At 44.3% G+C, this 45548-nt stretch carries 46 protein-coding genes and 3 pseudogenes; 7 read left to right on the forward strand and 42 right to left on the reverse strand.

Features of this window, described 5'->3' with window-relative positions:
* The 9 genes from AC6I5A_RS00970 to ftsE all read right to left on the reverse strand — a co-directional run.
* The coding region (locus AC6I5A_RS00970; protein WP_034610684.1) for a type II toxin-antitoxin system RelE family toxin at window positions 1-204 on the reverse strand (204 nt) is incomplete at its 3' end.
* The gene (locus tag AC6I5A_RS00975) at window positions 188-448 is read right to left on the reverse strand and encodes a hypothetical protein (protein WP_034610686.1); all 261 of its coding nucleotides are present in this window, start codon (window positions 446-448) and stop codon (window positions 188-190) included. The genes AC6I5A_RS00975 and AC6I5A_RS00970, both read right to left, overlap by 17 nt.
* 564 nt (window positions 449-1012) lie before the next feature.
* On the reverse strand, window positions 1013-2383 hold the full coding sequence (locus tag AC6I5A_RS00980) for a sugar ABC transporter substrate-binding protein (RefSeq protein WP_034610687.1): 1371 nt from the start codon (window positions 2381-2383) through the stop codon (window positions 1013-1015).
* A gap of 95 nt (window positions 2384-2478) precedes the next feature.
* Complete coding sequence (locus tag AC6I5A_RS00985) at window positions 2479-3513, reverse strand: hypothetical protein (protein WP_034610688.1); 1035 nt, start codon at window positions 3511-3513, stop codon at window positions 2479-2481.
* Between the two features lie 189 nt (window positions 3514-3702).
* Window positions 3703-4119, reverse strand: a complete 417-nt coding sequence (gene rnk / locus AC6I5A_RS00990) for a nucleoside diphosphate kinase regulator (RefSeq protein ID WP_034610690.1) — start codon at window positions 4117-4119, stop codon at window positions 3703-3705.
* Window positions 4120-4265: 146 nt separating this feature from the next.
* Window positions 4266-5447 (reverse strand): S41 family peptidase, encoded by a 1182-nt coding sequence (locus AC6I5A_RS00995; protein ID WP_034610692.1) that lies wholly within the window; start codon window positions 5445-5447, stop codon window positions 4266-4268.
* A 72-nt stretch (window positions 5448-5519) separates the two neighbouring features.
* Window positions 5520-6668 (reverse strand): murein hydrolase activator EnvC family protein, encoded by a 1149-nt coding sequence (locus tag AC6I5A_RS01000; RefSeq protein WP_034610695.1) that lies wholly within the window; start codon window positions 6666-6668, stop codon window positions 5520-5522.
* Window positions 6669-7215: 547 nt separating this feature from the next.
* Entirely contained in the window at window positions 7216-8106 is an 891-nt protein-coding gene (gene ftsX, locus AC6I5A_RS01005) for a permease-like cell division protein FtsX (protein WP_052167810.1), read from the reverse strand.
* Complete coding sequence (gene ftsE, locus AC6I5A_RS01010; RefSeq protein WP_034610699.1) at window positions 8096-8782, reverse strand: cell division ATP-binding protein FtsE; 687 nt, start codon at window positions 8780-8782, stop codon at window positions 8096-8098. The genes ftsX and ftsE overlap by 11 nt, the downstream gene beginning before the upstream one ends.
* 415 nt (window positions 8783-9197) lie before the next feature.
* Between ftsE and AC6I5A_RS01015 the strand changes: the two are divergent.
* Window positions 9198-9602, forward strand: a pseudogene (locus AC6I5A_RS01015) (CBO0543 family protein); the annotation flags it as partial.
* Between the two features lie 29 nt (window positions 9603-9631).
* Here the strand turns inward: AC6I5A_RS01015 and AC6I5A_RS01020 are convergent.
* On the reverse strand, window positions 9632-9787 hold the full coding sequence (locus tag AC6I5A_RS01020; protein WP_497900394.1) for a hypothetical protein: 156 nt from the start codon (window positions 9785-9787) through the stop codon (window positions 9632-9634).
* Window positions 9788-9814: 27 nt separating this feature from the next.
* Here AC6I5A_RS01020 and AC6I5A_RS01025 point away from each other — a divergent pair, with 27 nt between their 5' ends.
* A complete protein-coding gene (locus AC6I5A_RS01025) occupies window positions 9815-10678 on the forward strand; it encodes a hypothetical protein (protein WP_052167812.1) in 864 nt (287 codons plus the stop codon).
* 20 nt (window positions 10679-10698) lie between these two features.
* On the opposite strand, the gene AC6I5A_RS01030 is transcribed toward AC6I5A_RS01025, so the two are convergent.
* The 13 genes and pseudogenes from AC6I5A_RS01030 to fabZ all read right to left on the reverse strand — a co-directional run bounded on the left by AC6I5A_RS01030 (window position 10699) and on the right by fabZ (window position 24238).
* A complete protein-coding gene (locus tag AC6I5A_RS01030; protein WP_052167816.1) occupies window positions 10699-11631 on the reverse strand; it encodes a transketolase C-terminal domain-containing protein in 933 nt (310 codons plus the stop codon).
* A gap of 4 nt (window positions 11632-11635) precedes the next feature.
* The gene (locus AC6I5A_RS01035) at window positions 11636-12466 is read right to left on the reverse strand and encodes a transketolase (RefSeq protein WP_034610704.1); all 831 of its coding nucleotides are present in this window, start codon (window positions 12464-12466) and stop codon (window positions 11636-11638) included.
* Between the two features lie 18 nt (window positions 12467-12484).
* Window positions 12485-13589, reverse strand: a protein-coding gene (gene prfB, locus AC6I5A_RS01040) for a peptide chain release factor 2 (protein ID WP_497900387.1) whose coding sequence is annotated in 2 segments (ribosomal slippage) — window positions 12485-13519 and window positions 13521-13589 — 1104 coding nt in all. Because the reading frame shifts where the segments join, the coding sequence is not laid out codon by codon here.
* 21 nt (window positions 13590-13610) lie between these two features.
* Complete coding sequence (gene secA / locus AC6I5A_RS01045) at window positions 13611-16109, reverse strand: preprotein translocase subunit SecA (RefSeq protein ID WP_034610762.1); 2499 nt, start codon at window positions 16107-16109, stop codon at window positions 13611-13613.
* Window positions 16110-16508: 399 nt separating this feature from the next.
* The gene (gene hpf, locus AC6I5A_RS01050; RefSeq protein WP_034610707.1) at window positions 16509-17039 is read right to left on the reverse strand and encodes a ribosome hibernation-promoting factor, HPF/YfiA family; all 531 of its coding nucleotides are present in this window, start codon (window positions 17037-17039) and stop codon (window positions 16509-16511) included.
* A gap of 361 nt (window positions 17040-17400) precedes the next feature.
* The gene (locus tag AC6I5A_RS01055) at window positions 17401-17703 is read right to left on the reverse strand and encodes a zinc-ribbon domain containing protein (protein ID WP_034610710.1); all 303 of its coding nucleotides are present in this window, start codon (window positions 17701-17703) and stop codon (window positions 17401-17403) included.
* Between the two features lie 55 nt (window positions 17704-17758).
* The gene (locus AC6I5A_RS01060; protein WP_034610711.1) at window positions 17759-18508 is read right to left on the reverse strand and encodes a ComFC family protein; all 750 of its coding nucleotides are present in this window, start codon (window positions 18506-18508) and stop codon (window positions 17759-17761) included.
* Between the two features lie 98 nt (window positions 18509-18606).
* The gene (locus tag AC6I5A_RS01065; RefSeq protein ID WP_497900388.1) at window positions 18607-18963 is read right to left on the reverse strand and encodes a hypothetical protein; all 357 of its coding nucleotides are present in this window, start codon (window positions 18961-18963) and stop codon (window positions 18607-18609) included.
* 108 nt (window positions 18964-19071) lie between these two features.
* Window positions 19072-19194 (reverse strand): annotated as a pseudogene (locus tag AC6I5A_RS01070) (Fic family protein); the annotation flags it as partial.
* A 137-nt stretch (window positions 19195-19331) separates the two neighbouring features.
* On the reverse strand, window positions 19332-20087 hold the full coding sequence (locus AC6I5A_RS01075; RefSeq protein WP_034610713.1) for a Fic family protein: 756 nt from the start codon (window positions 20085-20087) through the stop codon (window positions 19332-19334).
* Window positions 20088-20305: 218 nt separating this feature from the next.
* The gene (locus AC6I5A_RS01080; protein ID WP_034610715.1) at window positions 20306-22021 is read right to left on the reverse strand and encodes a DEAD/DEAH box helicase family protein; all 1716 of its coding nucleotides are present in this window, start codon (window positions 22019-22021) and stop codon (window positions 20306-20308) included.
* Window positions 21996-23804 carry an O-antigen ligase family protein gene (locus AC6I5A_RS01085; protein WP_034610717.1) on the reverse strand — a complete coding sequence of 603 codons (1809 nt, stop codon included), beginning with the start codon at window positions 23802-23804 and terminating at the stop codon, window positions 21996-21998. Before AC6I5A_RS01085 ends, AC6I5A_RS01080 begins: the two co-directional genes overlap by 26 nt.
* Complete coding sequence (gene fabZ / locus AC6I5A_RS01090) at window positions 23801-24238, reverse strand: 3-hydroxyacyl-ACP dehydratase FabZ (RefSeq protein WP_034610720.1); 438 nt, start codon at window positions 24236-24238, stop codon at window positions 23801-23803. Before fabZ ends, AC6I5A_RS01085 begins: the two co-directional genes overlap by 4 nt.
* Before the next feature lie 306 nt (window positions 24239-24544).
* On the opposite strand from fabZ, the gene AC6I5A_RS01095 reads away from it, so the two are divergent.
* Complete coding sequence (locus tag AC6I5A_RS01095; protein ID WP_034610721.1) at window positions 24545-25651, forward strand: glycosyltransferase; 1107 nt, start codon at window positions 24545-24547, stop codon at window positions 25649-25651.
* Window positions 25652-25745: 94 nt separating this feature from the next.
* Here the strand turns inward: AC6I5A_RS01095 and AC6I5A_RS01100 are convergent, their stop codons facing one another.
* From AC6I5A_RS01100 to spoIIID, 5 genes are all read right to left on the reverse strand, one after another.
* On the reverse strand, window positions 25746-26918 hold the full coding sequence (locus tag AC6I5A_RS01100) for an anti-sigma-I factor RsgI family protein (RefSeq protein ID WP_497900391.1): 1173 nt from the start codon (window positions 26916-26918) through the stop codon (window positions 25746-25748).
* A gap of 5 nt (window positions 26919-26923) precedes the next feature.
* A complete protein-coding gene (gene sigI, locus AC6I5A_RS01105; RefSeq protein ID WP_034610724.1) occupies window positions 26924-27637 on the reverse strand; it encodes an RNA polymerase sigma-I factor in 714 nt (237 codons plus the stop codon).
* Between the two features lie 44 nt (window positions 27638-27681).
* Complete coding sequence (locus AC6I5A_RS01110; RefSeq protein WP_034610727.1) at window positions 27682-28407, reverse strand: WecB/TagA/CpsF family glycosyltransferase; 726 nt, start codon at window positions 28405-28407, stop codon at window positions 27682-27684.
* 347 nt (window positions 28408-28754) lie between these two features.
* The gene (gene mreB / locus AC6I5A_RS01115; protein ID WP_034610730.1) at window positions 28755-29738 is read right to left on the reverse strand and encodes a rod shape-determining protein MreB; all 984 of its coding nucleotides are present in this window, start codon (window positions 29736-29738) and stop codon (window positions 28755-28757) included.
* Between the two features lie 191 nt (window positions 29739-29929).
* Window positions 29930-30178, reverse strand: coding sequence for a sporulation transcriptional regulator SpoIIID (gene spoIIID, locus AC6I5A_RS01120; protein WP_034610732.1), 249 nt, complete (start codon window positions 30176-30178; stop codon window positions 29930-29932).
* Window positions 30179-30580: 402 nt separating this feature from the next.
* Here spoIIID and AC6I5A_RS01125 point away from each other — a divergent pair, with 402 nt between their 5' ends.
* Genes AC6I5A_RS01125 through AC6I5A_RS01135 form a run of 3 tightly spaced genes read left to right on the forward strand, consistent with a single transcriptional unit; the run spans window position 30581 to window position 34266 of the window.
* Complete coding sequence (locus AC6I5A_RS01125; protein ID WP_034610735.1) at window positions 30581-31651, forward strand: YheC/YheD family endospore coat-associated protein; 1071 nt, start codon at window positions 30581-30583, stop codon at window positions 31649-31651.
* Between the two features lie 7 nt (window positions 31652-31658).
* Window positions 31659-32774 (forward strand): UDP-N-acetylmuramoyl-tripeptide--D-alanyl-D-alanine ligase, encoded by a 1116-nt coding sequence (locus AC6I5A_RS01130; protein WP_034610737.1) that lies wholly within the window; start codon window positions 31659-31661, stop codon window positions 32772-32774.
* Between the two features lie 25 nt (window positions 32775-32799).
* Entirely contained in the window at window positions 32800-34266 is a 1467-nt protein-coding gene (locus tag AC6I5A_RS01135) for an ATP-grasp domain-containing protein (RefSeq protein WP_497900389.1), read from the forward strand.
* Window positions 34267-34277: 11 nt separating this feature from the next.
* Here the strand turns inward: AC6I5A_RS01135 and AC6I5A_RS01140 are convergent.
* Together AC6I5A_RS01140 and AC6I5A_RS01145 are read right to left on the reverse strand one after the other, a co-directional pair.
* A pseudogene (locus AC6I5A_RS01140) lies at window positions 34278-35150 on the reverse strand (Mur ligase family protein); the annotation flags it as partial.
* Between the two features lie 188 nt (window positions 35151-35338).
* Entirely contained in the window at window positions 35339-35740 is a 402-nt protein-coding gene (locus AC6I5A_RS01145) for a GNAT family N-acetyltransferase (RefSeq protein WP_034610739.1), read from the reverse strand.
* A gap of 260 nt (window positions 35741-36000) precedes the next feature.
* Here AC6I5A_RS01145 and AC6I5A_RS01150 point away from each other — a divergent pair, with 260 nt between their 5' ends.
* Complete coding sequence (locus AC6I5A_RS01150) at window positions 36001-36420, forward strand: hypothetical protein (protein WP_034610741.1); 420 nt, start codon at window positions 36001-36003, stop codon at window positions 36418-36420.
* A 101-nt stretch (window positions 36421-36521) separates the two neighbouring features.
* Here AC6I5A_RS01150 and AC6I5A_RS01155 read toward each other — a convergent pair whose 3' ends face one another.
* The 12 genes from AC6I5A_RS01155 to tsaE all read right to left on the reverse strand — a co-directional run.
* On the reverse strand, window positions 36522-37028 hold the full coding sequence (locus AC6I5A_RS01155; protein ID WP_497900390.1) for a murein hydrolase activator EnvC family protein: 507 nt from the start codon (window positions 37026-37028) through the stop codon (window positions 36522-36524).
* Window positions 37029-37300: 272 nt separating this feature from the next.
* Complete coding sequence (gene spoIID / locus AC6I5A_RS01160; protein WP_034610742.1) at window positions 37301-38251, reverse strand: stage II sporulation protein D; 951 nt, start codon at window positions 38249-38251, stop codon at window positions 37301-37303.
* 208 nt (window positions 38252-38459) lie between these two features.
* Window positions 38460-38603 (reverse strand): hypothetical protein, encoded by a 144-nt coding sequence (locus tag AC6I5A_RS01165; protein WP_497900392.1) that lies wholly within the window; start codon window positions 38601-38603, stop codon window positions 38460-38462.
* A gap of 98 nt (window positions 38604-38701) precedes the next feature.
* A complete protein-coding gene (locus AC6I5A_RS01170) occupies window positions 38702-39040 on the reverse strand; it encodes a type II toxin-antitoxin system RelE/ParE family toxin (protein WP_034610745.1) in 339 nt (112 codons plus the stop codon).
* A 3-nt stretch (window positions 39041-39043) separates the two neighbouring features.
* On the reverse strand, window positions 39044-39343 hold the full coding sequence (locus AC6I5A_RS01175) for a type II toxin-antitoxin system RelB/DinJ family antitoxin (protein WP_034610747.1): 300 nt from the start codon (window positions 39341-39343) through the stop codon (window positions 39044-39046).
* A 242-nt stretch (window positions 39344-39585) separates the two neighbouring features.
* Entirely contained in the window at window positions 39586-40833 is a 1248-nt protein-coding gene (gene murA, locus AC6I5A_RS01180; protein WP_034610749.1) for a UDP-N-acetylglucosamine 1-carboxyvinyltransferase, read from the reverse strand.
* A 107-nt stretch (window positions 40834-40940) separates the two neighbouring features.
* A complete protein-coding gene (locus tag AC6I5A_RS01185) occupies window positions 40941-41603 on the reverse strand; it encodes a hypothetical protein (RefSeq protein WP_034610750.1) in 663 nt (220 codons plus the stop codon).
* A 201-nt stretch (window positions 41604-41804) separates the two neighbouring features.
* Window positions 41805-42437, reverse strand: coding sequence for a hypothetical protein (locus tag AC6I5A_RS01190; RefSeq protein ID WP_034610775.1), 633 nt, complete (start codon window positions 42435-42437; stop codon window positions 41805-41807).
* Window positions 42438-42753: 316 nt separating this feature from the next.
* Window positions 42754-43782 carry a tRNA (adenosine(37)-N6)-threonylcarbamoyltransferase complex transferase subunit TsaD gene (tsaD, locus tag AC6I5A_RS01195; RefSeq protein WP_497900393.1) on the reverse strand — a complete coding sequence of 343 codons (1029 nt, stop codon included), beginning with the start codon at window positions 43780-43782 and terminating at the stop codon, window positions 42754-42756.
* Window positions 43779-44246, reverse strand: a complete 468-nt coding sequence (gene rimI, locus AC6I5A_RS01200; protein WP_034610753.1) for a ribosomal protein S18-alanine N-acetyltransferase — start codon at window positions 44244-44246, stop codon at window positions 43779-43781. The genes tsaD and rimI overlap by 4 nt, the downstream gene beginning before the upstream one ends.
* Entirely contained in the window at window positions 44239-44964 is a 726-nt protein-coding gene (gene tsaB / locus AC6I5A_RS01205; protein WP_034610754.1) for a tRNA (adenosine(37)-N6)-threonylcarbamoyltransferase complex dimerization subunit type 1 TsaB, read from the reverse strand. Before tsaB ends, rimI begins: the two co-directional genes overlap by 8 nt.
* A 150-nt stretch (window positions 44965-45114) precedes the next feature.
* Window positions 45115-45548 (reverse strand): tRNA (adenosine(37)-N6)-threonylcarbamoyltransferase complex ATPase subunit type 1 TsaE (gene tsaE, locus AC6I5A_RS01210; RefSeq protein ID WP_034610779.1); only part of this gene is annotated, 434 nt, incomplete at its 5' end.

Raw genomic sequence — 45548 nt, forward strand, 5'->3', positions numbered from 1 at the left:
AATTATTATGTTTTTATCATCTTTACTAAATATAATTCTGTAATTACCAACTCTCAATCTGTAATCTGCAATACTTCCTTGCAGTTTTTTTACATCTCCAAACGGAAGTTGGCTTATAGCATTAATTATTTTAACCTGTGTATTTCTGTCCAATTTCTTTAAGTATTTAAGGCAATCTTTTTCATACTTAATTTTGTATCTCATCTTTATTTATCCCCAATTCTTGTAAAAGTTCATCCTGGTCAATAAATTGACCTGTTGCTTTTACTTCTTCAAGATGGGCCTGTTCTTCTGCCGTTATAAATTCATGTTCGGACTCATTAATTTCATCCCATTTCTTCTGGCTTTCTTTAACCTTTAAAAATTCCGCCAAATCGATAATTGTTTTAATGTTTTCAGGTTTTAACTCATCCTTTAAAATCTGCTCAATCTTTTGCGCTAGAGTCATACCGAATTCCTCCCTAAATTTTAACATCCTATTTCGCTTACTATTCCTTACATACCTAATATCATATCATATTCTACGATATTAGGTTGGGATATGCCGTGGAAACAACCACAAGAATATAGTTGGAGTAGTTATCAGAGTTACGTTCAGGAGGGTATAGAGAACACATAGTGGATTTTATATGATGAAACATTGTATTTATATTAAGAACACAAGTCACTTGATTGTTTTCAAATATAGAAATAAATATAGTGGTTTTTAACTTATACATTTTTAAAGAAGTTAAATTACCTAATAAGCTGCCTCTTTTAGCGTGGAATTCATTATCAGTAATTTTTTTAAATTGTGCATTTCTGTTTCCCCAGTATGTTATAATTTTATTTTTTATAGCTTCATCTAAAGTGGGAATTTAAAAAAGTTCTAGAAATTTTCAAAATATATACTAGACCTCCTTAATTGGCATGGAGTAGCTTTTTGTGTTTAGTATTTAAGCCAAAGAAAAGGCCCAAAGATTATCCGAGGGCCTTGTGCTCCTTATTATTTTTTCGTTACCCCTTCCGTTCCTCATTTATTCGTGTCCGTCTGATCCTTCTGATCCTTTTGATCCTTTTGATCCTTTTGATCCCCCTGATCTTTCGTCGCGTCTTTTGGTTGCTCGGATTGCTGCTTTAACATTTCGGCGGGCACGGTTTTTACCTGTTCATTAACAGTTTTCTCCGTGCCAATTACTTTTCCTTGAGCATCAAGATACTCCCGGGTTGTTTCAGTCTTAATCCGTTCCGTAACCTTTTGGACTCCGGCAGGAATAGGGCTTGATTTGGCCTGTTGTCCTTCGCTGCTTGCTTCTGACTTATTTCCACTCTGATCCTCTTGCTTGGCTTGCCCTTGATCTGTTGATTTAGAAGCTTGGTCCGCCTGCTCTTTTTCCTTTTTATCTTGTTCCGCACTTTGCAGGGTCAATGTGTAACTCTTCTGGATCAGCGCGAGATTATCTGGCGTTACAGCCTTAACCTGAATAATCTTGGCCGGAATTTCCCCTTGCTCACTTGTGATAGAATCATTGACATCCAGGGCTTCTTTTTTTATAATTTTTTGGGCCCATTGATATGCATTAACCCCCTGAAGATAAGGAGAAGTGTCGATATCTCCGGCTTGAGCTCCGCTGGACATCCGTTCCAAAGATGGAACACAAGCTTGTCCCCCAACTAAGCTGATTTTCCTATCCAACTGCGTTTGTTTCAAAACTTCGTTTGCTAAAGCTGCCAATTGCTCGGTATGAGCCAGGATGCCCTGGACCTTGCCGGGATTCTTTTGAAGAATATCCACTAACCCCTGCTTGGTGACCGCTTCGGAATCTGGGGAACTTACAATGTTTTGCACTGTTATTTTGGGATATTTGCTAAGCACCACTTTGTTGCCGGCCAAACGTTCCTGAAATCCAGTTTCGTTAGGGTCTCCCTGCAAAATTACGACCTGACCCTCAGCAACCTTACTTACCAACGTTTGGGCCATAAGCTCTCCGGTCTTTTCCTGATCCGGAGTAATCATCCCGACGAGCTTTACGCCTGCAGGAAGCTGACTTAAAGCTAACACTGGAATTTTGTCTGTTTCTGCACTCTTTAGCAGGCTCGCATTTCCCCCTTGATAAATAAGAACCTTCGCCCCTTTCAAGGGTGATTCTTCTCCCGCTGCACTTTGGCCCAGATACTTCACTTGCACGTTTTCCTTCTTCGCCAAATCGTCAATCCCTTTGGTAATAAGTAGTTTATTGGGATCTTCCTCATTTAAAGAAACTGCGATAACCGTCTCAGTCCCCCCTTTTGTTGAAGAAGTATTGTTCTTATTTCCAAAAAGGGATTGAAGACCACAGCCCGTTATTGTTAAACTAAGACATACGGAAATAATAACTAAAAGGTACCGTACTCTTTTTGACATGGGACACGCTCCTTTCGAAGCCCGGTCGTTAGTAGATCTTTAGATTAGTTTTCCCTTGTCAGCTAAAAAAATGCAGTAGAAATCTGATTCACATTTTAAACCTTTGTTTGTAAATCACACAAAATCTGGTTGAGTACGGTTTCCCGGTAACTATCCAACTGTTCGAAATTTACAGCAGCCATATAGATCCCTTTAAGCTGAGACCTGTGTGTTTGCCAAGATATTAAGGCCTCTATTAATTTTTCACTAAAAGGCCGATCTAATCCTTGATCTTTTAAATTTTCGGGATTTCCCTGCCAGATCGCCAAACGCCTTTCGGGGAAAACAATCCCAATCACTTCATCCGGATTGAGCGGATGTAAGACAATTTCAATCATTTGTCCCAGTTGTTGCGCTTCTCGCAAAACCCAATCTATGGCATCCAACGTTTCGTCCCCTTCCAGTCGAATTTGATCGAAGTCCGTCAGAAAATGCGGGGCAAGATTAAGCCACCCCTCTAAAGTTAAACCGTGTAAAAAATAAGGTACAATAATGCTTTTTTGTAAAAGTTTGAGGGCATTTTCGGCGAGAGGCCAAGGGCCGATGTGTTCTTTCTTAACCTTTAAACGGGCGGAGTTTCCCAAGATCCAGGAGAGGTCTTCGTTTTCCATATGACGTTTAGGTATCCTATTTCCAATTAATGATCCAAGTTCTGCAGTCAGCTCTTCCTCCAAGGTTGTTTGAAGCTCTTGAAGCAGATCTTCGATTTTAAAAATCTCTGAACGCTGCTTCTCTAACTTAAGTTCATCACAGAAAATGCTAAAATCAATAAACTTCTCAACAACTCCCGGGGCTCGCCAACGTAGTGGGGAAACTTTCATGGCATCCAGCATTGCCAATCCCATATGCGGTATGATAAAACCTGCCATTGAGTCTGGGTCCCGCACGGAACGCAAAAAATCAACGCCATATCCCCGGTCCAGCAGATCAAGACCAATTACCTTTATCAACGTCGATTTACCTGTTCCCGGTCCCCCCAATAAGACATAAACCCGTTGCCAACTCGGCATCATGTTGGGCAAAAGGGATATATAGCCCCTGGTGGTCATTCCTTCTGCAAAATAATGTCGAACACCGGTCTTATTTCTCATGCGTGTAACCCCCGTCGTTTATTCTGGTCAGCGTAGTCTATGCAACAACGTGAACGACGGTCACTCACTCCTGGAATTAAACTATCATATAATAATGTTATCCAAGAATAATAATAAATAAGAAGGCATCTCTTGCTAATCTTTTACAAGAGATGCCTTCTTCAGGCTCGGATGCATAGCCTCAAACAATTATAACTCGTAGTTTCCAACCGCTTCAGGCTGGTATAAAATTTCTTCAACTTTCAGGTTAACGACGCCATCTGGGACCTTCCATTTTATGATATCTCCCGCACGATATCCTAAGATAGCTGTCCCTACAGGAGCCAAAATTGAAATTTTATCTTCAATCAAGTTGGCTTCCTGAGGATAAACTAACGTATAGATCATTTCCTCTTCAGTATCCAAATCTATTAGAAGGACCTTTGAATTCATTGTAATTACATCATTTGGAACTTCTTGAGAAGTTACAATCTGTGCATTGTTCAACTCTTTTTCCAGGTTGTTTAAATACTCCCTATTACTTGTATTATTAAATTCTCTTTCCTTTCCAATTAGTTTCAGCAATCGGTCTCTGTCTATGGATGTAATATAAATTTTTCGCGCCATCTTCTTTTACCTTCCTATACTTATTATTTTCTATTGATTACATTCAAGCCCTGAAAAAAACCAAGTAATTAGTGAAAACTCAACATAATCACTATTTGAGTTTATGTTGAGCCATTTTCAAGACTAGCGTGATCCTTAATCATTCCTTATTTTAATTTTCCTTGTAACGTCTGGAGAGCTTTTTGAAGCTGCGGGTCAAAGTTGGTGTCCAGCGGGGAAATGGTGGTCGACTGCCCTTTTTTTAGTTCTACCACTATATCCGGTTCTATCCCTTGTTTGTGAATATCCACCTTATTCGGAGTCAAGTATTTGGCAGTTGTTAATTTGACACTCGTCCCCCCACCCAAGGGGAAAATCGTTTGCACAATACCTTTGCCAAATGTTTTTACTCCGACAAGGCTCGCCGTTCCTTTGTCCTTAATCGCTCCGGCTACGATCTCCGCAGCAGAAGCACTTTCTTCATTGACGAGAACCACCAAAGGCATTCCCAGAAATGTACCTGCCGCCATTTTTGTATCAACATTCCCTTTTTTATCCACAATATAAACAACTGGACCCTCTGGGATAAAGTAACTGGCAACCTGAACAGCAGCTTTGAGTTCTCCGCCATGATTATATCTCATATCCAGAATAAGCCCTTTGAATTTCTTGATATCCAAATTGGTCATAGTTTCTTGAAGTTCAGTCCCTGTAACTGAGGAGAATTGAGTAATATTAATATAGGCAATATCTGGATGCCCCGGCAATGCTTCTCCCTCTACTGTTGGAACTGTGATGTTTTCTCGCGTCAAACTGACCGTGAAGGTCTTATTCGTACTCTCCCGATAGAGAGCCAAGTTTACTTTTGTTCCAGGATCTCCGCGCATCATCCCCACCGCTTTTTCTTGCTCCATGCCAGCTGTCTCCTCATCATTAATCTTGCTGACGACGTCGCCCGATTGGATACCTGCCTTACTAGCCGGCGAATTCTTAATGGGACGCAAGACCACGAGCTTTTTAGGATCCTTAAGGCTAAGAACAATTCCTACCCCGCCGAACTTCCCTTCCAGCATTTGGAAAAGTTCTTGGTTCTCCTTAGCATTCATGTACGTCGAATAGGGATCTCCTAATATCTCTACAATCCCTTTTGTAGCACCTTCCACAAGCTGATCAGTCGTAACATTTTCTAAGTAGTCGCTTCGAATCAGTTGGATAACGTGAACTAACCGCCCCGCGTTATTTACGTTGGCAAGAACAATCCCACCCAGCGCCGTAGTCACTAGTACAGAAAATATCAATAGGATGACCCCGATGTTTTTAGCTACTCTTTTCCAGTTCCACTCCTGCAAGCAAGTCAAACCCCTTCCCTCGTGTCTCGCTCTATTATATGCTCTTTCCTGTGTAGTAATACTACTTATCCATTAATTAGGGACATACTGCAAAGGATCAGTAGGATTACCACTTACCCGGACTTCAAAATGCAGGTGCGGGCCTGTACTCCACCCCGTTGAACCAACATACCCGATCACTTGATTCGCTTGAACCGCTTGACCTTCGGTAACATTCAAGGCTGACTGATGTCCATAAAGCGTAGAGATTCCCTTGCCATGGTCAATAATTGTCATATTCCCATAGGCCGTATTCCAGCCGGCCATGATGACGACTCCAGCTCCCGCTGCGGTAATCTGTGTCCCTGACGATGCCGCAATATCCGTTCCGGTATGCAAACTTCGTTTCTGCGTTATGGGGTGAATCCTCCAGCCAAAGGGACTGCTGATTTCGTAATAACCGGGTACCGGCCAGGTAGTGATTGATCCGCTCACGCCGCCTGAACGTCCTGCCTGAGCTGCCTGCAATTTGCGAATCTTATCATTCCAGGCATTGGCCTCGGATTCCAAGCGTTCAATATTATCATAAGCCACTTGTTGGGCCTTTGTGTTTTCGTCCAAGGCTTCGCGCTGCTGAGCGTTCGCTTTATCAAGGTCCGTTTTGACTGAAGCCGCCTGCTTTTCGAGTAGTGCGGCTTGATCCCTTTTGCTCATCAATTCGTTCGTTTTTTGAACAATTTGTTCCTTTTGGGATTTAATATCCGTCAATAACTGACGGTCATTAGACACTAATTCCGCGAAATACTCCATTCGCGTAATGAAGTCACCGAGGTTCACAGACTGAAAGAGTAGTTCCAAATAGCTTACTTGCCCACTCTCATAGATTCCCTTTGCCCGTTTTCCAAGGGCCACCTGGCGGTCTTCAAGCTCCTTTTGTTTTAGATCCAGTTCTTTTTGAGCTGAGAGAACTTGGTTTTGGGCTTGGGCATAAGCGGCCTGTTTCTGTTCAAAAAGCATCTGAGCTGCGGCGATTTGCGTTTCCAGTTGAACCATTCGAGCCTTGATTTTATCTGCCGTATAGGTTAATTCATTTAACTTCCCCCGGGTTTGATCCTTTTGATTTAAAATGTCTTTCTGCTGCTGAACAGCATCTCCCAGTTCGTTAGCCCCAGAAGGCAATACCGATGTTCCAAGTAAACCAAGACAAATTATCACAATCGTTAGTACTTTCCTTTGAAACAAACGACCCCCTCCGTTCCTAAATTAAATTATTTTCGAACCTTCATCTCGTCTCCTACCCCGAAGCGCCTTTGCGTAAAGACACAAACAGTCCTTCAAAAGCGTCAAAACGTCTTCAATACCCCCGTCGACCCAAGCCGGAGAAAGTTTCTTAGCTTAAGGAGTATGGAGAGAGGAATCGTGTCAATGGATGAATGAAATGAATTGCACGTTCACCAAAGCTTTCGAGGAGCACTTCTTTGGGGTTGGCTTAAACGGTTCTCTTTGCAATTTCATTTATTCATGGCTTGGTCACGAGTGGCTTGATTACGACAAAGAACCAAACCGTCCCAAAACTCCCACCACAGTTCCACTCCTCCGTCGACCCTAGCTAGAGGAAGTTTCTTAGCTTAAGGAGCACGAAGAGAGGAATCGCGTCAATGAGCGTAGGCGATTAGGCGTGAAGAAAGGCAACGGTTAACTTGCAGAAAGCCCAGAGGTTTTGCCTTATAGCCTGAGCGACAAGTGAATAGCGATGGAACGTGTGCGACTGGGCTAAGACACTTCCTCTCTACGCTCGAAGGAACTTCTGTAAAGAGAACCCACTTCCCAGTGCACCCATCGCCATGCCAGCGAGCATAAGCCCCCCAGTGACTTGGCGAAAGAGAATCGCGTTTTGAACAACTGGGAGAAATGTTAATGTCGATTGGACATACATAGTAATCCAATTATAGCCCATACCAACAATACCAGCTGCCAGTGCTCCCCCAACAAATCCTAATGCTAACCCCTCAACAAGAAAAGGCCAGCGGACAAAACTGTTGCTAGCGCCCACTAATTTCATAATCTGAATTTCGCGGCGACGAGAAAAGACATTCATTTTAACGTTAATGGAAATCAACACAATGGCTGCAATGCCAAAAGCTGCCACCACACCAAAGCCAATCCACCTCAGCCATTGCGTAAATTTCAAAAGCTTATCCACAAATCCCTGTCCATAGCGGACTTTGTCTACCCCAGGAAGAACGGATATCGCGTCCGCCAAGGCGATAACGTTTTGAGGATCCGTTGCCTTGACTGTCAACTTATCCGGGAAGGGATTAGTCCCTCCAAGATCTGCCAAAAGATTACTTTGGGAACCACCCATCGTTTTCCCGAAATCAGCAAGGGCTTGGTCTTTGGAAACTACGGTTACGGAAGCCACCCCAGACATACCTTGAATCTGGGTTTTTAACCCTTCAAGTTCCGTTTGGGTTATGCTGTTTTTTACAAACGCCGCAATCTCCAACTGAGATTCAAAGGATTTCGCCATATTAGAAGCGTTTGCCAGGAAAAATACAGAAAATCCTAAGATTACAAGGGAAACCATAACGGTTAAAACCGACGCTATGCTAAGCCAAGGATTGCGTTTCATGGAGTGGACCGTCTCGCGCAGAATATAGCGAGCGGAATTAAGCGTCATAGCCGTATCCCCCCTTTTCTTCATCTCGTGCAACCCGTCCGTTTTCTATGGTAATCACCCGTTTTTGCATTTTATTCACAATCGCTTTAGCATGAGTAGCCATGACAATCGTCGTTCCACGTTTGTTGATATTATAAAGCAACTCCATAATTTCCCAGGCCGTTTCCGGATCAAGGTTACCCGTGGGCTCATCTGCCATTAATAGTGCAGGATTATTTATAATCGCCCGTGCAACACAGACCCGCTGTTGTTCTCCGCCGGATAGTTCATGCGGATAGACATTCTCTTTCCTCGCAAGTCCGACAAGTTCCAACGTCGTGCGCGTACGAATTTGAATCTCTTTCCTCGACACTCCGATCACTTCTAGCGCAAAAGCTACATTTTCCCGCACTGTTTTATTGGTCATCAACTTAAAATCTTGAAAGATGACGCCAATATTACGCCTTAGATAAGGCACATCCCTGCCTTTCATGCGCACCAGATTTTTACTATTAATCATGACCTGTCCCCGCGTCGGGGTTTCATCACGAAAAAATAATTTAATCAGCGTTGATTTACCTGCTCCGCTGGGGCCCACCAAGAAAACAAATTCCCCCTTGCCAATTCTTAGATTGACATCAATAAGGGCTCTGGCACCGTTTGGATATATCTTGGACACATTTGTCAATTGTATCATCCTGCTCACCTCGCTTCTGTTCCGATGTTTCTATGATTAAAGATTTTCTAACATCTCACCTTTTTTTCTCTATAACTCATAGAATATTCGACACTCGTCGTGAATTTCCTGTTTGTGAAATCAGAAATGGCATTGTGGTTAAAACCTGCAACTCCATAGAAGCTTAATGCAATACACCGAAAAAAACAAAAGCCAATTCACTATAAGAACTGGCAATACAAATGAAACATATTCTTAGGGGCTTCTTCTTACATATATTTTCAAGCATATGACAAAATAATTATACTGGTTTTGTGAGCTATCGCGTAAGAGGGTCATGCGGCTTGGAAGTTTGCAAGCAATACGAAGATCAAAAAGGTAATTCTTCATTCTTCAAACTAAGACTAAAATATTTGAATTTCATTAGGGGTGTAAGATGTTCGATTTTCATGTACTACTATCACTCATCTCAATATTCATTGCTTGGAAATGGGGAGATTGGCGAAATTGGAAATTATATTATCCTACAATTCTATATATGATAATTGGCAACCTGACTTATATTATATTATCAAAAAACAAACCCCTTTGGAAATATGAATCGCCTATTATTAGCGGTGATTTTGCAGAATTATTAATTGCTTTTGTAGTTTTCCCATGTACATGTTTTATCTTTTTTCAACTCTACTCAAAAGTTAATAACAGCAAGAGGATTCCGGTATATATCCTCTTTTTTCTCTTCTGCGCATTTGTGTATACTTCTATTGAATATCTTTCATTTTATTTAGGGTTTTTTTCTCACCATAATAGCTGGAATATTTATTGGTCTTTTGCTGTTAATCTTACTATGTTCCCTCTTCTTTTATTACATTATAAAAAACCGCTTTGGGTTTGGTTTCCATCAATCGCTTGTGCCTTTTTAGTTATATATAGATTCAACCTGCCATTTTTCATATTGAAATAGTGTACGCCACTTCTATCTTGAGTTTGGTTGTTGTGTAAACCAAAATGATTTATTGAAATCATTACCCCATATCCTATAAGGAGGTACACATGAATTCAACATTTTGGTCTAATACGATATGGTTCATATTATTATTTATTACAAGCATTATCACCATTGTTTTATCCTTATGCAAAACTAACAATAAAAAATTTGTTATAGCGTTTCTTTTTTCAATAATAGGTTTATCTTTTATACTTGAGGCAATTCTTGTACTCGGTTTAAATGCTTATAGTTATTATCCCAAAATATTTAGGGATTCCTATTTAGATATAATTTTTGGTAACTATTTTTCACAAATATCGGTTTGTTCAACATCATTATTACTTATTATTTATAATCTATCATTTATTTGGTATTGTTTTTTTGGTTTAGTATATTTTTTAATTGATATTTTTTTTGTTAAATTAGGTATATATGAACATTTTTGGTTTAGATCTAGCTATACTTTATTAAGTTTTATTCTTTTTTCATGGCTAGTTAAACAGTGGTATAAAACGGCAATAGCAAGGAACCCTTCAAACAAAATTATTAATTATATTTTGCTTTATTTCGGCGTAGCTTCATTCAGTACTTTTACCATTTTTCTGGGCCAACGATTATTAGGTATACAACTCTTACATAGTAATATATTTTTTACGGACATGAATAAAAATAATACATCATCCGGTTTTGTTTACCAATTTATTATATTTAACTATTTAATACCTTTATATAAATCGAAGCTGCACTGGTTAGTAAAAACGATAGCTCTTTCATATTTATTTCTTGCGCAATATCTTGCATATAAAGCAGGTTTTATTTATATCCACGAAGGGTTATTTTTTATAGTCACATTTTTGGATTTGATTGGATGTTATTGTTTGATTGCCGTCTTTGACTATTTATTAAAACCAAACCCTTCCTCATCATGATTAATAAATCTATGTTAGAATTATCCCAACTTTTTAGCAATGACCTCATGGACTGCTTTAATTAAGTCTTTCTTGGTCAAGCCATATTTCTCCAGCAGCTCCTGCGGGTGCCCTGACTCGCCAAACAGGTCTTTAATGCCGACGCGAACCATAGGCGTGGGTAGTTTCTCTCCCAGAACCTCGGCAATCGCGCTTCCCAATCCGCCGATAATGTTATGTTCTTCCGCTGTCACGACAGCTTTTGTTTGCTTAGCTATGCGCACAATCGTCTCTTCATCCAGCGGCTTCACCGAAGCCACATTAACGACGCTCACGTTAATTCCTTCGGCGGCCAGCTCTCCGGCCGCTTCCAGGGCCGTGGACACCATCAAGCCGTTAGCCATGATGGCCGCGTCTGTCCCTTCCTGGAGGACGTTCGCCTTCCCGATCTCAAAATGATAGTCTTCTCCGAAAAGCAGGGGAACAGCCAAACGCCCCATGCGAATATAAACCGGGCCGTTGTATTTGGCAGCAGCTAAAATTACCTGGCGGGTTTCCTCCCCATCGGCCGGGACTAAAACCACCATGTTGGGGACGGCGCGCATGATCGCCATGTCTTCGACAGCCTGATGAGAGCCTCCGTCCTCCCCTACTGTAATTCCGGCATGAGTGGCTGCAATTTTAACATTTAGCTTGGGATAAGCAATCGAGTTGCGAATTTGCTCAAAGGCTCGTCCCACGGCAAAGATCGCGAACGTGCTGGCAAAGGGGATTTTACCTGCCGCCGCCAACCCTGCAGCAGTCCCTAAGAGGTTTGCCTCGGCAATCCCCATGTTAAAGAAACGTTCAGGATACTTCTTCGCAAAGTCAGCGGTCTTGGTCGACTTTGAAAGATCGGCATCCAAGACAACAACCTTGGGGTTTTCCGCCCCAAGAATCAGTAGAGCCTGTCCATACGCATCACGTGTCGCCATTTTATCAGCCAAGGGTTAGCGCCTCCTCCCGTAATTCCTTCAGTGCCTGCTCGCCTTGTTCCACACTGGGTGCATTGCCATGCCAACCGGCCTGGTTTTCCATGAAAGAAACCCCTTTGCCTTTCACCGTCTTGGCTATAATAATCGACGGTTTTCCTTTGACCCGCCTGGCCTCGGCAAACGCTTCCAGCAAAGCCTCCACATCATGCCCGTCAACTTCAATTACATGCCAGCCAAAGGCTCTCCATTTTTCGGTCAGTGGAGCAGAACACATGACACTATTCGTTGTGCCATCAATTTGTAAGCCGTTAAAATCCAAGATGGCTGTGACATTATCCAAATGATAGTGGGCAGACGCCATCGCCGCTTCCCAAACTTGTCCTTCATCCATCTCACCGTCACCGAGCAAAACAAAAACTCGATAATCTTTGCCATCCAGCTTTCCAGCCAAAGCCATTCCATTGGCAGCAGAAAGGCCTTGCCCTAAGGAACCCGTGGACATGTCCACGCCGGGTGTCTTCTTCATATCGGGATGTCCCTGGAGCATATGGCCGGTTTGGCGAAGCCCTTTAAGCGCCTCCTTGGGGAAATAACCCTTCTCGGCGAGAGCCGCATAAAGTACAGGGGCCGCATGTCCCTTGGAAAGGATAAAGCGGTCTCGATCCACCCAACGCGGATCTTCCGGATTTACATGCATTTCGCAAAAGAATAACGTGGCTAAGATTTCCACAGCCGATAAACTTCCGCCGGGGTGTCCGGATTTTGAAGTTACGAGCATGGAAATAATGTCTTGACGAAGCGTATTGGCTATCCTCTTCAGTGAAATGGTAGGCAAAAGATCTCCTCCTTTAGCTTATTTGACAATTTTGGTTTTCTGCAGATAAGCTGCAATGAACGCATCGATCTCCCCATCCATTACCGCCGACACGTTCCCGGTTTCTTCATTGGTACGGTGATCTTTGACCAGGCTATAGGGATGAAAAACGTAAGAACGGATCTGACTTCCCCAAGCAATTTCTTGTTGTTCGCCGCGGATTTCGGAAATTTCAACTTCTTGCTCCCTGCGCTTAAGCTCCAGTAACCTCGCCTGCAAAACGCGCATGGCTGAAGCCTTATTTTGAGTCTGGGAGCGCTCGCTCTGACATTGAACTACGATCCCGGAAGGCAAGTGGGTAATTCGGATCGCAGAATCTGTCTTATTAACGTGCTGACCCCCGGCCCCACCGGAACGGAAAGTATCCACCCTCAAATCTTCAGGATCAATCGTTATCTCGTTATCCTCCGACACCTCCGGAATAACATCCACGGAAGCAAACGAAGTATGACGACGTGCTGACGCATCAAATGGAGAAATTCGCACCAACCGATGTACGCCTTTTTCAGATTTTGCATACCCGTACGCGTTTTCTCCACTGAAAGATAAAGTTACACTTTTAATGCCCGCCTCATCCCCACTCAAAAAGTCCAGGGTCTCCACTTTATAGCCATGTCGCTCTCCCCATCGAACATAGAGTCGATAGAGCATTTGCACCCAATCTTGGGCTTCCGTACCCCCGGCTCCCGCATGCAGGGTTAATATGGCATTGTTCCGATCACATGGTCCGCTAAGCAGTATTTCCAATTTCAAAGCCTCAAAACGTTGCTGAAGCGCCTTTATCTCGCGCTCAATCTCTGACTCCAGACTCAGATCATCTTCCTCTGTCGCCAACTGCCAAAGGGTTGCCGTTTCTTCAAGCCGCTGCTCCAGCTCAGCGTAGAGCCTGACTTTACCTTGATGAAGGGCTAATTCCTGCATGATTTTTTGAGCCAAGGCGGGATTATCCCACAATTTAGGCCGTTGGAACTCCCTCTCCAACGCGCTGATCTTTTCGATACGCTGAGCAACGTCAAAGGGAAACCCTCAAATCCGCCAAGCATATTGTTAACGTTTCCAGTTCATTTTTCCAATCCGAAAGCACATCTATTCACCCTTTCTAAACCTACTTCTTGCGCAATCCGCAACACTTCTTATATTTTTTCCCGCTTCCACAAGGGCAAAGATCGTTGCGCCCAATCTGTTCTCCGACGTGCACAGGTTGGCTGGGTTCCCCTTCATAGCGGTTCTCCGTCACGTTTCGGGGCTGTTCGGCAACTTCTTCCCGTACATGAGGCGCCACACGCATGACATAACGGATGATATCGTCCTGGATGGAATCAATCATCGCTTGAAACATTTCAAAGCCTTCCCGCCTGTATTCTACCAGCGGATTTTTCTGCCCATAGGCCCGCAGACCAATCCCTTCGCGAAGCATATCCATGGCATCAAGGTGATCCATCCATTTACTGTCCACAACCTGAAGCATCACTGCGCGCTCAATTTCCCTCATCAGTTCAGAACCGAATTGCTCTTCACGGCTCTCATAGTAGGCTTGGGTTCTTTCCAATAACATTTCCTCAATTTCTACTATCGAGAGGTCTGAGAACTGTTCGGGTTCTAAATGGGTCCCCGGCAGATAAAAACTTTCAATATAGTCTGCTAAGCCGGACAGATCCCACTCTTCCGGGAACTGGCTTTCCCCACTAAACATACTGATACTGTCTTTGACCGCTTTCGCCAGCATGTCCATAATATTGTCCCGCAGGTTTTCTCCCATGAGTACAGAACGCCGCTGTCCATAGATAACCTCCCGTTGCTGATTCATGACATCATCATAATCAAGAACGTGTTTACGTATGTCGAAGTTGCGACTCTCTACGCGTCGTTGGGCAGTTTCAATAGACCGGGAGACCATCCTGGACTCAATCGGCATGGTATCATCCATCCCCAATTTATCCATAACGCTCATGATATTGGTACCGAACATACGCATCAGGTCATCTTCAATTGAAATAAAGAATTGGGTTGATCCTGGGTCACCTTGACGGGCAGCACGTCCACGCAATTGGTTATCAATGCGCCGGGATTCATGCCGTTCTGTCCCTATAATATGTAACCCCCCTAGTTCAGGCACACCCTCCCCTAAAATAATATCCGTTCCACGACCTGCCATATTCGTGGCGATCGTAACCATTCCAGGTTGTCCGGCTTGGGCAACAATCTCCGCTTCTTTTTCATGATATTTGGCATTGAGTACTTGGTGCGGAATACCACGCCGGCTCAGCAAGTCACTTAAATACTCGGATTTCTCAACCGAAACTGTCCCCACAAGAAGCGGCTGCCCATTGGCATGACGCTCGATAATACTTTCAACAGCCGCCAAAAACTTGCCTTTTTCCGTACGGTAAATCACGTCCGGACTATCGCTTCGAATCATTGGTTTATTCGTGGGGATTTCGACAACGTCCAGTTTATAAATCTTCCGGAATTCCGGTTCTTCCGTCATGGCCGTTCCGGTCATTCCAGCGAGTTTTTTGTACATCCGAAAGTAATTCTGGAAAGTAATAGTAGCTAAGGTTTGGGATTCCTTTTCGATCTTTACACCCTCTTTAGCTTCGATGGCTTGGTGCAATCCTTCACTATAACGGCGGCCAAACATCAGACGTCCGGTAAATTCATCGACTATAATAACTTCTCCGTCTTTAACTACGTAATCGCGGTCCCGTCTGAAGAGGGCTTGTGCCTTTAAAGCCTGATTGACATGATGAGCTAACTCCGTATGAATATCCTCATAAAGATTATCTACACCTAACATGCTCTCCACCCGACGAACTCCTTGTTCCGTTAGGGTGACAACTCGTTCTTTTTCAATTACTTTGTAATCATCCTCGGGTTTCAACCTGGGAATAATCATAGCCACTCTAAAATATAATTCTGTCGGTTTGTCCGCCTCACCGGAAATAATAAGTGGTGTCCTGGCTTCGTCAATAAGGATCGAGTCAACTTCGTCCACAATAGCATAATGAAGTTCACGCTGAACCAGGGCATCTGGACGAGTGACCATGTTATCCCGGAGATAGTCAAAGCCAAATTCGTTATTTGTTCCATATGTAATATCTGCGGCATAGCTGTTCCGACGATCTACGGGGTCTATACCATGCACAACCAAACCAATGGAAAGACCAAGAAACCTGTGAATTTGCCCCATCCATTCACTATCGCGGCGAGCCAGGTAATCGTTAACTGTCACGATATGAACACCTTGACCCGTTAAAGCATTTAAATATGCCGGCAAAGTGGACACAAGGGTTTTCCCTTCCCCAGTACGCATCTCAGCAATCCGGCCCTCATGAAGCACCATACCCCCGATCAACTGCACATCATAGTGCCGCTGACTGATTACCCTTCTGCCGGCCTCTCGAACGACCGCAAATGCCTCCGGCAAAAGACTATTCAAGCTTTCTCCCCGTTCCAGCCGTCCTCGGAATTCGGCGGTTTTCCCACGCAATTCGTCATCGCTTAGGGCTTGGATCGTCGGTTCAAGGTTATTAATCACTGCAACGCGCTTTTGATATTTCCGTATTTCTCGCGCATTATCATCGAACAAACTTAAAAAACCCATTATGTCCACCTTTCTAATCCGTATATCCATTAATTCTAACATCCTTAAGAACCGACTGCAACCGAACCGGGCGATTTAAAGAAACCTGGCTAGCTCCCACGCGAAGACACTGTCTTCGCAGGTTATGACTCAAACAGGACGTTCGAGGTTAGAGCGATGACCAAGGATGGTCAAGTGTCCCTGTCGCCATGACTCAAACAGGACGTTTGAGATTAGTAGCGCCGCCAAGGATGGCAAGGCGTCGTGATGGCGAGAAGGGACCTTTCTAAAGGTATAAAGTCAGTTATACTTTCTGACTAGTGCATTGTAAGGCCCGCAAATGCGGGCCTTACGGCTGATATATTTATTAAGACGACTTATTTTGAGTACGCCTCGCAAATTACCCGTCTTGTAACGGATTTAAGCTTGGGGTTGGAGTAAACCATAGTCTCCATTGTTACGACGGTAAACTACATTCATTTCCTGGCTTTCCGCATTTGTAAACACAAAGAAATTATGGCCAATCAGATTCATCTGCATAATAGCTTCTTCCACTGACATAGGCTTCGAAGGGAATTTCTTATGCCGGACAACTTCCTCACGCGATTCTTCGTTCACTTCGACAGGTTGCTTTGAGTCATAATCCTTAAAAATCTTAGAACGCATCCTTTTATTAATTCGTGTTCGATATTTTTCGATTTGGCGTTCCAATTTCTCGACGACCATATCTATTGAAGAATACATATCTTCGGTTTCTTCTTCCCCACGCAAAATCATCCCTTGAAGTGGAGCAGTAACCTCGACCCGATGCCGATCTCGCTCAACCAATAATGTGACTTGTATATCCATAAATTCATCTGAGTATTTCGCTAACTTTCCTACCCGTTTCATAACATACTCTTTAAGTGCGTCCGTTAATTCAATATGTTTACCACGAATAACAATATTCATTAACTCAGCTCCCTTCTATGATGCCACATAAGTAATATTCCCGATTTACACTAAAAATCCTTCTTCAAAAAGTTTAATTTAATAAAAGATTTTAACGACTTATAATTTTATATCTCAAGTGTATCTCAAGCAGCACTTATTAATCTTTGTCCATTGAGCAAGTATCCTTTATCCCCTAATAATTACCCACAGGAGGGTGTGGATAATGTGGATAAGTGTTAAAAACACGCTTTTTTTGGCATTATAGTTGTGGGTAACCTTGTTGAAAAGGTGTTCTCACTTATAAAAAAAGCATTAGTTGACTATTAGAAAGTCAACCAATGCTTGTCGTGTTAAATAATTAAATTCAGAGTACTTGAATTTAATATTGTTCGCGAACTGGACGATGGCGCTGGTAGCACTCACGGCAATATACCGGGCGATCAGAATTTGGTTGGAAAGGAACCTGTGTTTCCACTCCGCAGTCCGCGCAAATTACATTAAACATTTCGCGTGTTCTTCCCTCTTGGGAATTACGGTTTGCTTTGCGTATGTTGCGGCATTCGCGGCAACGTTGGGGTTCGTTCTCGAATCCCTTTTCAGCATAGAATTCTTGCTCTCCAACAGTGAAAATAAAAGTAGCTCCGCAGTCTTTACATACCAGATCTTTGTCTTCAAAGGCCATGAAATATATTCCCCTTACGTAAAAAAATGTAATAGGCTCTGCCCATCCGTTTATATTATAACGCTAAATAGCCAAAGGCACAAGTCTTTTTTTCAATTCCCGCCGCTAAACACAAACCATAAATCGTTTTAACTCCGCTTCCGCTTAGAGCTCCTGCTACAGCATCAAGCGTTGCTCCTGTTGTCGTTACATCATCCACAATCCATACACTTCGTCCTGTAAGAGACCTCGGCTCCCGCACCGCAAACGCATCTTTCAGGTTATGCAGGCGGTCATGACGCGTAAGCTTGATTTGAGATGGTGTCGGTTTGATCCTTTCAACCCCCTCGATAATCGGTAATCCCAATTCCCAGTGTATGACCGATGCCAATACCTCGGCTTGATTAAAGCCCCGTTCTGCCAAACGGGATGCATGCATTGGCACAGCCACTACACCGTCAACAGCGGGAAGTTGGCTGATCGCCCAATTGGCAAAGGGGCGTGCGATTTCCATTAACCGCCGAGGTTGCGCTTCGAATTTAACCTTTTGGATAAATTCCCTTAATCCGCCGGAATAATGCCCCCAGGCTGTAACCAGATCAAGGTGTTTCGGACCCTTCCCAGCTTCGCAATCCAGGCAGCTTGCTTTCTCTTTAAGAATTAACTTCCCACACCTCCTACAGCGCCCCAGCTCCGGATGAAGATAGCCTGTTGTACAAGCTGGGCAGACTAAATCGCCCACTCCGCCACAAAATGCACATGTTTGAACTTCTTCATACCATAAAGCTCGGGTAATCTTAACCGCTTCCTTCCAAAACTCCTGCAAGGCTTCTACCCCTTTCTCGATGCTCGAGGTTCGTTATTCGAGGTTCGAATATTTGGGGTTGTTCTGACCCGACATTGTTAATGATTACTGTTTTTTATTTATGTGTCCTTACGCAGTATACCTAAATACTCTTCATAAGCAAACACCCGGCTTCTGCGGATATTTTCGGTTTGTCTTAGTATTCCCGATTCAACAAGCTTGTTAACAGCATTTGACACAGCATTAAAGGAAAGTTCTAATGCCACACTGGCTTTTTTAATGTCAATAATCGGGCTGCCTTCAAGATAATTGAATACTTTCATTACAGTTTTTGCAGCTTTGCCGGTGTTTTTTACCACTTCGACATTTCTATCATGCAGCTTGATAATCCTTTCGATTGTATTAATTGCATCTTGAGCCGATTCATAGGTTGCTAAAAGAAAGAATTTTATCCATTGCTCAAAATCACCTTTCACCCTGACTTCTGTCAATCGGTCATAATACTCAATTCTATTTCTCTTTAAAAAATAAGATATATATAAAGTCTCGTGACTCAATAGTTTTTTCTCAATCAGATAGAGTGCAATTAGAAGCCTGCCTATTCTGCCGTTACCATCCAAAAATGGATGGATGGTTTCGAACTGATAGTGAATCAAAGCGATTGTAATTAATGGATCTAGTTCATCCTCGCTGTTTATGAATGGAATTACGCCTTTAGAATAGAATGGTTATTTCATTTTGTAAATTATTTTGAAATAAAACGGTGGTATTTCATCCAATATATTTGCAAATACATCATGTGGTATTTTGACATTAAGAATATACAATAAACCTTAAATCATTTTTAGGACTGATACATTTCCGGACCGGATTGTTCGATATTCGGAAAGAAATATGAGACCATTGCTTCGTATTGATCCTGTGCCGATAGGCAAGTATCCATGAGATATCCTTTTTCAGTTTTGTATTCCTTAAGGCCGCGATAATAGAACAGTTTATGAGTATGGTCAATGATAAAAGGTAAAATATCGTTTTTTAGGCACTCTTTAAACATGATGATACGGCCCACCCGCCCATTACCATCTTGAAAAGGATGTATACTTTCAAATCTGTAATGGAAATCCACGATATTATCTATTGTAATATCTATTTTTTGATGATAATCAGTAAGTAGTTTTTGAATTTCACTGATGACTTTTGTAGGTGCCGTTGTCTTCATGTCTCCGACGACGTTCGGTTTGGTCTTGTAGTCGCCGACACGGAACCATTCTTTGCGTTCATCGGATGTGTTCCGTTTCAGGAGCCGGTGAAATTCCTTAATCATTTCCTCCGTCAGTTCCTCATCCGCATGAACAAGCATATAGTCAAAACAGGAAAAGTGGTTTACAGTTTCAATGATATCATCAACATTTGCCGCTTCATCTTGTTCCATATTGACAGTATTTGTTTCGTAAATGTACCGGGTCTGATCTTCAGAAAGGCGGCTACCTTCAATACGATTAGAATTATATGCAAGTTTGATCTGTGTCTGATGGTACAGACCGCCTTTGAGTTTCATTTCCTTTTCTTCCAGCAATCGTACCAATAAACGTTGCTTCATGAGCGTAACTCCTTTCTATATAAACCCATATTTATTATACCATATTTTTACTCCTCTTCATCGCCTTATTGGTGTCATCACCCGCAAAAAGAAGATTTCTTAGTTCACCTGCTACCTGAAAGGCGTTTTTACCATCAATATTCTTTTGAATTGAAGTTACCAGGATCCATAGAAATTATTAGAAATATGCTGGTCTCAGCCCAGCAACGCCAATCGAATCACGAATCTCGAATATCGATAAGCCCTAGCTCAAGAGCGCGCTTATTTTGCTCCTCGATCCACTGAACGGCGGTTCTCATGGCTTTTGTCCTCCGCTGAGACACAAAAACGACCCTTCCCCCGGGATTTTCTCTGGTTCGACCTACCCTTCCAGCCATTTGTACTAAAGCACGCTCATCGAAAACAGAATGATCTGCTCCCAGAACCACCACTTGTATCCGGGGCAGCGTGATACCGCGTTCCAGGATAGTCGTACTCACAAAGAGATCAAACTCACCCTGACGCAATCGCTTGATTTTAGAGGGACGATCCGGATCTGCACTGTAGCTGCCGTCAACACGCCAACCAGGAAAATACCTCCTGAAGCATTTGATCCACGGATCAATCCAGGATATCTTGGGGACGAATACTAACACCGGTCCCTGTACCCTTAATGAATTGATTTGAGAAGCCCATCCGCCTGTACACCCGTTTGGTTCCAGAGAGTGACGGGATTGTGCCCAAATTGGTACCGGCAAAGAGGTGTGATGGTGCCGCGCCGGAAGCCTGATAAGCCGCATCATGCCTTGCCTAACCGCCTTTAAGCTTTCAGATGAAGGGGTTGCAGTTAAGTAGAGTATTTTACCACCTTGGCGCAGAGCGTGGTTCAATCCCCACTCCAAAGCGCGGCTCCCCTGATAAGGAAAGGCATCCATCTCATCCATGAAGATCACATCAAAAGCACGCCAAAATCTTAATACCTGGTGCGTGGTCGCCAGGACCATTCTTCCGCCTTGAAATTTGATCGAAGATGTTCCGGTTAACACTTGAAACGGATAATTTGGAAAGTCCCGCTGAAGCCTTGGTGTAACGTCATTAATGACATCTTGACGTGGTGCGGCAAAAAGCACGGATTTTCCCTGCTTCAGTGTCCAAGCGGCAGACGGGAAACTTACCTCAGTCTTTCCTGCGCCACATGCAGCCCAGAGAAGTGCAGTTTCTACACGAGGGTCTTTGATAAATTGAAGCACTTGTTCGCTGGCTATACGTTGGGCCTCCGATAAAACCCAGTGCGGCTGAAAGATTACCTCGGAAGGACCGCCCGAGAGAGATCGTTCATCTCGATATAATACATCCAGAGAAGTGCTTGAGCCAATACTCTCGCAACTTCGACAGGTTGCAGCCATTTCGTACTGACCGGGCCACTCTTCCACATTCCTTTCCCCACACCGTTGACACTGCCAACTATTGCCTACTTTCCTCACCGCAGGAACCCACTTCGCCCTTCCCTGTTCCACGTTGAAATGGGCAAATTTTTTTATGTCATCCTCTTTAATCTTAAGTTCGCGGGCGAGACCCCGAAGATCCCCCATGGATAATTGCCTTCCCAGGGTCAGTTGATTAAATGCTTTCCCAGCCTCGTTATCTTGCTCCTCCGGTGAAACTTGACCAATCGTTAGAGCTGGGCCGTATTCCTTCCAGGTTAAGTCCGACGCATTCCAGCCAAACCCTTTAAGTATCTTAATGATTTCTAATTTACTATCCTTCCGAATGGATCCTTTGTGCCAGAAAGTAAAGGGGTCCCGCCGACGCAGCTGCTCTTGAACTGCCTGAATAGTCGCACAGGAGAGAGGTGCACAAAGATAGCTGACCACACTTGAATCCTGAGCGTCCCTCTCCCGAAATGGAGAAAAACCGACTCTGCCGTCTTTATTTAAGGTCAGAAAAAAGTGCATAAGTAACCCTCTCTCCTTGTTGCCTTTGCCGAGCATACTCAGCCAGGAGTTTAATATGTTGAGACGGTAGGAAATCCTGGTAACCCCGCCAAAGCAGCCGGTCTGTCGGGGTGAGTATGGCCACTCTATCCTCAATTTTTTGCGGTACACATTCGACCCAGCGATAGAGCCTGGCCGCCTCTTTTGGCTGCAACCGACGCTGCACCTCCGCAGTATCCCAAACAATTGACTGAGCCCATTCATACGCTTCCAGATCAAGTGGCTGCCAATAAATCACTTCTTCAACAGCCTGAAGTCCCGTATCCACGTTTCCTTCACATAACAGAAGCTCCGCCTGCTCCCGCCGCGTACCTACTTGAGTCTGATCCCAATTCAAACTCCTATCCCAAAGCGCCTTACTTTTAGCCGGGTCCTGTTCACGCCATTGAACGGCCTGGATATTCCAACTCTGTTCTTTCTCTAAGAGGTTAGGGTTTAGGAGTGCGCTCCCACTAAACAGGCACAGGATTAGACTTAGAACAAGCATTCCCTTGCTGCTCAGCATAGCCGTTAATTTGTGCCTTGATAAGGAAGGGCAAATGCGTTCTTCTCTTTTTTGAATGCTCCCCAATAGCAGCCAAAATAAAAATCCCAAAGCAGCAAAGGAGAAATCGGCATCCACCAAACTATGTAGTCCTAAAAAAGCCAAGGCTCCCCCTACTCGAACCTGAGTTTTTGTTGCTTCGAATTCCACCCTTGATTTGAGTAGTACACGATTCTTTTCCCAATACTTCCAGATCTGAGCAAAACTATAACTAATCCAAATCCCCACACTCAAGACGCCTGGAACCCCTTGGTTTAATAAGATATGAATAAAGCTGGAATGAGGGTCTGCCGTCCAATACGGAAAGCGTTGAACTGTGGGAAACGCCATCCACCCTCCGGCTTGGGGAAGGCCCCCTGCATTCCAAGCCAAGCTTATTCCGTCTTTAAAATAAACTAACCGTTCCTGCCAACTCGAAGATGAGAAACCACCAGATGTTAGATTATCCCATACCGGTCTACAATAAAGTAACATCAGGACCGCGCTCATAAGTGCCGGTATTATTACCCACAGTGCTCTGAGACTTCTCGCCTGAAATCTTTGTCGCAACTCATAGAATAGAGGGATACCTAACATAATCTGCCGGCCAATGAGCACTGCCATAAACAGTCCCACTCCTGCACGTGAACCCGTGCCTAATAAAGAAATTCCCAGGATGATCAGTACCGGTTTACTATGAGGATTAAGTAAAAGCACTGCTCCTAAAAAAGCCGCTGTGGCATTAGGGTAGCCAAATACAGAACTTAACCTTCCGGCCACTTTGCTCACATAAGGCAGCCAGCCTATCAAAGCTACAACAATAGCAAGCCGCTCCAGATATTGTCCTAAGTGTTGTTTTTCAGTTTCATTGGAAGAAATCCGTACCCCTAACCGATAGGTCAACCAGAAAATTCCCCAGCGCAAAGCTTCCAGCATTCCGTCCTTAACTTTGATGGGATGAAGAATCCCTAAAATAGAAAAAAGGAGCATTCCCCAAAGTAAGAAGTCCGTTAAACCAAAGGAGGAAGCCGTTTCGGTAACGAAATTGATCTGTCTGGATACGTAAGATACCAGTACATAGACAGCTAAAGCGAATCCGAAAATAAGCAATTCATTGGGGAAATATAGCCCATCAATAACACTCAAAGCAAGAAAAAGAGCCAGGGGGCGTGCTGTGTTGCTCCTAGCTCTGCTGACTTTTTGTAAAGTTGAACCAATCACTGGGCTGGGTTCTTCTGTAGAAAGAATTTAAGGGTGCCTTCAGCAACCAATTCTTCCCCAACATACGCCTTGCCCTGGGCGACTCCAAACGTTTTCCGGGATTTGATAAGCTCTACTTCCAAACGCAACTGATCTCCGGGAATCACTTGCCCCCTGAACTTGACGTTATCTAAGCCTGCAAACAACGCCAAATAGCCCACATAGGCCGGCAATTTAAGGATAACCACGGCTCCAACCTGGGCAAGTGCTTCCATAATCAATACTCCCGGCATAATGGGGTGACCTGGAAAATGGCCCTGAAAGAACGGTTCATTGCCGGAGACGTTCTTAATGCCGACAGCCCTTTTTCCTTCTTCTAATTCTATGATACGATCTACCATAAGAAAGGGATAACGATGAGGAATAATTTCCTGGATCTCCCGGCTCTGTAACACTGAAACTCCTCCTTTAATTCGATGCACGAGGCACGTGGCAAGATGCTTGATGTTTGAAAATCAAATATCGCGTTTCCCGCCTCACCCTTCGCTATTGCAGATATGAACCAATTTGTCTTATGATATATTAAAGTCTTTTATGTCATATTCAGTATTATTCTTCTAACTACCAGTATACCTTGTATTCGAGGTGCGATGTTCGATGTTCGAAAACCAAATATCGTGTTTCTCGCCTCGCACTTCGCGCCTCGCGCCCCGCACTTCCAGTATACCTAAGTTAGAGGCTGAAAGGAAGATGACTTGTCTGTGAAACCCTATAAAATTTTACATATTATAGGTGGGGGAGAAATTGGTGGGGCTGAGCAGCATGTGTTGACTTTGCTGAATGGAATAGATCGGACCCGTTTCACCCCACATCTTGTTTGCCTAACCCACGGACCTTTCGCCGCCCTTGCCCGCGAAACCAATATCCCCACTAAAACTCTCCCCATGCACTTTCCTCTTGACCTTTCTCCCCTCCCCGGCATCATTCGCTGGGCCCGGCAAAAAGGGATAGATCTTGTTCACACCCACGGTTCGCGGGCTAACCTCCTGGGTCGTCTGGGCGCAAGATGGTTGGGTATCCCCAACCTGACTACTGTCCATAGCTCTCTGGCCTACGATTATCTTTCCCCTTGGTCTGCCCGTATGGCTTTAGGAATTGACCGCCTGACCCTTCCCTTAACCTCCAGGATTATTACAGTCTCCAAATATTTAGCAAGAGAAGTTGCTTTGAGAGGTGGTCGAAATCTTGAAACCATATATAACGGCCAAGCCCCCATTTCTTTTGATGATCCGACTTCTTCTCGACACCAGTTCCGCATACAATGGGGAATCCCTGCAGATGCTCTCGTTCTCGGATCGATAGGTCGCCTCCATCCCACAAAGGGGCAGACTTATTTGATTAAGGCGGCAACTCAACTGCGCTTAGAATTCCCAACTCTTCACCTTTTGCTCATCGGTGATGGACCCCTTCGTCAAGACCTGGAATTCGAGCTTAAGCAGAGTACTATCCCCCATACTTTAACAGGCTACCTTCCCCAGGCCTATAAGGCACTTCCAGCCATGGATCTTTTCGTCTTACCTTCAGTTAGTGAAGGTATGGGGTTAGTCCTTCTGGAAGCAATGCAAGCTGGGGTCCCGATTGTTGCCAGTGCTGTTGGCGGAATTCCGGAAGTCATCCGCGCCGGGAAAGACGGGCTGCTTGTTCCCCCTGGCGATGTGGCAGAGTTAAGTGATGCCTGTTCCAGGATTCTCGACAATCCTGATTTGGCAAAGTCCCTTGTTTTTTCTGGCCTTAACCGCTGGCCTAAGTTTTCCATAGGTAATATGGTTAGCGAAACAGAACAAGCATACGCCCGCACACTAAAATAAGATTACCCCCGTCTGCTGAAGAACAGACCACCTGAAGAAAGTAAAAAGAAAGCATGGCAGGTGCCAAGCTCTATACAGATCAATGTATTCGTTGTTAAATCCCGATCAAACTCCGGGAATATAAGTACGGGATGTGTCGTGCCTTGAGCATACCCGCATTTTCAGCGTTAGAGTTAGCGCTGCCTCTTTCCTGATCCTTCAGCATATAATAATAATTATCCTTATCCTTATTCTTATCCTTGCCCTTGCCCTTATCCTTGTCCTGATCCTTATCCTGATCCTTATCCTGATCCTTGTCCTGATCCTTGTCCTGATCCTGATCTTTATCCTTTTGCTTATCCTTATCTTTACTTCTACTCTTGTCTATCCAAGAATATAACTCCTTGTTCGGTAAAAATAGTGTCCCTTTGGGCAGAAGTTTTTCCGTGCCATATTCACCTGGTATACCTATTGAACCCAAGTTTTGCTTCTCAGTGCCCGAAGTTTGAGGTAAAACGGATTGACGCTTATTCTTCTCCGCCTTGATCTGCACTTGAACCTGTGGATTTTCCAGTAGCCGGACCCGTTCTGATGTATCTTTTAGTCTCTCCGGTTGCGTCACGACTCCTGCCTTATCTGCAATCTGCCAAAGCGCATACTCACCTAAAGTAAGATCCCCTTTTTGAGCAAGCTCCCGTTCCTGAGAAGTCAGGGAGAAAACCGTAACCTGCGGGGTCAACCCTTTTTTCTTACCTATCTCTATGACCCATGAGATAATTTGATTCTCGTTAAGTTCCTCCGGAATTTGTTCCAAGGTTTTGTTGATCATCGGAGAGTATCCAACCACAACCCAATGCTGCTCAGAACTAAGGAATTTTTGATCATATGCCTGGACAACAATTTGTTCTAAGACCTCTTCAAGCGGTTTCCCCTTTAAGTTAATCTGACTCAGCATCCGTTTCGCATCTTCATTTTGAGTTTGAAATTTTAATAACTGCCCTTGACTGTCCAACTCAAACTGTACACTCGGATTAATATCAACCGATAGTAGCGCTACCGCGGTTGGCGCTTGATATAGGGTCCACCCCAGGAGGGTCGTTATTGCCAAAAGGAAAAGCGCAGCAGCCCCAACCCATATGCGTATCCCACTAACAAACTCAATCCATGGTTGGATTTGAACCTCTTCGCCCACCTCAGCGTTAACTCGTCTATAAACTTGGCGAAAGGCACCATCCTGACCAAGCACAGTATAACGTGACCCGGACTTTTCCAACACTACAGCTTTCATTTTACTCACCCTTTCGCCCCCCTATCACCCGTGAGTACATATTCACGTAAATAAACATAGTCATGTTGATTCGCCACCAATAAGGCGACCGCTAAAATATACTTTCTTCCCCGTTCTAAAACCTTTGGGTGAATCTGAGTTTTCAAAGCTAAGGATTGTAGGGGAATTCTTCCATTGCGTTCAACCTGAGACCACAACTCAGAGTCAAAGGCTAATTCTCGAGCCGCACGGAGTAGTGTCTCGCGGGAATCCCGATGTTTTGGAGAAACTTTAACCAAGTTATGATAGGTAAGCTGAAACGAGGCTAAAACTCTGGCAAACTGTTGAATTTCCTCCGCCCGTTCTTGGTTTTGCTCTTGCTCCCTAAACTCATCTATACCAAGAGATATATCGACCTCTCGTCCGAAGCCCTCCTGGTCGAGGGATATAGCCTGCCTCAAGCGATGCTTGCGATAATAATCGATCAGGCGGCGTTTCATCAATATACGGGCATAGGCTAAAAATGGGACCCCTTTATCCATGACAAACAAATCTACCGCTTCATTAAAGGCAATCAACGCTTCCGATAATTCATCATCCTTGCCCCATTCCAGGGAGTGGGAACACGCTTGGCTAGCCACATGACAAATAAACGTTTGATGTTCGGCCAGGAAAGCATCTCGGGCTTCCGGGTCCTCTTTCAAACGCTGCCAAAACCTTCTGTCTTCCCATTCTGGCATGTTACCCTTCCTCCTACTCTCTAATACGAAGCAATTTCTTTCTTTTAAGGGGTCTTGCGCCAGAATCCCTGCCAAAGGACTTTTATTACAAAACGCGGCAACACAACTTGGCGTTTCCAACGCCAGGGCTCTTTCCACAAGCGATAGAGCCATTCCAAATGAAGGTCTTGAATGCGTTTCGGCGCGCGAACCACAATCCCGGCCAAAGCATCAAAACTCCCACCTACCCCTATACTAACGGAAGCTAATCCGGGATGCTCTGCAAGCCAATACTCCTGGCGGGGTGCGCCCAACCCGACAAGCAAAACATCCGGTCGAAAATACCGGATTTTTTCTAATACTCCAGGTTCATCATCCGGGCTAAAGTAACCGTGCATAACAGCACAAGTTATCCCATGATTCTTACGTACAACCTGATTTGCTGCCTGTTCCGCCACGCCTGGTTTTCCTCCCAGAAAGAAAATCCGCCATTTACCCGCATGCGCAATGGGGAACAAAGTATGGACTAAATCAATCCCTGTAACCCTTTCTAATCCTGGAGTCCCTAACCTCCGGGCAGCCCAAACTACTCCAATCCCATCTGCTGTTACTATATCTGCTGAATTTATTAGCTTCTTTATCCTAACATTCCGTTCTGATGCATAGATCATTTCAGGATTAGCAGTAACAACACGGATCTGGAGCTGACCTTCTACCGCTTGACGGATCTGCTCCACCGTCTCTTGCATGGAATATGTATCTACGGTAATCCCCAGAATATCGACTCTCATAGAAAATCTTTCCTTTCCAATACGCGTGCCTCCGTATTAACCCATCCTACCTCACTATGAGCTGAATGGATGCTTGAATAGCACGCAAAAAAGCGCCTCTGCGTCCCTGAACACAGACAGCGTCACAGTGCCCCCGGCGTCATTCCAAACCCCCTCCGACCCAAGCCAAAGGAAGTGTCTTAGCTTAGAGAACACGTAGAGAGAAATCGCGTCAATGAGCGCAGGCGATGAAGCGTTAAGAAACGCATTGGTCGCACATTCAGGAAAGCCCAGAGGTTATGCGTTTTAGCGGCATCACCAAGCGAATAGCGATGGAACGTGTGCGACCGCGCTAAGACACTTCCTCCCTAAAAACATCCATTTAACATCTTACCCGTCCCTAAGACCACACAGGAAATGGGATCATCAGCTATACTGACCGGCAATCCTGTCTCGCGGGAGAGACGCGTGTCAAAACCGTACATCAGGGACCCTCCCCCAGTCATAACAATCCCTTTATCAAGAATATCAGAGGATAATTCCGGCGGGGTTCGTTCCAAAACTTCCTTTACCCCGGCAACTATCGCTTCAATAGATTCCTCGATGGCAACAAAACATTCTTGGGAATTCACCTTGATGGTCTTAGGCAAACCAGTAATCAAATTACGTCCGCGCACATCAATTTCCGCAGATGGACGACCCTCCGGTATGGCTGCCCCGATCGCAATTTTAATTTCTTCAGCGGTACGTTCTCCAATCATAAGATTAAGTTCCCGACGAATATAACGGCTAATGGCTTCATCAATTTTATCCCCACCAACCCGTAGGCTCCGTTTTACAACTATACCATAAAGCGAAAGCACTGCAATATCCGTTGTTCCTCCACCAATATCCACAACCAAGCTCCCGGTTGGACCAGAAATGTCCAATCCTGCTCCCAATGCCGCCGCAAACGGTTCTTCAACTACTTTCACATCTTTGGCACCGGCCTGGTAGGCCGCCTGTTTGACTGCCCGTTGTTCCACTTCCGTTACTCCTGAAGGAATACAAACTACGACACGTGTTTTGAAGAACGGCCAGCGTTTGGCGCCTGCTTTCTCCAGAAAATATTTCAGCATAAGCTCTGTAGTCTGGTAATCCGCGATCACCCCATCACGCATAGGACGCACGGCCACAATATTCCCCGGTGTTCGGCCGATCATTAACCGTGCTTCTTCTCCTACGGCAACTCGTTTATTCGTATTGCGGTCTATGGCAATCACAGAGGGTTCATGTAAAACGATCCCTTTTCCTTTAGCATAAACCAAAATACTCGCTGTACCCAAGTCAATTCCCAGTTCAATTCCAAACATCAGTGGGGATACCCCTTTCGTCATCAATAGCTTGTCCATCTCGACTTAATATATAAACAAATAGCATAATCTCCCTCACGGGAGATTCGCTATTGATAGTTTAGTACTAAAAGTCATTCGTGATTAATTCGCTAATCCCTTTATGGTTTTCAATAATTTTTCATAATCTCCTCAATTTCGTCAATATTCTTCTAGATTTCCTGGTATTTTTTCCGAGTGGCCTCCCCTCCCCGAATATGTCGTTCTGCCTTGTTAATTTCAAGAATATGCTTTACTTCCATGGATAGTTTCTCATTTACCAAGGGTAAACGTTCTGTCACATCTTTATGCACCGTACTTTTAGAGACACCGAATACGTCAGCCGTTTGTCTAACAGTTGCACTCGATTCCAATATGTAAGTTCCAATATCGAGCACCCGTTTGCGTATATATTCTTGCACTCAGAGCCCTCCTTCGTCCAACAAGTGTAGTACATTTATATGCATGCTCAACAGAAAAAGACATCCATAAAAGGATGTCCTCAGTTGGTAAATACTATGATGTTTAGGTAGTTATTTCAGGTTATCAACGCCTTCATGCTCACCAGTTTCTATCAAACTAATTATGTCACTGCCCGCCGTATAGTGTGGGAGAAGAGAGAACACTCCTCATCCAGGTATAAATAACCTAGCGAATTTAAGTCACTAGGTTATTTTTATCCTTTGCAGATTATGGGATATGCATATTATGTGGTAATTCCTGGATAAAAATATCCCATAATTCTCACAATCTTCATATAGTGTATAGGCGCCGGTTTAATAATGTTAAACCTGTTGCGCGAAGCAAAGAGGTGGTTATTGTCAATGTTAATCGGGATGCTGCACCATCGTAAACACCCGCAGAAAGTGATTAAGGCCTATGCTTATGCAGCTGTTGCCAAAGCAGAGGGCGCCGAACTACTTTATTTTTCTCCCCAGGGTATTGATTTAGAAAATAGGATCATTCATGGCTACGTCTATGAAAACGGAAGCTGGCAGAGCACGGAAAGTCTCTTTCCGAATGTGATTTATAATTCGGGAAGTCCCGAAAAATTAGAGCGGGCGGAAGAAGTTATTGCTAAGCTCAAAGAAGACATTCCGTTTACCACTTTTTCGATTGGAAATAAAATGAGAATCTATGAAAGACTAAGAACCGCAGGTGTATTTTCCCCCTATCTAATACCCTCTAAAATTATCCATTCCCCCGGAGGATTCTTCGATTTTATTAATCAGTATCGTAATATCGTTTTTAAGCCTGTCAATGGACAGAAAGGACAAGGTGTTACTTTCATTAGAAGGATCAAGGATCAGTTTCAGTTGTTAGTTTCTACGGATAATCATGACTTTAGTTATGATGAGTTGCGCGCCTATATCTCCGGCAAGCTTCAGGAGGAACCGTATCTGGCGCAGCCGTATATCAACTGCAAGACCCGGTCCGGACAGGTTTATGATTTTCGCATGCATGTTCAAAAGAACGAAAACGGCAAATGGGTCATTACCACAGTTTATCCCCGGATTGGACCTCATGGAAGCATCGTTTCCAATATTAATAGCGGAGGTTCCACTAACTATTTGGTACCTTTCTTGAAACAGGAATTCGGAAATGACTATTATGATGTCAAGCGCTACTTGGAACAATTTTCTCTTCAGCTTGCCGACCATATAGATCAAATACAGCAGAATACTTTTTCCGAAACAATTGATGAACTGGGAATCGATGTCGCTCTTGATGATCTGAGAAAAATTTGGATATATGAGATCAACTGGCGTCCGGGGTGCCCTCCGGCCTTTTATTTGGAGCTCGATGTCGTGAGAAATATGATCAGGTATGCGATGTTTCTAGCCAAGGAACATCAAACTAAAATTAATCCGCCCCCGCATGACTTATTACAATGAGGTGAGTATGTTGGCTTTTAATCCTAATGCGGAAAAACCGATCATCGCTGTTACCGGAAGTGCGGGAAAAACCATGGTAAAAGCTATGGTTTCCGCGATTCTAAGGGAAAGATGGGTCGTGTTTGAATCGAAGGATTATTACAATACGGTTGATAAGACGTTGGTTCATGCTGAAGAAATCGGCTTTGTTCACCGCGCGGCTGTCTTGGAATACGGGATGGCCTTCCCAAATGCGATTACGGAACACTGCCGGATCATCCGGCCCAATATCGGGGTTATTACGAATGTCGGACTTGCCCATATTGGTAATTTTGAAAACAAAATAGAAAGGCTCGCCGCCGCAAAATCGGAACTGATTGAAGGGATGAATCCCTCCGGTATTTTATTGCTCAATGCTGATGATGCTAATTCCAAGCTGCTGCACACCCACAACTTTGTGGGGAAGATTTTTACCGTAGGCATAAACTCAAGAGCAGATTACCAAGCCAACAATATTGCTTATTCAGAAAAAGGGATGACGTTTACGTTAGTTCTCCAAGGAGATGAGTATCCCTTCTTAATTCCCGTCTTCGGCGAGCATAACGTTTATAATGCATTATTGGCGATTGGAGTTGCTGACCAATTGGGTTTCCTCCCTGCCGAAATGCAAACGGGGCTGCAAACGATGAAAAAACCGAATCATCGTTTAGCCATTCATCGGTTGAGAGATGAAATCTCCGTCATTGACGATACCGTCCATGCTCATCCCCCAGCCGTAAAGGCCGCCATCGATGTCCTCCTGCACCTTGCCAAGCAAAAGAAAATGGCTATTCTTGGAAGTATGCCGGAACTTGGTGCGCGAACCTACCAAGATTACGACGATATTGGCCGGTATGTCGCAGATAAAAAACTCGACTTCCTTTATACGTTTGGCAAGAGTTCTGTGCATATCGGCGAGGGAGCCGTTAAGGCCGGATATCCGGCCAGTCAAGTGAAGCATTACAAACAATCCCATATAAAAGTAATGCAGAGAGAAATAATTCATTCCATAGAACCGGGCATGACAATCATGGTCAAAGGTGCCAGCCGCTTGAATATGTATGAAATTGTCCAGTTTTTATGCGATTATTATAAAGTTAAATAATTTAAATAAATGAGGGTTCATCATCATGAAAACAATACTATTTATAGGCACCCATAAGTCCGGATCAAGCCGGGAAGCTTTAAGGGCAGCTGAACAGCTCGGCTATTATACCGTGTTGTATACTGATCGGCCCAAATTCCTGGAAAACCGAACATCGTTTCCTGATGTTCACCTGATGCAGTTCTGTGATTTAAACAACCTCGAAGAAATAAAGCTGGATGTCCGACGCCTCATATTAAACGGCATCGAGATCTGCGCAATTGTCAGTTTTATTGAACCGTATTGCCATACTGCCTGCATACTGGCTGAGGAATTCGGAGTGAACCACTTTTCTACGCAAGCAATTCAGGCTATGCAGGATAAAATCCTTTCTCGTCAAATTCTCTCCGAGTCACCTTATAACCCTCGTTTTACGGTCTTAGGGGAGGGGAATATGCCGCTTTCGTCCACACCGATGAAACTGAAAAAGAGTTTTCCGTTTATCCTAAAATTACCCCATTCCTGTAGTTCCAAAGACGTCTTTAAGATTAATAACGCCAAACAGTTTAAACGCTATCTGGAAAAAATCTCCCAAAAATCAACGGACCCCATCTTAGTGGAAGAATTTCTGGACGGACCACAATATTTAGTGGAAGTCATTGTTCATCAGAAGAAACTGCACATTGTCGCCATTATTCAACAAGAGATCAACTATAATATGCGTTTTATTATTACCGGCTACAATCTCCTCCTTGATTCCCCTGAAGACTTTTATCAAGACCTGAGAGCAGCGGTCGAGGATATTGTCCTTATTCATGGCATGGAATCCGGCGCCTGTCATCTGGAAATGCGCCACGTCTGGAAGAAAAATGCGGTTCCTATTGCCCATGAAGATACTGACTGGGGACATCTTGATCAGAAAGAATGGAAACTCGTTGAAATTAACCCCCGAATTTCCGGGGGAGGCATGAATAGATTGATTGAGATAGGCCTGGGATTTAATTTAGTTCAAGAAACCTTAAAACTCGCACTTGGGCAGGAGCCAAATCTCATACCAAGGCATAAGCAAAATGTCTTCGCCCAGTATGTCATCCTCTCAGAAGCAGGGCTCCTGGAAAAAATCACCGGCAGAAAGAAGGCCTTCAACTGCCCGGGTGTCCAAGAGGTTTTTCTAAGACCGCGAAAAGGCGCACTGCTTGTACCTCCTCTCTCTATGGGGCATCGGTATGCCTATGTGATAGCTACCGGCGACAGTGAAGAATCAGCAAGAATCAATGCGAAATTTGCGGCTGCCCAAATCAAATTTTGGCTTTCACCCCCTCCGGAGCGTTTGCCGGACAATGGACGCGCTCCGCAAAAGCCGGACGTTGAGGCTGCGGATACGAAAGCCTCCAGTGAGAGGATTATCGAACCTCCCGAACCGGATAACATTTCCAAATGTCTGAGCATATTGTTAAAGGTTTGTAAACGTTCAACAGCTTCGCTCATTCCGATATTCATCCCCATCTCATGAACGGCAGCGCAGGCTGCCATTGCATTATAGACTTGATGCTCTCCATAGCCTGGCACGAATATTGGATACTCTGTATTTTCAAACGTTAAAACAAAGTCCATACCATTTTTTCTATAATGAACCTTCGAGGCTTGAAAATCCGCAGAGTTATAGATCCCAAAATATACAATCCGTCCTTTAAAGTTATTAAGCCCGATTGTTCTGGTCTTTTCATCATCGGCATTGACAATCAGAACTCCTTCTCCCAGGATGCTCACCATTTCTCCCTTAGCTCGGATATAGCCGTCTACTGTTTTACATCCATCCAGGTGATCAAGTCCAATGTTTGTGATGATCCCAATCGTTGGTTTAAAATAATTACCGCTATTGGTTATGTCGCCTGGTTTACCCACTGCAGTTTCAAAGACTGCAGCTTCTGTAGTCTCGTCTATCCCCGCCAGGTTACTTAAATGGCCGGTGCGACCGTTTGCCGAAGCGTTCGTGGCATGAACTTTAAACTTATTATTGAGAATATGCTTGATCATATCCTTAGTCGTTGTTTTTCCACATGTGCCGGTCACAGCTACCACAGGAGTCTGAAACGGACTTCGGTAATATTCAACAAATTGCCAATAAGCGATTTGGATATCTTTAACTAGAATAACCGCACACCCGTCCAGATTTTGTAAGCCTGCAAAATATTTATCCGTCATAATCGCACATGGGACACAACTTCGAATGATATCCCAATCGACGTTCCAGTTTGATTTTAAAAAAAGGAGCATATTAGGCTGCTTCATCTTTTCCAAGTAGTGTGCAACATCATTAATTAATAAATCATCTGTTCCTTGCATCACCACACCGTTCACCAATTTCCTGACTTCACCCACTGAAAAGGATTTCATGATTAAATTCACTTCCTTATGCAATAGTGTATGTCCAGTCGCAAGCTTTGGTAACTCTTACGGAATAAGGATTTATGCAAAATGTGCTTGTCGCATTATGTTTAACGATAATCAACGTCAGTAGTCTAAACCACCAACCTTGTGTGCCGTTATCCCTTCAATCTGATCGTTTTCAACGAGTCTTAAAATTATATAACCCGTCTCACAACGGTAATAGTTTGACTTTTTTTATAGTTACCTACCTTAGTGAACCCTTTCGCTAAAAATTCGGGCAGTGAGAGTGGAGTACAATTTGCCGTCAGTTCCTTGATCCCATGGGCCAGGCAATATTTTAATTGCTCCGTGAATAAGGCTCTAAATATACCTTGGCGTCGATAGGGCATTTCAACATAGATACCTCTAAACAAGGCCTCTTGGCCTTTGATGACACAACAAGCGCAGCCGATCGGGATTGATTTAGACTGCTCGGTGATAAAAGCAGCAAACCAAACGGCGCCCACCGGATTGAATATTATAACCCGTTCGCGGCCTGCTTTCGTTTTGAAGGGTGCTATCGTTGCAAATTTTGTTTGGCGAATTGTATAGTCCATCAGACCACTCCTTCTTGAACATAAATTCCGGCCTCGCTTTAATTGTTTGATTAAACCAACACCACCATTAATAAATAGTGTATGTCTCATTGTGGACTTAGGTGCCTTAGAGACCAGTGCACAAATATTCTCCACTTAAATTATTATTCTAGTACCGGATGTTCTGAATGTTCATATATTACACGAGAAAACCTCTTTACCAACCAAATAAAAGATGAAAGATAGCGTGATTAATTTTGAGCCGGGAAGGTGTGAGAAGGATGAATAGAGAAGAATTTCGAAAACAACTTATCGAAATATTAAACATTGACAATGAAGCAATTAATATTTTTTTTGATAATGATGACGATGATGATATGGAAGCAGCAGAAGAAGATGATGACGAGTTAGAGTTAGCTGCAGAAGCAGAGGACGAAGATGATGACGAGGATGACGACGAGGATGATGACGAGGACGAGGATGACATAGAAAAATATTATGAACCAGCGATAGAAGCCGGTTCATGTGTTGTAAAGATTACCAGAGATATGATTTTTCAAAGAAAGGCTTGTCACAACGCGGTTTGCTTTACTTGTCCAGACTTCGTGAACAACATTCCAGACTTCATTGGTCCAAGGAAAGTAAATTGTAATCCGATTGACCTTACCTGTCCGTCCGTTGTAAAGCTCACCGGAAAATGATTGTTCGGATGAATAAATAGAGCATCTTCACCAACCAAGTTGGAAATTATGCTCTTTTTTCTATGGAAAATTAAATGCTGTTTATAATTAATGAATTGCCCCTACCGGGGTCTTTGCACAATATCCCCATGCCATACTTCGTAGTGAAGTTGAGGTTGATTACTTTCGCTCTCAGCGGCACTATAAAATCCGACTTGACCGAGCGCATCCTGAATCTCTACTGTCTCCCCGACCTGTACTCGCAGGTTATCCAGACCCCCGTACGTGACCAGCCAACCTTCGCCACAGTCCAAAGTCACTTTCTGTCCTAAGATGGGATCTGCTCCCGAAAAAATAACTTTGCCCCCATGCGTTGCCCGGATCACCGTCCCCTCCGGTTCTGCGTAATCCATGCCGGCATGAAAGAGGTAATTATCAAAGGCTTCGGAATAATAATTTCCTACGTTTCGTAGAAGGCTCCCATGGACTGGACATGGGAAATCCTTACTTGTTTGATCATCCGCAGTCATTTTTCCTGTCTGAGTTTGCATTACCGGAGCTGTTCCCCCGACCTCTGGATAATGTGCGGTACGCGCTGACACTGCTTGGCCTATCTGATTGGTTATCATTGGTGTACTCTCTTGGGAAGAAAAAGATAAGGTACCACGGTACCCCGAATAAAGAATCATGCCTCCCAATAATAAAAAGAAACCCCCCATCAAAGCCCAACTTGTTGACCCTTTCCAACAGTTCATTCGACTCACCTCTGAATCTAGCCTTGCCAAATGACACTGCATTTAATCTCCATTATTCCTGCCTTAATATACTTTTGGCTTACTGTTGAGCGATAGCTAAGCACCTGGATAAGCTCAACTAACATTAAATGAAGTTAATACTCTATCTAACGTGAATTTCCTTGATAACCTAACGCCATGAGCTTAGTTCCTGGATAATAATGGTTTAGTATTTCATCAACTTTTAAATTCTTCTTGGCCAAATCATTCGCTCCCCACTGGGACATTCCCACTGCATGCCCATTACCATATGTCGTAATTATGAGACGCTCCGGTTGGACAACCCATTCAATGTCCGTTGAAGAAAGTCCTAACAAGGTTCGCAGTTGGGTTGCCGGGTACACTTTTCCCAGCACTCTTACACTCTTGGCTCTTCCGACCGATGTTCTAACTAAAACTTGAAAATCCCCTGAAGTTAAGGAAGGAGAGGAGGCTGTAATTTCCAATTTCTTATACAGTTCCTGGGGTGTAAAACTAATGCTCTTCACATAACGTTGTAAATTATCTTCTCCCGAACTAACGTTTTGCAGATAGGAACGGGATGAACTCCACACCTCCTCCGATCGCTCAGTTGATTTTCTTCCACTACTACTGTGGTAAACAGCCTCGATATAATCCCCATTGGCCACGAGGACCATGCTACGCGTTCCGGTCACAGCTGTATTTAACTTTCCCCTATACTTCCAATAATTTAACCATCCCCACTTATCCCTCATTTGCTTATCGGACAACCACGCCTGAGTCTGCACTGTAGTATCCACATCATATCTACCATCAGGCAAATTACTTTGGCTTAATCGTTTCGCAGTATAGGTCCGGGCTGCAATGGCTTGCGCCTTCAAGGCTTCCACCTCAAATTCAGCAGGCATTTCAGCTGCAACAACCCCCAAGAGATACTCCTCAAGCGGTAATTTAACAACACTACCGTTAGGCATTAATACTCTGATTTCCACATCATCCATTATCATACTCTCTTTTTGCCAACGCAAAACGCTCCATGGAATTATCAGGATAATACAAAGTGATAATCCTATAAACCATATCCATTCTTTTTTCATCAATCCTTCCTCCGGTACAAGCATGATGCTTAAATCTATGCGGAAGAGATCAAGAATATGGCTGACAAGAATATTATAACAAACAGAAGAGAAGGAGGAGCCGATATTAGGCGGCTTTCTTTTTGTATACAATTTGAACCATGGGTATGGGTATAACCTGCTGGGGAATTTAAATAGGGCTTGCAAGCCAAACCCCGTTTCTCAGAATCTAGTCAATAATCACGGTATTGAATCCTCCCATGAGCCTCCACCAAATTTGGACAAAAAGAACTCTGAACTGACGCTCCAAGTTCATCACCAAAAAGTGCATGGCAATCATGCTCTCTGCCGTCTTTTGTAATTTGGCATAGATGCGGTCAAGGCTGTATGATCTCTTCTAGCTTTTCACGGGCTTCGTTGAGTAAGCCTAGATCGGTAGGGTATTTGATATCGGCCGGGATGGAAGTCGCTTTAATCCATATCCATCCGCGAAAGCTGTTTTAGCTGATCACGCTTGCCGTAAATAACGGCGGTAACCTGCACCTTACTATTTTCTTCGTCAATCCAGAAATAAATGATAAAGTTTTTCACAGGCATTTTTCGAACGCCACAGCTGCACCACGGTTCTTCCTCGGTCAACGTAACCCGCTGCGGAAACCGTGAAAGCGACGAAATCGAGCGCTCCATTTTGGTGAGCAGACGCAAGGCAGCTTTCGGTGCTTTTAACTCGGAAGCAATGTATTTTACGATTTCCTGCAGTTGTTCCTCCGCCTGTGTGGTGATTTTAACCGTATACGTATTGTCTGCCATAATCTATAATCCTCGTCTTAAATCAACGAACACCTCAGAAGCTGGACGAGAATGGTCAGCTTTTGCTTCATCCAAACCATTCTGCATGATTGTATTGAACGTGTCGGCATCCATTTCATCCCGTGCCATTGGAGCGACGGGAAGCGACAAGGAAAACGGAATGCTTTTGGTCATAACAATTTGCTTGTAGAGCATATTGATAACAACGGAAGCCGGAATTCCCAGTTTTGACATGATAGCTTCCGCTTTCTCCTTTATTTCTGGCTCGACACGTGCGAGAACATTTGCTGTTTTAGCAGCCATAATAACACCACCTTTCCTTTAAACTATTATATTCTATTGTATAACGTTTAGCAATACATTATTCAGCTTTATTTCTGACTCCAAATTTCAGTTTTGCATCTTCTAACGCTAATTATTGAAATAGAGATAGGCGTCATCCCTTGCGGGACAACGCCTATCTCTTGCATTTCCGTACCGGTTTGGGGTATGATTCAATAAGTTTCCCTATTAAACCGTGCCTTTCGACCCCTCCTTCTTTCCTCCTACTCACGAACAATATTAGCCCCTAAACGAGAGAGTTTTTCCTCTACCTTCTCATAACCACGCTCAATGTGATGGATCCCTCGAATACCTGTTGTCCCTTCCGCTGCCAATGCGGCTAGAATTAAGGCGGCTCCGGCTCGCAAATCAGTGGCTGTCACCGGTGCTGCATTCAGACGTTGTATCCCTTGAACAATGGCGCTTCGCCCTTCAAGCTTAATATTGGCTCCCATACGTTTGAGCTCATCCACATGCATAAAGCGGTTTTCAAATACGGTCTCTGTTATTAAGCTCATGCCACTTGCCCGGGTAAGAAAAGCCAAAAATGGCGCCTGTAGATCAGTCGGGAATCCGGGATGAACTTGAGTTTTAATATCCACAGCATTATAGACACCATCTCCACTAATGCGAATTCCGTCATCTTCTTCAAGCATGCGAATTCCGGCCTCTTCCATTTTGGCAATTAATGGCTTCAAATGATCAGCAATCACATTTTGAACCAGGACATCCCCACCTGTTGCCGCCACGATGAGTAAGTAGCTTCCCGCTTCGATACGATCAGGGATTACGGTATGCGTGACGCCATGAAACTCACGCACCCCTTCAATATAAATAATACTGGTACCTGCGCCGCGCACTTTGCCACCCATCTCGTTCAGGAAGGTTGCCAGGTCAACAATTTCCGGTTCCTGCGCGGCGTTTTCTATAAGGGTTGTCCCTTGAGCCATCGCGGCGGCCATCATGATATTTTCCGTGGCTCCAACGCTTGGGTAATCCAGGTAAATGCGGGCTCCCTTCAAACCTTTAGATGAAACATCCAGGAATCCTTGATCCATTTTAACCTCCGCCCCTAAGGCTTCTAAGCCCTTTAAGTGCAAATTAATTGGGCGGGATCCGATGGCACACCCACCTGGATGGGAAATACGCACATGGCTATTGCGGGCCAAGAGGGGTCCCATGGTGACAATAGATGCTCTCATTTGAGAAACAAGGTCATATGGAACCTCAATACAATCTATCTCACGGGCTTGAATTTTCAGAGTCGAGCCGTTACGCTCGACAGTCGCACCCAAAGCCGAAATAATCTGATTCATTACATTAACGTCCAACAAGTCCGGAGCGTCATCCAGTTGAATGGGTTCGGCACACAGCAAACTCGCAGCTATTATCGGAAGTACGGCATTTTTCGCCCCACTCACGGTGATCGTTCCCTCAAGCGGTTTGCCGCCAGTGATAATAAATTTGTCCAATTGTTGCAGACACCCCCCGCCCTTTGACTCTTATTACTAATAGACTTGTCCTTATTCTCTTTACATAGTCACTTTTCCTGCTATTTCGACCATTTAATTAATATTGCCTAAAACTCTGTCAGCAATGCAGGAATAGCCAAGACAGTTCGTCCCTCGGTATTCTTCCCCCGACTAAGCATTTGTATGTTAATCCTATCTGGCCCGGCTAAGACACTTGTCATGAAGTCGTTCTGATAGGCAGCAATGGAAAGCAAGTTACCTATCAAAGCCCACTGAGCAGGGAGAGCATTCGTCTTGCTCAGATAGGCGGAAATATCCATTGCCTGATCGACACGCTCGTCCAGATAAATCAATCCGCCGGTTTTGGCAAGTTCTGGTACCATAGTATTATACCATTTATATAGATTACTTTCCTCGTTTTTATCGATCAGTTGATGCCCGGAGAGAGTTGCGGCTGTTTTTTCACTGCCCGTCTGAAGTTCATTATACGTCCATACCCAATCCGGCGTCGGTCGTTTTGTCCAGGTTTCATGTGGAATATCCCCATTTTCAAACCATAGCAGGATACTGACTTCCGCTTCCTTGGTCTGTACCTCCCCTGAATTCAAAAGCAAAGGTACTGTTGTTTGCCGGATTTCAATCGTTTCTTTAGTTTGTGCCACTACACTGAGAGCATAAACCCCCAAGCCGATGAACAAGGTACAAACCATTAATGTTAGCATAATTATTTTGCAGAAATTGGATTTTGGCAATGTTACGCCAACGTGCATATTAAGAACCTCTTTCTCAATCTATTGGTATTAATCATAGTTTTACCAAATAGTGAGAAAGCTAACATCCCATGTCACGACATATCAAAGATTTCGTCCTAAACTTCAAATTTAAGTTAACCCCATAASGTAGTATTACCCAAAATTGTACTATTCAGGTACCTAAAATGATCAACATAAGGTGTGCATAGCACCCCGAATTTATTTGCGGACTTTGGCCAACAGTTGTGATCGCTTAGCGGACTTAGCTTTTTCATATTCAAGCTTGTGAACATCAACTATATCGGTGGAAAGATTATTAGCAATCAGTTCAGCCTGCATCGCATTTAAGGTATTGTAAAATTGGCTGTCCACGTTAGCCTCAAGTAGGGTTCCGGCTTGAATATATTTTTGGGCCAGTTCAGAGCGGTTTAATGTACCGGCTTTGCTGCTCTGCACATACTCCTGRATTGCCGCTGAATACAAAGTATCTAAACGGCTCAAGGCCACATTCTGTAAATAATTAAACTGCGGCTTGTACTTATTATCAATTTCGTCTGGTGTAATCGGTTTTGCATCAATATTTTCATCCACAGGAGTTGAAGTTGTATCAGAGCCAATCAGTGGGATATCAGTCTTWTTTGCTAAATCRTCAGCTGATTTTACATTGTTAACTGCTCCTGAATTATTAACTAYTTTTTGATCATTAAACTTAAAAAATTCTGCTCCAAACTGATTATAAAGTTGTTGTTGGATATCCGGGTCAGGCTTGAAATAGTTGTTGTATCCCCAAAAGCCAACCCCGGCCATCAATAGGACCATAATACCTGTAATTATTAGCAACTTCTTTTTCATTATGTTCTGCCACCTCTTATCTAAATCCCAAAGCGCCCAGCCATAATCCGAATCATGAGGATATACCGTTATTAACTCACTTACATCGATCATTACTCTTCGCAAGTTCCCCCCATGCCTCCCAATAATCCGTAGGCCTAGAGTTCTAAACGCCACTTTAGATTAAAGATTCTACACATTACTGAATTTACCTTCGACCCAGCTTAAAGTTCTTTCCAAAAATATAAAAATACCCTCAATAGTTTATACGTGAGGCTTGACTGATTTGGGCTACACTGTTCAAGTCTTGGCTCCGGCGACACCAGGCCATCCTTGGTCACCCAAGTCCCAGTCCCGGCACTGCGTTAAGTGTCCAAGGCGAGAAATTACCGGCCGAATAGTGATAATACCCCGTGATCGCGATCATCGCCCCATTGTCCGTGCAAAAAATTGGTGGTGGGTAAGCCAAGCGTATACTCCGCTCAGACAACTCTTGATCTAATGTTTTACGCAGTAAAGTATTAGCCGCAACGCCACCCGCAAGCAGCAAGGTCTTGACTCCTGTCCGCCCGACAGCCCGCAGCGCTTTCTGCACCAACACGTCCACAACCGCTTGCTGAAAAGAAGCCGCCAGATCCGGAACGTTAAGTGTTTCCCCCCGCATGCGTGCAGAATTCAAGGTATTTAAAACAGCCGATTTCATACCACTGAAACTAAAATCCAAACTATCCGGTTCCAGCATGGCCCGCGGGAACTTAAACGCTTGCGCATCTCCATCCTTAGCCACTTTTTGAATCTGGGGCCCTCCCGGATAACCTAACCCTAAAGTCCGGGCTACTTTATCAAGTGCCTCACCCGCCGCATCATCGCGTGTGTGCCCCAAAACCTGATACTGACCATGGGCTTCAAAGAAAATGAGATGCGTATGTCCTCCGGAAACCAACAACGCCAGGAAGGGAAATTCAAGCTCCTGATGATGGAGAAAATTAGCATAAATATGCCCCTCTAAATGATTGATGCCCAGCAGCGGAATTCCAGCGGCATAAGCCATAGCCTTCGCTCCTGAAACCCCTACCAGGAGCGATCCTGCAAGCCCGGGACCATAGGTCACCGCAATGGCCGATAAATCTGAAAAACCAACCTTTGCCGTTTCCAAAGCTTCTTGCACAACYGGTTGAATGTGAAGACTGTGTTCGCGGGAGGCAATTTCCGGTACAACCCCTCCATACTTCTGATGCGTCACTATTTGAGAAGAAATGACATGACTGCGCAAATCCGTTCCATTAACCAGAACAGCCGCAGATGTTTCATCACAGCTTGTTTCGATCCCTAAAATTACAATCCCGCTTTTTGGACTCCCCTTCACGTCACATTCACTTCTCTTCCCAATTCCGCCCACATAATCAGCGCATCCTCCCCAGTATCCACATAATACCCTTTGCGAACCCCCGCAATACTAAAGCCTAAGCGCTTATATAAAGATTGGGCCAGGCTGTTGGAAGCGCGTACTTCAAGAGTCATCCGTTCCATACCCTCATCCGCCATTTTATTCATCACTGAACGCATCAAAAACTCCCCCCAATGTTGCCCCCGGCGGTTCGGAGTAATGGCAATATTCGTAATATGCCCTTCGTCAAGGATGAACCAAAGACCCATGTACCCGATCACTTGACCCTCTAACTCTATACAAAGATACCGCGCATACTCATTATCTTTAAGCTCCATTTTAAGGGACTCCAAAGACCAAGGTATCGCGAATGAGACACGCTCGATTTCCAGAATGGCTTCCAGATCGTCTATGTGCATGGGACGTACAATCCCTTTATTCATGATCCGTTCTCCTGCGGGCTTCCTCTTTCTTCGCCCAATTGACCTCCGCCTCAGAAAAACGAATGTAGAGCGGTTCAACAAATTCCCCAACGCCCGTTTCTTGCCAACGCTGCCAAATCGCTCGCGCCGCATACGCGCCACGGGGTAAGCTCACATACTCCGGCAAAATCACTGCGTTCCCTCCCAAGACCTCCTCGATTCGCACCGTATATTTTTCAGTGGCATCTCCAACAAAACAAATCGGACGGTCCAGACCTCTCAATTGTTCCAGCCAAAGGTCTGTAGGTATGGCTTGAGGGAGCGTCAAACACTCAGCTTTTTCTTGCCCTTTCGCCCAGCGGTAACGTGCCGTATACCACTCATTCTTGCGCGCATCCAGGATAGGAACAATGTCTTCCGTTCTCCCCAAACCGGCCCAAGCCAGGGTATCAAGCGACAATACGGCAAGCAGCGGGAGTTTTAGAACTTGAGCTAATCCCTGTGCCGTTGCGATTCCTATCCGAATTCCAGTAAACGAACCCGGACCTCGCACCACCCCGATCATCTCTAACTCCTGCAGGGTCCAGAAGGCAGCTTTAAGCAGTTGGTCAAGCATGGGAATGAGACGCTCCGAATGGGTCTTGGTAGTATGTAAAAAGCCCTCGGCTATAAGGCGCCCATCTTCCGCCAAGGAGACTGCAGTAACTTTCGTTGTAGTATCAATCGTTAAATATTTCATCGGACCCTCCGAACTTTTTCAAATCACATGTTCACGCTTAATATTTATTATTCTCTATCCAATCTTCTCCGCTTCACTGCTCTTCGTCTACGCTCATATACGCTAATTTCACTGAACATACTCTCTCCATCGCCGCTTTTTGCGGCTGAATCATGAAATGACTTCCATCATTTCTCTAAGACGCTGCTCCCAGGCGCTTCCGTCCGCTCGAAAGATTATCTCCCGCAACTGTTCTCCACTCCCCAGAATCTCGACGATTAAGCGATCTTCCGGCAAAAAGTCTTCAATAATATCCGGCCATTCAATGAGACAAACGGCATCTTCCTGGAACGCATCTCCCACTCCAATCACTTCCGCCTCTTCCGGATATTGTAACCGATATAGATCCATATGAACCAAACGCACTTCTGAGCCCTTAATTCGTCCTGAATACTCATGTATTAAGGTAAAGGTCGGGCTAGTCACGGGGCCTTTGATACCGAATGCTTCGCCTACCCCTTGCGCAAAGGCCGTCTTTCCGGCACCCAGATCCCCGATCAACGCAACAACATCTCCGCCCCGCAAGTACCCGCCCAGTTGTTTTC

The organism is Desulfosporosinus sp. Tol-M2 (assembly GCF_059735615.1).

Bases quoted from the DNA above. Each gene is read 5' to 3' on its own strand.
- AC6I5A_RS00975 (WP_034610686.1), bottom strand. From the start codon at position 448: ATGACTCTAGCGCAAAAGATTGAGCAGATTTTAAAGGATGAGTTAAAA.
- AC6I5A_RS01135 (WP_497900389.1), top strand. From the start codon at position 32,800: ATGAAAACAATACTATTTATAGGCACCCATAAGTCCGGATCAAGCCGG.
- sigI (WP_034610724.1), bottom strand. From the start codon at position 27,637: ATGCCAGAATGGGAAGACAGAAGGTTTTGGCAGCGTTTGAAAGAGGAC.
- AC6I5A_RS01055 (WP_034610710.1), bottom strand. From the start codon at position 17,703: ATGGCCTTTGAAGACAAAGATCTGGTATGTAAAGACTGCGGAGCTACT.
- AC6I5A_RS01075 (WP_034610713.1), bottom strand. From the start codon at position 20,087: ATGAAGCAACGTTTATTGGTACGATTGCTGGAAGAAAAGGAAATGAAA.
- AC6I5A_RS00980 (WP_034610687.1), bottom strand. From the start codon at position 2,383: ATGTCAAAAAGAGTACGGTACCTTTTAGTTATTATTTCCGTATGTCTT.
- secA (WP_034610762.1), bottom strand. From the start codon at position 16,109: ATGGGTTTTTTAAGTTTGTTCGATGATAATGCGCGAGAAATACGGAAA.
- AC6I5A_RS01020 (WP_497900394.1), bottom strand. From the start codon at position 9,787: ATGATTTCAATAAATCATTTTGGTTTACACAACAACCAAACTCAAGAT.
- rimI (WP_034610753.1), bottom strand. From the start codon at position 44,246: ATGAATAAAGGGATTGTACGTCCCATGCACATAGACGATCTGGAAGCC.
- ftsX (WP_052167810.1), bottom strand. From the start codon at position 8,106: ATGACGCTTAATTCCGCTCGCTATATTCTGCGCGAGACGGTCCACTCC.
- hpf (WP_034610707.1), bottom strand. From the start codon at position 17,039: ATGAATATTGTTATTCGTGGTAAACATATTGAATTAACGGACGCACTT.
- rnk (WP_034610690.1), bottom strand. From the start codon at position 4,119: ATGGCGCGAAAAATTTATATTACATCCATAGACAGAGACCGATTGCTG.
- AC6I5A_RS01030 (WP_052167816.1), bottom strand. From the start codon at position 11,631: ATGGCGACACGTGATGCGTATGGACAGGCTCTACTGATTCTTGGGGCG.
- AC6I5A_RS01100 (WP_497900391.1), bottom strand. From the start codon at position 26,918: ATGAAAGCTGTAGTGTTGGAAAAGTCCGGGTCACGTTATACTGTGCTT.
- AC6I5A_RS00985 (WP_034610688.1), bottom strand. From the start codon at position 3,513: ATGAGAAATAAGACCGGTGTTCGACATTATTTTGCAGAAGGAATGACC.
- AC6I5A_RS01155 (WP_497900390.1), bottom strand. From the start codon at position 37,028: ATGATAACCAATCAGATAGGCCAAGCAGTGTCAGCGCGTACCGCACAT.
- AC6I5A_RS01110 (WP_034610727.1), bottom strand. From the start codon at position 28,407: ATGAGAGTCGATATTCTGGGGATTACCGTAGATACATATTCCATGCAA.
- AC6I5A_RS01130 (WP_034610737.1), top strand. From the start codon at position 31,659: ATGTTGGCTTTTAATCCTAATGCGGAAAAACCGATCATCGCTGTTACC.
- ftsE (WP_034610699.1), bottom strand. From the start codon at position 8,782: ATGATACAATTGACAAATGTGTCCAAGATATATCCAAACGGTGCCAGA.
- mreB (WP_034610730.1), bottom strand. From the start codon at position 29,738: ATGTTTGGAATTGAACTGGGAATTGACTTGGGTACAGCGAGTATTTTG.
- AC6I5A_RS01145 (WP_034610739.1), bottom strand. From the start codon at position 35,740: ATGGACTATACAATTCGCCAAACAAAATTTGCAACGATAGCACCCTTC.
- AC6I5A_RS01080 (WP_034610715.1), bottom strand. From the start codon at position 22,021: ATGCACTTTTTTCTGACCTTAAATAAAGACGGCAGAGTCGGTTTTTCT.
- AC6I5A_RS01125 (WP_034610735.1), top strand. From the start codon at position 30,581: ATGTTAATCGGGATGCTGCACCATCGTAAACACCCGCAGAAAGTGATT.
- AC6I5A_RS01150 (WP_034610741.1), top strand. From the start codon at position 36,001: ATGAATAGAGAAGAATTTCGAAAACAACTTATCGAAATATTAAACATT.
- AC6I5A_RS01185 (WP_034610750.1), bottom strand. From the start codon at position 41,603: ATGCACGTTGGCGTAACATTGCCAAAATCCAATTTCTGCAAAATAATT.
- AC6I5A_RS01025 (WP_052167812.1), top strand. From the start codon at position 9,815: ATGAATTCAACATTTTGGTCTAATACGATATGGTTCATATTATTATTT.
- tsaB (WP_034610754.1), bottom strand. From the start codon at position 44,964: ATGAAATATTTAACGATTGATACTACAACGAAAGTTACTGCAGTCTCC.
- AC6I5A_RS01170 (WP_034610745.1), bottom strand. From the start codon at position 39,040: ATGGCAGACAATACGTATACGGTTAAAATCACCACACAGGCGGAGGAA.
- AC6I5A_RS01175 (WP_034610747.1), bottom strand. From the start codon at position 39,343: ATGGCTGCTAAAACAGCAAATGTTCTCGCACGTGTCGAGCCAGAAATA.
- spoIID (WP_034610742.1), bottom strand. From the start codon at position 38,251: ATGAAAAAAGAATGGATATGGTTTATAGGATTATCACTTTGTATTATC.